The organism is Soonwooa sp., from assembly GCF_030151385.1.
GTDB lineage: Bacteria > Bacteroidota > Bacteroidia > Flavobacteriales > Weeksellaceae > Soonwooa.
Genome location: NZ_JASLDS010000062.1, coordinates 1 through 57,671 on the forward strand (window position 1 = coordinate 1; position 57,671 = coordinate 57,671).

At 36.5% G+C, this 57,671-nt stretch carries 41 protein-coding genes and 2 riboswitches (1 of these 43 running past the window's edge); of the genes, 22 read left to right on the top strand and 19 right to left on the bottom strand.

All coding sequences use genetic code 11. The features are described from left to right. The 13 genes from infB to pckA all read left to right on the top strand — a co-directional run. Positions 1-1,849, top strand: a 1,849-nt coding sequence (gene infB / locus Q1V95_RS12150; RefSeq protein ID WP_300674322.1) for a translation initiation factor IF-2, incomplete at its 5' end; no start/stop codon positions are given. A gap of 279 nt (positions 1,850-2,128) precedes the next feature. Further along, positions 2,129-4,930 (top strand): SusC/RagA family TonB-linked outer membrane protein, encoded by a 2,802-nt coding sequence (locus Q1V95_RS12155; protein WP_300674428.1) that lies wholly within the window; start codon positions 2,129-2,131, stop codon positions 4,928-4,930. A gap of 53 nt (positions 4,931-4,983) precedes the next feature. Next, positions 4,984-6,396, top strand: coding sequence for a RagB/SusD family nutrient uptake outer membrane protein (locus Q1V95_RS12160; RefSeq protein ID WP_300674324.1), 1,413 nt, complete (start codon positions 4,984-4,986; stop codon positions 6,394-6,396). Positions 6,397-6,516: 120 nt separating this feature from the next. Beyond that, a complete protein-coding gene (locus tag Q1V95_RS12165) occupies positions 6,517-7,845 on the top strand; it encodes a T9SS type A sorting domain-containing protein (protein ID WP_300674327.1) in 1,329 nt (442 codons plus the stop codon). Positions 7,846-7,983: 138 nt separating this feature from the next. Continuing rightward, complete coding sequence (locus tag Q1V95_RS12170) at positions 7,984-10,857, top strand: SusC/RagA family TonB-linked outer membrane protein (protein ID WP_300674330.1); 2,874 nt, start codon at positions 7,984-7,986, stop codon at positions 10,855-10,857. Between the two features lie 10 nt (positions 10,858-10,867). After that, on the top strand, positions 10,868-12,271 hold the full coding sequence (locus tag Q1V95_RS12175; RefSeq protein ID WP_300674332.1) for a RagB/SusD family nutrient uptake outer membrane protein: 1,404 nt from the start codon (positions 10,868-10,870) through the stop codon (positions 12,269-12,271). Positions 12,272-12,355: 84 nt separating this feature from the next. Continuing rightward, a complete protein-coding gene (locus tag Q1V95_RS12180; RefSeq protein ID WP_300674333.1) occupies positions 12,356-13,033 on the top strand; it encodes a hypothetical protein in 678 nt (225 codons plus the stop codon). Positions 13,034-13,073: 40 nt separating this feature from the next. Beyond that, positions 13,074-14,990, top strand: coding sequence for a putative porin (locus Q1V95_RS12185; RefSeq protein ID WP_300674337.1), 1,917 nt, complete (start codon positions 13,074-13,076; stop codon positions 14,988-14,990). Between the two features lie 10 nt (positions 14,991-15,000). Beyond that, on the top strand, positions 15,001-16,578 hold the full coding sequence (gene bshC, locus Q1V95_RS12190; RefSeq protein ID WP_300674339.1) for a bacillithiol biosynthesis cysteine-adding enzyme BshC: 1,578 nt from the start codon (positions 15,001-15,003) through the stop codon (positions 16,576-16,578). Positions 16,579-16,609: 31 nt separating this feature from the next. Then, positions 16,610-18,547 (top strand): LysM peptidoglycan-binding domain-containing protein, encoded by a 1,938-nt coding sequence (locus Q1V95_RS12195; protein WP_300674342.1) that lies wholly within the window; start codon positions 16,610-16,612, stop codon positions 18,545-18,547. A 29-nt stretch (positions 18,548-18,576) separates the two neighbouring features. Then, positions 18,577-19,452, top strand: coding sequence for an ACP S-malonyltransferase (gene fabD / locus Q1V95_RS12200; protein ID WP_300674344.1), 876 nt, complete (start codon positions 18,577-18,579; stop codon positions 19,450-19,452). Positions 19,453-19,461: 9 nt separating this feature from the next. Further along, positions 19,462-20,370, top strand: a complete 909-nt coding sequence (locus Q1V95_RS12205) for a GYDIA family GHMP kinase (RefSeq protein WP_300674347.1) — start codon at positions 19,462-19,464, stop codon at positions 20,368-20,370. Positions 20,371-20,477: 107 nt separating this feature from the next. Then, on the top strand, positions 20,478-22,073 hold the full coding sequence (gene pckA / locus Q1V95_RS12210) for a phosphoenolpyruvate carboxykinase (ATP) (protein WP_300674350.1): 1,596 nt from the start codon (positions 20,478-20,480) through the stop codon (positions 22,071-22,073). Between the two features lie 60 nt (positions 22,074-22,133). Here pckA and Q1V95_RS12215 read toward each other — a convergent pair whose 3' ends face one another. Genes Q1V95_RS12215 through Q1V95_RS12230 form a run of 4 tightly spaced genes read right to left on the bottom strand, consistent with a single transcriptional unit; the run spans position 22,134 to position 24,789 of the window. Next, positions 22,134-22,637: an NUDIX domain-containing protein gene (locus Q1V95_RS12215; RefSeq protein ID WP_300674352.1), complete on the bottom strand. Its 504-nt coding sequence runs from the start codon at positions 22,635-22,637 to the stop codon at positions 22,134-22,136. Between the two features lie 8 nt (positions 22,638-22,645). Next, positions 22,646-23,551 (bottom strand): site-specific tyrosine recombinase XerD, encoded by a 906-nt coding sequence (gene xerD, locus Q1V95_RS12220; RefSeq protein WP_300674354.1) that lies wholly within the window; start codon positions 23,549-23,551, stop codon positions 22,646-22,648. 29 nt (positions 23,552-23,580) lie between these two features. Beyond that, positions 23,581-24,015, bottom strand: a complete 435-nt coding sequence (locus Q1V95_RS12225; protein WP_300674356.1) for a dCMP deaminase family protein — start codon at positions 24,013-24,015, stop codon at positions 23,581-23,583. A gap of 3 nt (positions 24,016-24,018) precedes the next feature. Then, on the bottom strand, positions 24,019-24,789 hold the full coding sequence (locus tag Q1V95_RS12230; protein WP_300674359.1) for an enoyl-CoA hydratase-related protein: 771 nt from the start codon (positions 24,787-24,789) through the stop codon (positions 24,019-24,021). A gap of 289 nt (positions 24,790-25,078) precedes the next feature. On the opposite strand from Q1V95_RS12230, the gene eno reads away from it, so the two are divergent. Both eno and Q1V95_RS12240 read left to right on the top strand, forming a co-directional pair. Then, complete coding sequence (eno, locus tag Q1V95_RS12235) at positions 25,079-26,371, top strand: phosphopyruvate hydratase (RefSeq protein WP_300674360.1); 1,293 nt, start codon at positions 25,079-25,081, stop codon at positions 26,369-26,371. Positions 26,372-26,452: 81 nt separating this feature from the next. Beyond that, complete coding sequence (locus Q1V95_RS12240; RefSeq protein WP_300674362.1) at positions 26,453-27,742, top strand: citrate synthase; 1,290 nt, start codon at positions 26,453-26,455, stop codon at positions 27,740-27,742. A 118-nt stretch (positions 27,743-27,860) separates the two neighbouring features. Here the strand turns inward: Q1V95_RS12240 and Q1V95_RS12245 are convergent, their stop codons facing one another. After that, positions 27,861-28,733, bottom strand: a complete 873-nt coding sequence (locus Q1V95_RS12245; protein ID WP_300674364.1) for a DMT family transporter — start codon at positions 28,731-28,733, stop codon at positions 27,861-27,863. A gap of 259 nt (positions 28,734-28,992) precedes the next feature. On the opposite strand from Q1V95_RS12245, the gene Q1V95_RS12250 reads away from it, so the two are divergent. From Q1V95_RS12250 to ctlX, 4 genes are all read left to right on the top strand, one after another. After that, the gene (locus tag Q1V95_RS12250; RefSeq protein ID WP_300674430.1) at positions 28,993-29,907 is read left to right on the top strand and encodes an arginine deiminase family protein; all 915 of its coding nucleotides are present in this window, start codon (positions 28,993-28,995) and stop codon (positions 29,905-29,907) included. 65 nt (positions 29,908-29,972) lie between these two features. Then, a riboswitch (SAM riboswitch) is annotated at positions 29,973-30,073 on the top strand. Between the two features lie 138 nt (positions 30,074-30,211). Beyond that, positions 30,212-31,501, top strand: a complete 1,290-nt coding sequence (locus tag Q1V95_RS12255; protein ID WP_300674366.1) for an O-acetylhomoserine aminocarboxypropyltransferase/cysteine synthase — start codon at positions 30,212-30,214, stop codon at positions 31,499-31,501. 148 nt (positions 31,502-31,649) lie between these two features. Beyond that, positions 31,650-33,485 (top strand): metallophosphoesterase, encoded by a 1,836-nt coding sequence (locus Q1V95_RS12260; RefSeq protein ID WP_300674368.1) that lies wholly within the window; start codon positions 31,650-31,652, stop codon positions 33,483-33,485. 78 nt (positions 33,486-33,563) lie between these two features. Further along, the gene (ctlX, locus tag Q1V95_RS12265) at positions 33,564-34,487 is read left to right on the top strand and encodes a citrulline utilization hydrolase CtlX (RefSeq protein ID WP_300674370.1); all 924 of its coding nucleotides are present in this window, start codon (positions 33,564-33,566) and stop codon (positions 34,485-34,487) included. Between the two features lie 194 nt (positions 34,488-34,681). On the opposite strand, the gene Q1V95_RS12270 is transcribed toward ctlX, so the two are convergent. From Q1V95_RS12270 to Q1V95_RS12330, 13 genes are all read right to left on the bottom strand, one after another. Further along, positions 34,682-36,931, bottom strand: a complete 2,250-nt coding sequence (locus Q1V95_RS12270) for a TonB-dependent receptor (RefSeq protein WP_300674372.1) — start codon at positions 36,929-36,931, stop codon at positions 34,682-34,684. A 272-nt stretch (positions 36,932-37,203) separates the two neighbouring features. Next, positions 37,204-37,545: a DUF3817 domain-containing protein gene (locus tag Q1V95_RS12275; RefSeq protein WP_300674375.1), complete on the bottom strand. Its 342-nt coding sequence runs from the start codon at positions 37,543-37,545 to the stop codon at positions 37,204-37,206. 42 nt (positions 37,546-37,587) lie between these two features. Continuing rightward, on the bottom strand, positions 37,588-38,508 hold the full coding sequence (locus Q1V95_RS12280) for an alpha/beta hydrolase (RefSeq protein ID WP_300674377.1): 921 nt from the start codon (positions 38,506-38,508) through the stop codon (positions 37,588-37,590). Between the two features lie 17 nt (positions 38,509-38,525). Beyond that, entirely contained in the window at positions 38,526-38,942 is a 417-nt protein-coding gene (locus Q1V95_RS12285; RefSeq protein WP_300674380.1) for a hypothetical protein, read from the bottom strand. A gap of 5 nt (positions 38,943-38,947) precedes the next feature. Next, the gene (locus tag Q1V95_RS12290; protein WP_300674383.1) at positions 38,948-39,748 is read right to left on the bottom strand and encodes a hypothetical protein; all 801 of its coding nucleotides are present in this window, start codon (positions 39,746-39,748) and stop codon (positions 38,948-38,950) included. Positions 39,749-39,753: 5 nt separating this feature from the next. Further along, the gene (nadD, locus tag Q1V95_RS12295) at positions 39,754-40,341 is read right to left on the bottom strand and encodes a nicotinate (nicotinamide) nucleotide adenylyltransferase (RefSeq protein ID WP_300674386.1); all 588 of its coding nucleotides are present in this window, start codon (positions 40,339-40,341) and stop codon (positions 39,754-39,756) included. Between the two features lie 9 nt (positions 40,342-40,350). Then, positions 40,351-42,060: a single-stranded-DNA-specific exonuclease RecJ gene (gene recJ, locus Q1V95_RS12300; RefSeq protein ID WP_300674389.1), complete on the bottom strand. Its 1,710-nt coding sequence runs from the start codon at positions 42,058-42,060 to the stop codon at positions 40,351-40,353. A 343-nt stretch (positions 42,061-42,403) separates the two neighbouring features. Continuing rightward, a complete protein-coding gene (metF, locus tag Q1V95_RS12305) occupies positions 42,404-43,360 on the bottom strand; it encodes a methylenetetrahydrofolate reductase [NAD(P)H] (protein ID WP_300674392.1) in 957 nt (318 codons plus the stop codon). Positions 43,361-43,773: 413 nt separating this feature from the next. Continuing rightward, entirely contained in the window at positions 43,774-46,440 is a 2,667-nt protein-coding gene (gene metH, locus Q1V95_RS12310) for a methionine synthase (RefSeq protein WP_300674394.1), read from the bottom strand. A gap of 75 nt (positions 46,441-46,515) precedes the next feature. Next, positions 46,516-47,526: a homocysteine S-methyltransferase family protein gene (locus Q1V95_RS12315; protein WP_300674396.1), complete on the bottom strand. Its 1,011-nt coding sequence runs from the start codon at positions 47,524-47,526 to the stop codon at positions 46,516-46,518. Positions 47,527-48,059: 533 nt separating this feature from the next. Further along, positions 48,060-49,229 carry an O-succinylhomoserine sulfhydrylase gene (locus tag Q1V95_RS12320; protein WP_300674398.1) on the bottom strand — a complete coding sequence of 390 codons (1,170 nt, stop codon included), beginning with the start codon at positions 49,227-49,229 and terminating at the stop codon, positions 48,060-48,062. 238 nt (positions 49,230-49,467) lie between these two features. Further along, positions 49,468-51,006 (bottom strand): homoserine dehydrogenase, encoded by a 1,539-nt coding sequence (locus Q1V95_RS12325; RefSeq protein ID WP_300674400.1) that lies wholly within the window; start codon positions 51,004-51,006, stop codon positions 49,468-49,470. A 6-nt stretch (positions 51,007-51,012) separates the two neighbouring features. Next, positions 51,013-51,972, bottom strand: coding sequence for an alpha/beta fold hydrolase (locus tag Q1V95_RS12330; RefSeq protein WP_300674402.1), 960 nt, complete (start codon positions 51,970-51,972; stop codon positions 51,013-51,015). Positions 51,973-52,011: 39 nt separating this feature from the next. Beyond that, positions 52,012-52,116: riboswitch (SAM riboswitch) on the bottom strand. Positions 52,117-52,433: 317 nt separating this feature from the next. Here Q1V95_RS12330 and Q1V95_RS12335 point away from each other — a divergent pair. From Q1V95_RS12335 to Q1V95_RS12345, 3 genes are all read left to right on the top strand, one after another. Continuing rightward, entirely contained in the window at positions 52,434-53,240 is an 807-nt protein-coding gene (locus Q1V95_RS12335; protein WP_300674404.1) for a glucose 1-dehydrogenase, read from the top strand. Between the two features lie 224 nt (positions 53,241-53,464). Continuing rightward, complete coding sequence (locus tag Q1V95_RS12340; RefSeq protein ID WP_300674407.1) at positions 53,465-56,068, top strand: glucosidase; 2,604 nt, start codon at positions 53,465-53,467, stop codon at positions 56,066-56,068. A gap of 246 nt (positions 56,069-56,314) precedes the next feature. Continuing rightward, on the top strand, positions 56,315-57,136 hold the full coding sequence (locus Q1V95_RS12345; RefSeq protein WP_300674409.1) for a flavin reductase family protein: 822 nt from the start codon (positions 56,315-56,317) through the stop codon (positions 57,134-57,136). Positions 57,137-57,157: 21 nt separating this feature from the next. On the opposite strand, the gene Q1V95_RS12350 is transcribed toward Q1V95_RS12345, so the two are convergent. Further along, positions 57,158-57,671, bottom strand: partial view of a hypothetical protein gene (locus Q1V95_RS12350; RefSeq protein WP_300674411.1) — the 3' portion only. 62 nt of this gene lie beyond the right edge of the window; the window shows 514 of its 576 coding nt (coding positions 63-576); its start codon lies off the right edge, out of view; its stop codon occupies positions 57,158-57,160.

Genomic DNA, 57,671 nt, shown 5'->3' on the forward strand with positions numbered 1-57,671 from the left:
AGGCGGTAAAAATAAAGGCGCTAAACACAGAAAAGATAAACGTAACTGGAGAAGAGAGCAAGACGAACTTCAACAAGAACGTGATGCTCAAGATACAACACTTAAAGTAACAGAATTTATTACTGTTAATGAGTTAGCAAGTTTAATGAATGTTAGCCCAACTGAGGTTATCTCTGCTTGTTTCTCATTAGGTGTTATGGTTACGATGAACCAACGTCTTGAAGCTGATACATTAACATTGGTTGCTGACGAGTTCGGTTATAAAATTGAATTCTCGGATGCTGACTTGGAAGAAAACTTGGAAGAGGAAACGCCTGATGCAGAAGAAGATCTTATCCCAAGAGCACCAATTGTAACAGTAATGGGACACGTTGACCACGGTAAAACTTCATTATTGGATTACATCCGTAAAGCAAACGTTATTGCTGGAGAATCTGGAGGTATTACGCAGCACATCGGTGCTTACAATGTTAAGCTAGAAGGTGGACAACGTATTACATTCTTAGATACACCAGGTCACGAGGCCTTTACAGCGATGAGAGCGCGTGGTGCACAGGTTACCGATATTGTAATTATTGTAATTGCAGCGGATGATGATGTGATGCCACAAACAAAAGAAGCTATTGCTCACGCGCAAGCGGCTGGTGTGCCAATGATTATTGCGCTTAACAAAGTTGATAAACCAAATGCTAATCCAGACAACATTCGTCAACAATTATCAGGTATGAATATCTTGGTAGAAGAATGGGGTGGTAACATCCAGTCTCAAGAGATTTCAGCGAAGTTTGGTAACAACGTAGACGCATTGTTGGAGAAAGTATTATTACAGGCAGAAATGCTTGAGTTAAAAGCAAATCCTAATCGTGCAGCTAATGGTGTTGTTATCGAAGCAGCTCTAGATAAAGGTAGAGGTTATGTTTCTACAATCTTGGTTCAGAATGGTACGCTTAAGGTAGGTGACTATATTCTTGCAGGTAAAAACCATGGTAAGATCAAAGCGATGCTAGATGAAAGAGGTAAGCCTATGCAAGCGGCTGGTCCATCAATTCCAGTAACGATTTTAGGTCTGGATGGTGCGCCAACAGCAGGTGATAAATTCAGAGTTTACGAAGACGAAAAAGAAGCGAAAACGATTGCAACCAAGAGAGAGCAGTTACAAAGAGAGCAAACATTGCGTACTAAGAAGCATCTTACTTTGGATGAAATCGGTAGACGTATTGCACTTGGAGACTTCAAAGAGCTTAACATTATCCTTAAAGGTGACGTGGATGGTTCGGTAGAAGCGCTATCAGATCAGTTGCAACAATTATCGACAGAAGAGATTCAAATTAATATCTTACACTCTGGTGTTGGACAGATCACGGAAAGTGATATTCTATTGGCAGCGGCATCTGATGCTATTGTTATTGGATTCAACGTTAGAGCAAGTGTTAATGCTAAAGATATTGCGGATAAAGAAGAGGTTGAAATCAGAACTTATTCGATTATCTATGCTGCGATTGATGAGGTTAAAGAAGCGATGGAAGGTATGCTTTCGCCAGAAATTAAAGAACAAGTTATTGGTAATGTAGAAATCCGTGAGGTGTTCAAAATTTCTAAAGTTGGTACTATTGCAGGTTGTATGGTATTAACTGGTAAGGTAACTAGAAACTCGAAAATTAGATTGCTTCGTGATGGTATCGTTAAGTTTGATGGAGAGCTAGAAAGCTTGAAACGTTTCAAAGACGATGTTAAAGAAGTAACTAAAGGCTACGAGTGTGGTCTTAACTTAAAAGGTTACAATGATATTGAAGTTGGTGACATCTTAGAAGTTTACGAAGAAGTAGCAGTTAAGAAAAAACTGAAATAGTCAATATTATGCTATAAATAAAAAGCCACTGAGAATTCTCAGTGGCTTTTTTTATTTTTGTAAAACTATGCTTAGCTTTAAGAAAAATGTGTCAAAACTTTAACTTATAAACTATTATTTTTGTACCTAAATGTTAAAGTTTTAAGGAATTTTAAAATTTAATTTGGTGTATTAGGAAAAAATTAACATATTTGTAAACTATAATATCAAATTAGTGTTAATATGAACGTGAAACTACGAGTTTTAAGCGCTGGGGCTATTTTCTTTATGGGAGCCTCAATGCTAGCACAAAAGAAGAAATCAGACACTACTGAAACAAAAATTCAAGAAGTTGTTTTGGTTGGAGGGGTTAAGCTAGATCCCGCTGTTAAGTTAGGATCCTATAGTGTGGTATCTAAGTCTAATTTTGAATCAACACCTGTAGCTTCTGTTGATGAAGTATTGAATGGTCGTGTTGCTGGACTTACATTTTCAACAAGTGGTGGAGATCCAGGGGCTTCTAACATGATTACTATTAGAGGGGTTGGGTCTTTAATTGGGACGCCAAATCCTCTTTATGTGATTGATGGAGTTATTGTTGGTAAGGGGTCAGACAGTTCTCAGGTTATGGAATCATGGAATCCATTGGCAAGTATTGATCCAAATACAATTGAAAAAGTTGCAGTTCTTAAAGATGCTTCCGCTACAGCATTATATGGTGCTAGGGGTGCAAATGGTGTGATTGTAATTACAACCAAAAGAGGTAAGTTTAATCAAAAGACTCGTTTTAACTTTTCCAGTGATTTGTCAGTCCAAAACATTGCTTATGATAAGCAAAAATACATGAATGCTTCTGAGTTTCTACAATGGGGAGGTATGATGTATGTTAATTCTGGTTTAGCTACGGATTTGCAAGATGGTATTTCAAAGTTTTCATTTAATCAAGATTATGATGGACATACAAATGAAAACTGGCAAAAAGCTGTTCAACGAAATAACTCAACTGTAAATACATATAACTTTTCCGCAACAGGAGGGGGAGAAAATACTTCATTTAGAATTGGCGGGTCTTATTATGAAAACGAGCCGTTGGTTCTTAACTCTAAATTTAATCGTATAAGTATTAGTACTGCAATTGATCATAGAATTACGGATAAGTTGAATATCAACTATATAGGAAATTTTACGAATGTTGAAAGAAATACTTATGATGATGGAGGGGCTTATAGAAACCCTTGGTTGACAAACTGGTATATTGCGCCAATCTATCCTGTATACGATAAATTTGGTAATTATAATCAGGAAAATCTTGGTAGAGGAAATGAGAATGCTAACTTTAATCCAGTTGCTATTCAGAATATGGATTTTATGACGGGATCAATTAAGACATTTGTTTCCTCATTAAGTGCAGAATGGCAAGTGGCTAAAGGTTTATATTTGAATTCTTTATATGGGGTTCAATATCAAGCTTTGGATGAGAAGAAATATTGGGATCCTAGGATTGGAGATGGACTAAGTTACGGAGGATATATTTTAGAAAGTAGAACTAGTACTTTTGATTGGAACTGGAATACTTCTCTTAGCTATAGAAAGATTTTTAATGACGTACATGATTTTCAAGTATACTTAGGAACGGAGTATCAAGAGCATAAGTACTATGCTTTTGGGACGCAGGTAGATCATCTATCAAAGCCGATTCCATACATCGCTTTTGCAACCAATTACTTACAACCTTGGGAAGATCGCTTAAAGTGGACACAGATTTCTTATTACTCTAGGTTAAATTATACTTATAATGGAAAGTACAATTTGGCAGGACAGATTAGAAGAGATGGTAACTCTACTTTGGGTAATACGAAGTTCGGAAATTTCTGGTCTGTAGCAGGTTCATGGAGCATTGCAAAAGAATCATTTATACCTGAGTCAATTAATGATTTAACTCTAAGAGCTAACTATGGTGAATTAGGAAATATACCATATGCCGATCAATGGGGGCCTCAGTACAATGCTTATGCATTAGTTTCGCCTACAGGATTATATGCGAATGATGCAGCTACAACTATTGCAACTCCAGGAAATGATTTGTTAAAGTGGGAAGTTTCAAAACAATATAATATAGGATTGGATTTTGGTTTTTTAAATAATAACATTAGTGGTTCCGTTGATGTCTATCAACGTAAAACGACTGATGCTATTTATTCATTAGTTACTGCTGCTACTTCTGGTGGACCAGGATCGTATTTCAAGAATATTGGAACAATATTAAATAAAGGAGTTGAGGCAACAATGACATTTAAACCGTTTAACAAAGAATTTAAATGGATTATCGATGCTAATTTTGCGTACAATCGCAATACTGTTGAGGACCTAATACAACCTTCTTATATTGGATTAGATGGAGGTACAGGTAATAATATGCGTGCTGTTGCACAAGGGCATTTGCTTGCTGAATATTATACATATGCATGGGCTGGGGTTGACAAAGCAACAGGTGCTGGGTTATTCTATACTGATGATACAAGAACAGCAACAACCACTAATCGCCTAGAAGCTAAGAGAGTATGGCAAGGTAAGTCACCATTCCCTAAATATACTGGTGGTATCAAATCTGAGTTTAGATATAAAAATTGGGCTTTGAGTGCATTCTTTACAGGTCAATTTGAGTATTCTGTTCATAATAGATGGCAAGGTTATGTGTTGAGTGATGGTTCTGCTGTTAACAACCAAACGACTGATGCATTATATGATAGTTGGACTCCTGATAATCCTAATGCAACTAATCCTAAACAGCTTCTTAATAACCCTGCAAATGCGTCAGGACCATCTTCAAGATGGATGAGAGATGGAGATCACATTAGACTAAAAGAAGCAAGATTAAGTTATAGTTTTGGAAAAATGTTTAAAGAAGCTGTTGGAATTGATAATCTTACTGTTTATGTAAGGGGTGTTAATTTATGGCTTTACACATTTGATAAAAACCTAACATTTGATCCAGAATCTAACTCTAATGCTGGAGGCAGTGGATGGGTTGGTAAAGGCTTGTATGATTATACATCACCATTAATGAGAAGTATGTCATTCGGAATTTCAGTTGATTTCTAAAAAATTAAAGTACAATGAAAATTAGTAAATTTATAATAAGCGCTTCTGTAGCGATGTTTCTGGTGGTCTCATGTTCTGAGGAGCGCCTTAATGAAAAACCCTTGGATCAATTTCCAATAGAGAATGCAATTTCTGATGAGCAGGATATGAGACAAGTGCTTAATGGGGTTTATGATCAGTACTCAGGTGTTAGTGGATTTGGAGCTAATATTTTGGCATATGGTGATTTAATTTCTGATAACGTTTTTATTTCTAGCACTAATAATGATGCAGCGTATAGAAATGTTGGGTTTTTGAATTGGTCAGCTGATTCAGGAGACTTTAATATGTTAGCTGTCCTTTATAATGGAATTACCTTAGCAAACACAGTTATCAATAATACTTCAGTTGCAGACAGTGATAATGTTCATAATTATAAAGGTGAAGCGATGATTGCAAGAGGCCTAGGCTATTATTATGCAGTTAGCTTCTATTCAGCAAATCCGACATCAAATCTTAATCCAGAGTTAGGTGTTCCACTTAATTTAGGAGCATATAATCCGGATGCGAAGCTACCTAGAGTTTCTATTTCTGAGGTCTATGATCAGATAATTAAAGATTTAACCACTGGAATTAGCCTTATGACTAATGAGGTGCCAAAAGATAAGGGGTATCTTAGTCCAACAGCTGCGAGATTACTACTGTCTAGAGTATATTTAACAAGAGGAAAGGCTGGAGATTATGAAAAATCTCTGCAATATTCTAATGAGGTTATTAACTCAGCAGGAACAAGTACTTTTGATTTTGTGGATAAAGGCAATTATGTTGATTACTTCACCAATCCAGATGTCGGTATCAGTGAAAACCAACCAGAAACGGTATGGGAAATTAATATGAATGCGATGCCAAGTGAGAACCCTGGAGTTAACGAGGCGCTAGCTGTTTTCTACGCAAGTAATGGAGGAAAGCGTCGATTTTTATTCAGAGACAGTTTCTATAAATCATTCGCTGCAACTGATATTAGAAGTAAATTATTCCAAACTTCAGGTGCTCCAAGTGAAGGAGGTACTAACCCAAAAGGTGTTTGGACTAAGAAGTATATTGTTAAGACATCGAAAGGGAATTTTACACAGAATATCAAAGTTTTAAGAATGTCTGAAGCTTATCTAAATAAAATGGAAGCATTGGTTAAATTAGGAAGAAATACAGAAGCTTTAGTTGTTCTAAACAGTTTTGCAACATCAAGAGGTGCGGCTGCCTATAGTACAGCAAGTTTAGAAAATGTATTAACAGAAAGACGAAAAGAGTTTTTTGGTGAAGGTCAACGATACTTCGACTTAAAAAGAAATAATCTTGGGTTTTCTAATGCAACAAATTGCTATGGTACTGTTTGTAGTGTTGAACCTGATAGTAAGTTATTTGTAATCCCTATGCCTCTTCGTGAAATGAATGTTAATCCTAATATGAAACAATATCCAGGATACTAATTATAAGATTTTGGGAATTAGTAATTTTGATAATTCCCAAAATTTAACTTTTCTTTAAAATAATTATTAAAAAATAATCAATACATTTGATTTTAGAACAAATTATAAATTTTAAATATTATGAAAAAATTATTATTTTCTTTAGGAGCTCTTGCTATTGCTAGTGCATCTTTTGCACAATCTAATCCGGGATGGATCGGAATGCAAACACAAGCTCCTGGTTTGCATTATCCGTACGCAATGTCAGTTGTTAATGCTAATACAGTGTTGTTTGTAGATCATGCTTTAACTTCGGCAACAGATTCAAAGAATTATGTGACTAAGACAACTGATGGTGGTACAACATGGACTAATACGCAAATTGCAGGAATTGGGACGGGGACTGTTGGAGATTTTTCTGCAGTAGATGCAAGCACGGCATGGTTAGTGTCTTCAGGATCAGCATCTCAGAATGGTGTATGGAAGACTACCAATGGTGGTACAAGCTGGACTAAACAGACAACAGCTTCTTTTAATACAAGTGGTCAATCTTTTGCTAACATTGTTTATTTTTGGGACGCAAATGAAGGTATTGCTGTAGGTGACCCTGTTAATGGTGTATTCGAAATGTATAAAACTACAAATGGAGGTACTAACTGGGTGAAGGTAGGAACTGCCCCTGCATCCGCTGGCGATTTTGGATATACACATATTAGATTCTTACAAGGTGATAACATTTGGTTAGGGACTGATACTGGTCGTGTTTTATATTCTGCAAATAAGGGAGCAACTTGGAAAGCTTTTCAAACTCCAGCAACAGATTTTGGAGGAGTAACAGTAGAAAATAGTTTTGCTAACCTAGCATTCAAAGATGCAACTAATGGATTAATTCAGACAAACGATAATGGTGTAGTTGGTCTTTGGAAGACTTCTGATAGTGGTGCAAATTGGACAGAATTATTTCCTGATGGTAATTTCTATGGAGAGAATATTGCAGCAGTACCAGGTACAAGTACATATGTAAGTTCAGGACAAGAAGGAGCTTCTTATTCTCTTGATGGTGGTCAGACGTGGGTTGATATGGAATTTCCAGCAGGTGAAGCACCTTACGGAGGAACTATTCAGTTCATTAGCCCAACAGTTGGGTATATGGGAGGTATGAGTCAAGCTACTATTAGTGGTACTCCTGTAAGTGCAATTTACAAATTTAGAGGTCAATTCTTAGCTGTTTCTGATGTTAATGCTTCTAAAGCTAAATTGACGATCGCAAACAACCCAGTTGCTGATAAAGTAGAATTAAAGTCTACTAAAGAAATTGCTACAGCAACAGTAATCGATATGGCTGGTAAAGCTGTTAAGAGAGAAAATGCTGCTACATTCAATGTTTCTAACTTATCAAAAGGAACATACATCATTCAAGTTCAATACAAAGATGGTAGCTACGAAAATACTAAAATGATTAAGAAATAATTAGTCTTTTAAGATATTCTCAAACCACCTAACAAATAGTTAGGTGGTTTTTTCTTTTAGGTATTGCATTGTTAAATATTTGCCTATGTTAAAAAAAATTAACATATTTGCGCCGAGTAAATATTAAATAGTGTTAATATGAATGTAAAATTAAAAGTGTTAACTGTTGGGGTACTGTTTTTTACAGGCCAAGCAGTTTTTGCACAAAAAAAAGCTAAAGATACAGCTTCTACAAAAGAGATTGAAGAGGTTGTTATTGTTGGTTTTGGTCAGAAGAAGACTGTTCAGGAATTAACTGGGTCGGCGAGTGTTATGACATCAAAGGCTATTGAAGATGTTCCTGTTGCTTCGATTGACAAAATGTTACAAGGACGTGTGACTGGGGTACAAGCAGGTAGTTCTTCTGGACAGCCTGGAGGTATGGCGAATGTACGTGTAAGAGGTGTGTCTTCTATTAATGGTGTTACATCACCAATCTACATCGTGGATGGTGTGAGAGTCGCTAATGGAGATTTAACAACTTCGAATACTACAGCTAACATTTTAGCTAACCTTAACCCTGATGACGTAGAATCTATTACTGTGTTGAAAGATGCCGTGTCAACTGCGGTATATGGTGCTGATGCTGGTGCGGGGGTAATTGTTATTACGACTAAGTCTGGTAAAAGAGGTAAGCCAAGATTTAATGTTGGATTTAATACTGGATTCAACCAACAAGCGGTAAGTAGCCATAGAGGTATGACGGGGCAAGAATACAAAGAGTATTTGAGAGACGCTTACAATAATGCTTACAGTAAGGATTTTTCAATTGATCAGATTATTGGTGGTGCGTTTAATGGTATTATTACACCCGCATCTACAAACACTAACTTGGTTAATATTTTAAAGTCGCCATATAGCACAGATTGGGAAGATATTGTTAGAAAGAATGGTTTCCAGTCGAATGCTGACTTTAGTATGAGTGGAGGTACTGATAAGTTTACTTATTATGCATCTGCTAATATGTTTGATCAAAACAGTATCATTAAGAACTCATTCTTTAAAAGACTTTCTTATACTACTAAGTTGACATATCAAGCAACGGATAAACTGAAAATTAGTTCTGATTTCCAGATTTCACACTCTAAGACGAGAACTTTGCCAGATGGTGGTGGTTTTGCTAACCCGATCCTAGCACAGTATTTCAATAGACCAACGGATCCAGCTCGTAATCCTGATGGAACTTGGTATTGGAGTCCATCCACTATGAGGTTGAGTAACAATCAGTTTAACCCTGGTTACTTGCTTGAGCATAACTATAATGAGGCTGGTGCACTTAGAGCTTTTGCTAATCTTAGCTTAGAATACAAAGTGTTACCATTCTTAACATATCGATTTGTATTCTCTCCAGAATATGTTAATGTAGAGGAAAATACTTATTGGAATCCACTTCATGGTGATGGTTATAACTACGGTGGTTATAAGAGAGAATCTGTAAATAGATATTTTAACTACAATGTTCAAAATATTTTAGATTTCTCTAAGAAATTTGGAATGCACAATGTTGGCGCTTCATTGATTCAAGAGGCTTACAAATCTGACAGAAGGTTCTTATCTGCAACAGGTATCACTGTTGGTACGCCAACACTAGAAACTTTACATAATTTTGTAGTTCCTTACGGTTATGATGGTACAAGAACTGTGACTTCTAGAAATGGATATGCAGTAACAGGACATTATGACTATGATAAATTAGTATTAATTGATGCCTCTTATAGAAGAGATATTCTATCTCAATTCTTACCAGGTAAAAAAGCAGGAAACTTCTGGTCGGCTGGTTTAGGAGTTGATTTAGCGAGATTCGATGTTGTTAAAAACATGGACGCTTTCTCAATGTTTAAGTTCAGAGCATCTTATGGTAAATTAGGTAACCAAGTATTGGCTAACCCTTATGCACTTTATGCTTACGATCTCAATTATGATGATAATGCTGCTGCTCAGTATTATAATATTTTGAATCCAAACCTAACATGGGAAACAGTTAATCCTTTCAACGTTGGTTTAGATATTGGATTGTTAAAAGACAGAATCAAAATTTCTGCTGAATACTATAACAAGAAAACAAATGACCTAATCTATAATCTACCATTGTCTCCATCTCAAGGAGGTATCCTTAATGATAATGGAACGCTTAAGCCAGGTTATATGGTTGATAATGTTGGAACATTGGTTAATAAAGGTTTTGAATTCTCTGTTAATGCAGATATTTTCCGTGGAGGAAGAGATCAATTTAACTGGTCTTTAGGAGCTAACCTTTCTACACTTAAAAATGAAATCACTGAATTGTATGGAGGAACTGTAAACACAGGAACTACAACATTAAGAGTTGGTGAGGGTGTACGTACATTCTACCTAAGAAAATGGGCTGGTGTAGATGCTGCAAATGGTGATCCACTTTGGTACATTAATGGTGTTGATGGTGCTACTACTAATGACTATAACAAAGCTCAACAAGCAGTACAAGGTTCTTTCCTAAGTAATGTATTTGGTGGGGCTAACACAAGTATCGCTTACAAAGGCTTCTCATTAGATCTACAATTTACTTATGGATTTGGTGGTAAAATTTATGATGATTGGGCGAACTATTCATTCAGTGATGGACAATATAGTTTGAACTATCCTGGTTATGGAGATGTAATCGGAGATTATTGGACGCCTACTAATACTGGAGCTTCTAATCCAAAACCAATTGCTGGAGGTAATAAGAGATCAAACTCTGCATCAACAAGATTTTTATACGATTCAGATTTCATCAGATTGTCTAATGCAAGATTTGCATATACTTTCAATAATGAATTCTTAAATGGATCAGGATTAAATTCTGTTCAAGTTTATGTAATGGCTAACAATGCATGGACTCACAGATTTGATGATAGATTGAAATTTGACCCAGAAGTAAACGTATCAGGTTATACTAACCTAAGTTTACCAGTATTAAAATCTTTCTTATTTGGTGTTAACCTAAGTTTCTAAAATTTAAAAAATGAATAAAACAATAAAAATAGGTATTTTGTCTCTTGTAGTAGGTCTTGGAGCGGTTTCTTGTTCTGATGACTTTGTAGAGAGAGAATTTTACCAACAAGTTGAGCAAGGGCCTCTTAAAACTGTTAACGAGGTACAAGCTTTCGTAATGGGTGGTTATGCGGCTATGCGTAGTCCATATTATTATGGTGCAGATTTCTTAGCTTATGGAGAGGTTAGATCAGATGAAATGATCAGTAACCTAGCAGGTGGATATTATACAAACGTGTTTAACTACACAATGTTATCAAATGACGCTTATGCAGTTAATACGTACAACAAAATTTATGAATTAGTTGCTAAAGCTAATATCGTAATTAATACAGATGTTAAAACTTTATCTGGATCTGATAATGATAGAGAAGACGCATTGTTCTACCAAGGGCAGGCTTATGGACTTAGAGCAATTGCATTTTTTGATGCATTAAGACTTTATGGACAAAAGTATATCCCGGACGGAACAGGTCTAGGTGTAGTTTTACCTCTTAAGTATGATCCTAAAGCTTTACAACCAAGAGCAACAATTGCTCAAACAGAAGCGCAAATCGAATCGGATTTCGCAAAAGCTCTTGAATTAATGGATGGTGGACAAACAGGTGTTACAGAATTGTCAACTAATGCTCTTAAAGGGATGATGTCAAGATATTACCTTTACAAAGGTGATTACGCTAAAGTAAGATCTTTATCAAATTCTTTAATTGGAAAATATACAGTTGCAGCATCTAATACTTTACAAACATCTTTTAGATTTGTAATGAACGGTGCAGCTCCTAACTCTGTTTTCGAATTAGCTGTTGGTCTTAATGCACCATTGTCAACTGCTTCTTACAGACATAGACTTAATCCTTATGGATATGGTAATATTGTCGTAAATGCTACTACAATGGATTCTTACGCATCTGGAGATACAAGAAAAACTTTAATTACAACTAACGGAGGTCAAAGATATTTATCATTTGGTACAACTGCAGCTGCAAGTGTTGGTAAATATACACAACCACAAGGTGCTGATAACATCAAAATGCTTCGTTATGAGGAAATTTTGTTGAATGCTGTTGAAGCTGAATTGAATGGTGGAGATGCATCAAAGGCACTTACATATTACAACCAAGTGATCACAAACAGAGGTCTAACAGCTGTTACTTCTGTTGATATGCCAACTCTTAAGAAGGAAAGAATGAAAGAACTTCTTGGCGAAGGTGTTCGTCAATGGGATCTTAGAAGATGGGGGGATCCAGTTCCAAGACCTGCAGGTGCAGCAATTGGACAAAATCCTAACCATGCAGCATTCCCAATTCCAAGAACTGAAACGGATATTGCTAATTCTCCAGTTCAACCGAATCCAGGTTACGATAATTCAAAATAATTTTTTTGAAATATTAAATATTATAGCCATCTCAATTGAGGTGGCTATTTTTTTTCGATTATATTTGTATATCAAATTATTTTTATGAAAAAGATATTTTTTGCAATTGTGATGATTGCATCTCAGTTTGCATTTGGACAGGCAGGTAATGATAATGTTTCGTTTTCAACAGGTCATTTTTTTACAAGAGCTAATAGACCATCATCAAAAGATTATGTGATTGATGGCTCTCCATATACTTCGAGTAAAGATTTCTCTAAAGCAATTATTCCAACATATAGTAAAGATGTGCAGCCTCTAAGATATAATGCTTATGAGGACGAAATGGAATTTGCTCAAAATAATGAAACCTACTATGCTAATAAGGAGGAAGGTTTAACAGTTAATTTCCCAGATCTTAAGAAAACTTATGTTTGTCTTAATTATCGTATTGATGACAAAAGTAAATTTGGATATTTGTTACTTCTTCAAAATGGCGAAAAAGCAAAACTATATAAACGCGAAAAAGTAGAGTTATTAAAAGGAGAAAAAAGTCCGAATGCTTACGGAAAAGACGCTAACGATTATTACGCAAAAGAGAAGGATGTTTATATTATCGCTGCTAATGATAGATACTATAGAATTCCCAAGAACATAAAGGATTTTGCCACACTTTCTATCGACAACAAAGAGAAAGTGATGGACTTCGCAAAGTCTAATAAAATCAATCTATCTAAAGAGGAGGATTTAATAAAATTAGTTGAGTTTATTAATCAAAACTAATTCATAAAAAACCTTTATTTTTGTATTTCAAATCTTACGAATGAAATACATTCTTTTAATATTACTTTTCGGTGTTCAGTGTTTGTCGGCACAGATAGTTACTAGCAAAGAGGACACACGCAAAAGTGAAGATACTTTGGTTGTCGTTTCGGGGAAGAAAGATTCTCTCGAAATCTTTAAACCAACTATTAATGATTACTTGTATCAAACGCAATTTTCTCAGAAAAAGGTTTTTGATACAAGTTTTTCTATTTCCCGTTCTTACGGATTCACGCAGTTTAATAACCGTGACAATTTTGGAAAAATTCAGTTTGCAAATATTGGATCAGGATTTCAACCTTTAATTTTCGAAACCAACAAAGAGCAGAACCTTTCCGTTTTGCCCACCAACAAATCTTTTTTTATTCTTGGAGCAGATGATATCAAGTATTACGATGTCAAAACACCGACTGCGACTTTTATTTATCATAACGCGATGAAGAATGGTGCGGCGCTGCAATCCACCTATACGCAGAATATTGGTAAGACTTTTAATTTTGCCATCGAATATATGGGACTTCGCTCGCAAGGACTTTATAGAAATAGTTTGGCAGCGAGTAACAATACTATTTTTTCTGCACATTATTTATCGAGAAATAAAAAATACGAAGCTTTTGCACATTATCTTCATCAGAATGTTAGTAATGAGGAGAATGGAGGTATTGCAGACTTGAGTATCTTCTTAAGTGGCGATTCTCGTTTCAAAAATCGACAAAATCTAGAGACGAATTTGGACGGTGTAACCTCTCGTTTGTATTATCGTCGTTACTATTTTAGCCAAGAGTTTGCACCTTTAGATCCAGAGAAATACCCTTTCAAGTTGCGTCACACACTTTCGCATCAGGGCAATAAATATTATTTTAATCAATCTAGTGCACAAGCCTTTTTCGGAAATAATGTCATTAAGAATTTAAGTTTAAACTCAAAAAAGTATTCAGACAATCTTAGTAATACCTTTAGTTTGGTCTGGGACAAAGAGAATTTTAAGTTGGATGCAGGTGTTCGTCATCAACATATAACTTTTGGTAATCTTTATCCATCAGATTCTTTGGGCATTCCTGGAACTTTAAAGGAAAATAGATTCGGTGCTTTAGGAAATTTACAAATCAAACTTTGGGATCGTTTTCAACTCCAATCCTATTTGGAATTTTCTAATGGTAATACGTTCGGAACCTTTCTTAAAACGACAAATTTAGTTCAGTTCGAACCTATTAAAGATTATTTCGTTGATGCACATTTTAACTTCCAAAGTGCGACGCCTAGTTTCAACAATATTCTTAATACTTCCAATTATGCGAGCTACAATTATTATTTGAGCGATCCCAAAAATCAAAGTGTGACAGAGCTTGGTGCAAAACTTCGCTTAAAGTGGTTTGACTCCAATGTATATGTTAATTTGGTTCGCGTGGATAATTATGCTTATTTCAATAATCAAGGACAATCTTTGCAAGCCAGCGACGCGCTCAATATTACGCAAGTAGGTGGTGAAGCGACTTTGCGATATGGTAAGTTTAATCTTAATGGTCGCGCGCATTTCCAAAATGCAATTTCAGGAAAAGAATATTATCCAATGCCGAGTTTTATTGGTCGCGCTAACTTGTTCTATCAAAGCAAAGCTTTCAAAGATGCAGCAGAAATCCAAGCGGGTGTCAAAGTGTATTACTTCACCAAATTTGCTTCTCGCGATTACTCGCCGATTCTTAACGAATATATGTTGCCGAATGACAAAGCGTACTCCATCGGAGGACAACCAATCGCAGATGCTTATTTTAATCTAAGAGTTAAGCGTATGTTCTTCTACATCGAAGCGCAACATTTTAACACGACATTTTTACAGAACAAATCTTATACAGCGCCATATTTTCCGATTTATGATTTTCGTCTTAACTTAGGAATCGTTTGGTACTTATTTAGCTAATTTCGGTGTGATGAATTTAGACTTTAATCATATCAAAAATATACCCCAACTCATCAAAGATTTTCTAAATGATGATTTGGGTTTTGCAGGAGACAAAATCTTTAAGCTTGACAATGTTTCAAAACAAATTGAACTTAAAGAAAAGTCTTTTCCAAAGCAACATCGCGAGGTTTTGCATGCAAGTTTTACAAAGCAATTGCAAGCTTTAAAGTTAACAGAATCGCAATCGAAAAATATCGAACTTTTAAAAGATTCAGATACCTTTACGGTGACAACAGGACACCAACTTAACCTTTTTACGGGTCCCGTTTTTTTCGTTTATAAAATTTTGCAAACCATAAAGACGGCAAGTTTTTTAAAGGAAAAATTTCCAACTAAAAATTTCGTTCCGATTTTTTGGATGGCTACTGAAGACCATGATTTTGATGAGATTGACCATTTCAAAACCGAAAATCATTTTTACCAAATCAAAGGCAAGCAAGGTGGTGCTGTTGGACGTATAAAAGTTGAAGATCAGTTTTTTATTTCGGAATTCGAAAGAGAGTTTAAAGATCATGTTTATGGGACGGAGCTTATTTTGATGATGAAAGAAGCTTACAAACTCGGAAATACTTTAACAGAAGCGACTCGAAGTCTGGTACAAAACCTTTTTGCAGATTACGGCTTGCTAATGTTGGATGGCGATGATAGAGATCTTAAAAAGTTGATGATTCCGACTTTTAAGAAAGAATTGTTAAACGAACAACTTTATAAAACAACATCGGAGAAAAGAAATCTTCTCGAGCAGAACTACCATAAAGTCCAAGTTAATCCAAGAGAAATTAATCTTTTCTATTTGACGGAAACCCGCAATCGTATTGAGAAAAGTGCTGATGTTTACAAAGTTTTGGATACAGAAGTAAGTTTTTCTGAAACTGAAATTCTTAACGAGTTAGAAAACTTCCCCGAAAGATTTAGTCCAAATGCGGTACTTCGCCCTGCTTATCAGGAAAGTATATTGCCAAACCTAGCTTATATCGGTGGAAATGCCGAAATTATGTATTGGTTAGAACTTCCAGATTTTTTTGAATCAATTGAGCTTCCGTTTCCTATTTTAATTCCGAGAAATTCTTTATTGTTTTTGAATGAAAAAACGTTTAAGAAAATTGAAAAATTAAATCTTAGCATCACAGAATTTTTTGAAGATTTTTCTGTTATTGTTAAAAAGCATTTGGTGGAGAACCATCCTTTGCATGAGCTTTTAATTAAACAAGAAGAAGCCTTGAAAAATCATTTTTCTATTTTAAAAAACGAAGCTGGCTCTACCGATATTAGTTTTAAAAATTTAGTTGAAGCCGAAGAAACGCGACAGTTAAAGTCTTTTGACAAGATGCAAAAACGCCTTTTGCGTGCTGAAAAAATAAAACAAGCCGAGTTGATGAGTCGCTATGAAGAGCTTTTCCTAAAGGTTCATCCTGGTGGAATTTGGCAGGAAAGACAATTTAATTTTTCTGTTTTTTATGCAGATGCAGGTAGAGATTGGCTGAAATTTTGTTACCAACTAATGAATGTCGAAAAATCAGAATTGATCATTTCCCATTTAATTTGAAAGCCTTATTTTTGTAGATATAATTTTCCAGATGATTAAGAAATTCTTTGTTTTATCAGCGTTAGCAACAGTTTTAACAGCAAGTGCACAAACAACTCACAAGGTTGAACCCAAAGAAACGCCTTATGGGATTGCCAAAAAGTATGGATTAACTGTAGCCGAATTGTACCAACTAAACCCTCAGGTTAAAGATGGCGCACTTGGCATTGGCGATGTGCTAAAGGTTTCGAAATCTGGAAAAGTGACAACTACGACAACGACGCCAAAAGCGACAACTACAACAACGACTTCGCACACGGGGACGATTGTTCTACAACCAAAACAAACGATTTATGGTATTACAAAACAATATCATATTTCGGAAGCGGATTTACGTAAGCTTAATCCCGATTTAGATGCTAACATGAAAATCGGTGATCAGGTTGTTCTTCCTTTAGAAAATATTAAAAAGTATGCGGACGGCGCTGTGACAGCTAGTACGACAACAACGACGACGACTACAACGCAGCCGACGAAGTCTAATGCAGATTCTGGCGATTTCTACACCGTTAAAGAAAAAGATAATTATTATAAAATTTCTAGACAGTTTAACATTACTCAAAAGGAATTATTTGCCATTAATCCTGGTCTTGAAGAAAAAGGTCTTAAAACTGGTGAGCAAATTAGAGTAAGTGGTGGAACTAGTGTTATGCCAACCCAAGTTATCGAGCCAAAAGCGACTAATACAACTACTTCGACGCCAACAACTTCGACCAATACAAGTAGTAATAATCAATCGACGAGCAATTCTGACGATTATATTACCTACACTGTCAAAAGTGGTGACACCGTTTTCGGAATTACCAACAGATTTAATGTAGATTTGGGCGAGTTATTGGAGCTTAACCCAGATTTGGTTAATGGTCTAAAAGCTGGAATGGTCTTGAAAATTAAAAAGCTTGACCCAATGTACAGCAAAAAAAATGGTGATGCACTCAATGTTGTGATGATGTTGCCATTTGGTTTTGATGCTAATGATAGCAAATACAGAACGATGGCTTTGGACTTTATGACAGGTGCTAAATTGGCAATCGAACGTAATGTTGCTAGCGGAATGAAGCTCGATATCAAAGTAATTGATGCTGGTAACGAGAATACATTTAAAAATAGTGTATCTCAAATTAATAAAGACAATACAGATTTAATTATTGGTCCATTTTTTAAAACCAGTGTTTTAGAAGTTTTGGATTTTGTTAAAAATAAAAATATTCCAGTAGTTGCACCTTTTGCTAACTCGGAAGATTTATACGGTTACAGCAATTTGATTATTGTTGAAACCAACCAAGATGTCTATGTTGACAGAATGGTAAAAGAGGTTGGACAAGTCTATTCGGATCAGAAGATTTATGTGGTTGCTGATGCTTCTAAAGCCAATGCAAATGCCATCAAAACTGGTCTAGAAAAAGCTTTGAAGAAGCCAGAGGTTATTATTGTTAATTCTGCAAACGACATCAAAACAGACCAAAATATGATGACTGGACAATCGGCGCCGGTTATTGCAGTTTTGGCTAATGACGATGATGCTGCAGGAACTGCTTTTGCCAACAAAATGATTGCGCTATCCAAAGAAGCACAAGGCAACAAAGCTTTTAGTATGTATTATAATCCAATTTTCGAAAAGAAAGTTGACGATTTGTCTAATGTGAGTTTGGTTTATTTGATGGATAAAAAAATCAATACGGACGGCTCTTTTGAAAAAGGGGTTTTGAGCGATTACAAAAAGAAATATTGCAAAACACCAGGTCGATATGCAATTGCAGGATTCGATGTGGTTAATGATATGTTGTCTAGAGAAAATAAAAAAGGCGAAATTTTTAAACAAATTAATAAATCGCAAACACAACTAGCAACAAAGTTCGAATTTAGTAGAACAAAACCAAACGGTGCATACATCAACACAGGTTACAGAGTGGTGAGATTGGTACCTTAACAAGAAAATATAGGAAAGAGTTTAGATATATGAAAGCACTTGTATTCCCTGGTCAAGGGTCTCAATATGTAGGAATGGGTAAAGAGCTGTATGATGCCCGCAGAGATATCAAAGATTTGATGGATTCTGCAAATGAGATTCTTGGTTTCGACATTCTTAACATCATGTTCGCAGGAACGGATGAGGATCTGAAAAAAACAAAAGTAACACAACCTGCTATTTTTATTCATTCTGTGGCTGGTGTTAAAGCGGCAGATGCTTTAGGAGCGCAGATGGTTGCAGGACATTCACTAGGTGAGTTTTCGGCTTTGGTTGCTAACGGTGTTCTATCTTTTGAAGATGGACTAAAGTTGGTGGCAGCTAGAGCAGACGCAATGCAGGAGGCTTGTGATATCAATCCAAGTTCTATGGCTGCTATTCTTGGTCTAGAAGATAAAGTTGTTGAAGATATTTGTCAATCGATTGATGGTATCGTTGTTCCCGCAAATTACAACTGTCCTGGACAATTGGTAATTTCTGGTGAAACGGCAGCAGTTGAAGCGGCTTGTGTTGCACTAAAAGAAGCTGGTGCCAAAAGAGCTTTGTTGTTACCTGTTAATGGCGCGTTCCATTCTCCTTTGATGCAACCTGCACAGGAAAGATTGGCAGCAGCTATTGAAAAAACAAAATTCAGAAAAGCGACGATTCCTGTTTACCAAAACATTACAACCACGGCTGTATCTGACCCAGTAGAGATTCAGAAAAATCTTATTGCACAATTGACAGGTCCTGTTAAATGGACACAAAGTGTGCAAAATATGATTAAAGATGGTGCTGAAATGTTTATCGAAGTAGGACCAGGAAAGACTTTACAAGGTCTTATCAAAAAAATTAACCCAGAAGTTTTCGTATCTTCTGCATTATAATTTAATAATATGAGTCAAATTTTTTCTCGAGGGAAATTATTGCTCACTTCAGAATACGTCGTGTTAGACGGCGCCGAAGCTCTTGCTGTACCAACCAATTGGGGGCAAGAGTTTTTTTTTGGAGAGCAACAAGAGTCCGATCATCAAATTATTTGGACGGGTAAACATCAAGGACAGATTTGGTTAACGGCTAAGATCGATTATAAATCTTGGCAAGTTTTAGAAACTAACAATCCTGAGGCTGCAGAATTTGTTTTAAAAACATTAAAAAATTGTCAGCTGCTTGGCTCAACAAAATTTGATGGCAATCACAATCTTGAAATCACATCTGATCTGCAATTTCCGAGCAATTATGGTTTGGGAAGTAGCTCGACTTTGATGGCTTCTTTGGCAAAATGGGCTGGTGTGGATGCTTTTGCTTTAAACGAAAAATCTTTGGGAGGCAGCGGTTACGATGTTGCTGTGGCGCAAGCCAATCATTCGATTTTGTTTAAAATAGAAAATAATCTGCCAAGCTATAGAGAAGTTGACTTCCAACCCAATTTTTTGGAAGATTTGGTGTTTGTTCATCTTAACAAAAAGCAGGATAGTAGGGATGGCATAAGACTTTATCGTTCTAAAGAAAAATCCGTACATTTAGTCGCGAAGTTTAATCACATTACACATCAAGTTTTAGAGGCAAGGCTACTTTCAGAGTTTTCTGATTTGATGCTGGAACACGAAAATCTACTCTCGGAATTTTTAGGTTTAGAAACTACGAAAAAACGATTTTTTGAGGACTGCCCTAGTTTTATCAAGTCTTTGGGGGCTTGGGGAGGCGATTTTGTGCTAACTTCACAATTTGAAGATTACGAAAAATACTTTTCCAAAAAAGGTTTCGAAACAATAATACCTTGGAAAACAATGGTATATTCGTAATATTTAATTAATTTTTTTGAAAACTGACGATTGTCATTTTATTTATTTTAAAAATCTTATTTTAAGGTTTTAAATTTGCAACAGGTCAAAATAATATAGTAAAAATTATGGAACACATCAAACGCTACCTAGAGCGTAATGGTATCACAACTGACGCAGAGATACTTTACAATCCTTCTTACGAAACAATTTTCCAAGAAGAAATGAATCCTAAAAATGAGGGATTTGCTAAAGGAACTTTAACTACAACTGGCGCTGTATCTGTGCAAACAGGTATTTTTACAGGAAGATCGCCTAAAGATCGTTACATCGTAAAAGATGCTGCTACAGAAAATACAATCTGGTGGGATGGTAACATCAACAAGCCAACAACTACAGCGATTTTTGACGAATTACTAGGTCTTGTACAAAAAGATATGTCTGGAAGCAAATTGTATGTTGTTGATACATTTTGTGGAACTAACCCTGATACACGTCTTAAAGTTAGATTCGTAACTAAAGTAGCTTGGCAAGCGCATTTTGTGATGAATATGTTCATCCGTCCTTCTCATTATGAGTTAGACCAATACGGAGAGCCAGATTTCTTGGTAATCAACTCAGCTGAGACAGTTAACCCGAACTGGAAAGATCATGGTCTTAACTCTGAGGTTTTCGTAATGTTCGATTTAACTAAGAAAATGCAAATTATCGGTGGTACTTGGTACGGTGGTGAAATGAAGAAAGGTATGTTCTCTATGATGAACTACTACTTGCCGCTTAAAGGTATGGCTTCTATGCACTGTTCTGCTAACGTTGGCGAAGCTGGCGATGTTGCTGTATTCTTTGGACTTTCAGGTACTGGTAAAACAACACTTTCTGCAGATCCTAAGCGTTACCTAATTGGTGATGATGAGCACGGATGGGATAACAATGGTGTATTCAACTACGAGGGTGGTTGTTATGCGAAAGTTATCGACCTTTCTGCTGAAAAAGAACCAGATATCTATGGCGCTATCAGAAGAGATGCTTTGTTAGAAAACGTTGTTGTTAAAGATAATGGAGAAGTTGACTTTGCTGACGGATCTGTTACTGAAAACACGAGAGTTTCTTACCCAATCTATCATATCAACAAAATCGTTTTACCTTCAAAAGCTGGTCACGCGAAAAAGATTATCTATCTTTCTGCTGATGCTTTCGGTGTATTGCCTCCAGTATCTATCTTAACAGATGATCAAGCACAATACCACTTCCTTTGCGGTTATACTTCAAAACTTGCAGGAACTGAAAGAGGTATTACTGAGCCTACACCATCTTTCTCTCCAGCATTTGGTGAGGCATTCTTATCACTACACCCAACAATGTATTCTCATACATTAATTGGTAAAATGAAAGAACACGGTGCTAAAGCTTATTTAGTTAACACTGGATGGAATGGTACAGGTAAGAGAATTTCTCTTAAAGATACTAGAGCGATTATCGATGCAATTATCGATGGTTCTATCGACAAAGCAGAAACTAAAACTGTTCCTGTAATGAATCTAGAATTCCCTACAGCATTACCAAATGTTTCTGAAGGAATCCTTGATCCTCGTGACACTTATGCTAGCGCAGCAGAGTGGGAAGCTAAAGCTAAAGAATTGGCTGCTAAATACATCAAGAATTTTGAACAATATACAGATAACGACGACGCTAAAGCATTAATCGCTAGCGGACCTCAAATCTAATATTGAAGTTCTTTTAGATAAATGAAAGCCTCGCATTTGCGAGGCTTTCTTATTTTGTCGTTAATATGTTTTGAAGAAATTTCTTTGGGAATCAAATGCGATGTCATCCAAGTTGATGTCCTCTTTTTTAATCCAAATAAAATCCGAGACTTCATGTTCTTCTAATTCTGGAACAAATTTTTCCGAGACTTCATATTCATAAAACAAATCCAAAGTGTTGTAGTCAATTTCTTTGTAGCGATAGACGTTTGGCGCACTTGTGAGATATCTTAATTTAGAAATATCGATGTCAATATTTAACTCTTCTTTTAGCTCACGTCGGCAAGTTTCTTCTGCGGATTCTTTTGGGTCAACAAAACCACCACTGAGGTCCATTTTTCCAATTGCTGGGTTTTGATTTCTCTTGGTTAAAAAGATTTCTTCTCCACAACGAATGACAACTGCCACAGCACCTGCGCAATTGTGATACATTACATAATCGCATTGCCCACAACTCCATTTTTTTTCGCCATCCCATTTTAGAAATTTGTTGCCACATTTCGGACAATATTGTAACTGATTCATATTTGTTTTTAAGCTTGATTTCGTGGGTGATAATTCAAGATGACGTCACGTAGTTCTTCAGTTTTCAGATGCGTGTAGATTTCTGTTGTTGTGATGCTGCTGTGTCCCAACATTTCTTGGATAAAGCGCAAGTCAGCACCATTTTGAAGTAAGTGTGTCGCAAAAGAATGTCTGAAAGTGTGTGGCGAAATGTTTTTGCTAATGCCAGCTCTCTCAGTCAATTCTTTAATAATGATGAATACGATAACACGCGACATATTAGAACCTCTCGAATTTAGGAACAAAATGTCTTCGTATTTTTTATTGATTTTTCCTTTTGCACGGATTTCTTTAATGTAATCTTGTAAGATTTTTGAAGTGTAATCGGCTAACGGTACCAATCTTATTTTGTCTCCTTTACCTTGAACTTTCAAATAATGTTCTTTAAAATTGATGTTAGAGATTTTTAAGTCAATAAGTTCCGAAACGCGCAATCCACAAGCATAAAGAACTTCTAAGATGCATCTATTGCGTTGTCCAAGTTCTGTCGTTAGGTCAATGCACTTGATGATCTTTTCAATATCCTCCGTGCTCAATGTGTCAGGAAGATAAAGACCTAGTTTTGGACCTTCCAAAAGCGTTGCGGGATTGTCTTCACGAAGTTCGTCTTCAACCATATATTTGAAGAATGCTTTTATTGAGGAAATCCAACGCGCTTGCGAGCGTTCGCTAATTTTCTTTTTAGAAAGTTGATAAATGAATTCTTGTAGATTTTCAAAGCTGATATCAAGAGGAGAAATGCCATCTAGTTCTGTGTTAGCATATTCTTGAAGCTTTTTAATGTCTCTTACATACGCGTCAAGCGTGTTATCAGAGAAGTTCTTTTCAAATTTTAAATAATTTGAAAAGTCTGTTGTTTTTTCGGACCAGTTCATCGTTTGTGTTTTTAATTGTGTTTTAGTTTTTACTTTAGTTCATAAAGATTTTCTTCACTTATTTTTAAAATTTCTATTCCTGCACTCTTTAAAAAATCCAATCCAGAATCATCTGAATAATCATTGACATAGACAACCTTGCTAATGCCAGACTGCAATATCAGTTTGCTACATTCTTTACAAGGCGACATTGTAAGGTACAAGGTTGCGCCTTTGGCAGATTGCGTGCTCGATGACATCTTTAGAATTGCGTTGGCTTCGGCATGCAGCACATACCAATGTGTTTTTCCAGATGCGTCTTCGCAATTATTTTCGAATCCCGATGGTGTACCATTGTAACCATCGGAGATAATCATTCTGTCTTTTACAATCAATGCGCCTACTTGTTTTCTGCGACAGTAGGAAAGGTTTGCCCATTCCAAAGCCATCTTGAGGTAAGCGACATCAAATTTGTTAAAATCCATGTTTTAGAAGTTTGGTTTTCTCTTTTCTAAAAAAGCACCAACGCCTTCTTTTTTGTCTTCAAGACCGAATAGCGCTCCAAAGCTTTTAATCTCTTGGTCGAAACCAGCTTTGCCATCATCAGATTTGTTAACCGCTTCAATAGCTTTTTCGATTGCTAAAGGAGAATTCTTTGCAATTAATTCAGCTAATTCAGTTGTTTTTGGTAAAAGTTCTTCTTGTGAGAATACTTCGTTAACCAAGCCAATTTCTTTAGCGCGTTGTGCAGAAATCATTTTAGCAGAAAAGATCATTTCGTTTGCGATACCTTTGCCAACCAATTTTGGAAGTCTTTGTGTTCCGCCATAACCTGGAATTAATCCTAAAGTTACTTCTGGAAGACCAAGTTTTGCGTTGTCAGATGCATAACGAATGTGACAAGACATTGCCAACTCTAGACCACCACCAAGCGCAAAACCATTAACAGCTGCGATAATTGGTTTGTTGAAATTTTCAATTTTGTTGAAAATCATATTTTGATTATCTCGTGATAAAGCTTCGGCTTGAGCAACATCGAAATCCATAAATTCTTTAATGTCTGCACCAGCAACAAAAGCCTTTTCACCAGAACCTGTCAGAATGATTGCTCTAACTTCTTTGTCTGTTGCCAGACTGTCCAAAGCTGCCGAAAGCTCAGTAAACACAGGCTTGTTAAGAGCATTTAAGCTTTGAGGTCTATTTATGGTGATAACAGCAATTCTATCTTTTTTCTCTAAAATGATATTTTCAAAATTCATTCCTTTTCTCTTTTGAATGCAAAATACTAAAATTTACTTAGTTGTAAACAATAATATTCTTTTTTTTAATAAAAATTTAAATAAATATAAGAATATTTTTAAGTTCTCTGTATTTAAAAGTTGTAAAATTTTGATTTTTGATTTTTTGGTGTTCGTTTTTTTTATTTTTCCTATTAATAGCTTTCAATAATTCTATCAAATATTAAGACAGATTCTGTTAAATATCGTTTCAATTGATTATTTTTGTAAACATTTAAGAATGAATATTAAATCAAATTAAAATTTAAAAATGAGTTACATTTCTTTTATCGATGCTAGACAAATTCTAGATTCTAGAGGTAATCCAACAGTAGAAGTTGACGTATTTACAGAAAATGGCGCAATGGGTCGCGCAGCTGTGCCTTCTGGCGCATCTACAGGTGAGCACGAAGCGGTCGAGCTTAGAGATGGTGGAAGCCTATATTTAGGAAAAGGTGTTCTAAAAGCCGTAGAAAATGTAAAAGAAATTATTGCTCCAGAATTAATTGGTCTTCCAGTTTTTGAGCAAAACCTTTTGGATCGAATTATGATTGATCTAGATGGTACTAATAATAAAGGTAATCTTGGTGCTAACGCAATTCTTGGTGTGTCTTTAGCAGCAGCTAAGGCGGCAGCTAACGAATTGAGAATGCCACTTTACAAATATATTGGTGGTGTTAATGCTAACACGCTTCCTGTTCCGATGATGAATGTTATCAATGGTGGTTCTCACTCTGATGCTCCAATTGCTTTCCAAGAGTTTATGATTATGCCAGTTAAGGCAGAGTCTTTCTCAGATTCATTAAGAAAAGGAACTGAAATTTTCCATACTTTAAAATCAATTTTAAAAGGAAGAAACCTTTCTACAGCTGTAGGTGACGAAGGTGGTTTTGCACCAACCTTCAACGGAACAGAAGATGCATTAGATACTTTACTACAAGCAATCGAGAAAGCTGGTTACAAGCCAGGTGACGATGTGATGTTAGCATTAGACTGTGCTTCGTCTGAGTTCTATGTTGATGGAACTTATGATTATAGAAAATTCGAAGGAGAAAAAGGTGCTCACAGAAGCAGAGAAGAGCAAGTGTCTTACTTGGCTGAACTTTGTGCTAAGTATCCAATTATCTCGATTGAAGATGGTATGCACGAAGATGACTGGACTGGTTGGAAGATGTTAACTGACAAAATCGGTGACAGAGTACAATTGGTTGGTGACGATTTATTCGTGACAAATGTTGAGCGTCTTGCTAGAGGTATTAAAGAAGATACAGCGAATTCAATTTTGGTTAAAGTAAATCAAATTGGTTCACTTTCCGAAACGATGGCAGCTGTACAAATGGCTCAAAACAACAAATACACTTCAGTAATGTCTCACAGATCTGGTGAAACTGAAGATGCTACAATCGCGGATCTTGCGGTAGCGATGAATTGTGGTCAAATTAAAACTGGTTCTGCGTCACGTTCAGACAGAATGGCGAAGTACAATCAATTGATCAGAATCGAGGAAGCTTTGGGAGAAACTGCAATTTTCCCAGGAATGGACGCTTTCAAAGTAAAAAGATAATAAGTTTTAACAAAATTTTAAAAGAGCGAACTTTCGCTGTTCGCTCTTTTTTATGTATATTTAAACCAAAATTATATAATAATGTCAGATAATAAAGTTATATTGAATTACGATGGTAATTCTTATGAATATCCAATCGTTGACAGCACTTTAGGTGATAGAGGGATTGATATTTCAAAACTAAGAGACCAAACTGGTCTTATCACTTTAGACTTGGGTTACAAAAATACAGGTGCTACACTTAGTGATATCACTTACCTAGATGGTGACAAAGGCGAATTGTACTACAGAGGTTATCCAATCGAGCAAATTGCTGAAAAATCAAACTTTACAGAAGTAATGTATTTGTTACTTCACGGTGAATTACCAACTGATAATCAGTTCACGACTTTTGATAACAATATCAAAAAGTACAACTTCGTAGCAGACGAAATGAAGAAAATCCTAGACGTTTTCCCTCGTTCTGCTCACCCTATGGGCGTTCTTTCTTCTCTTACTTCGGCTTTAACAGCGTTCAACCCGAAAGCCGTTAATGTTAATTCTAAAGAAGAAATGGATCATGCAGCAGAATTAATGCTTGCTAAATTCTCTCACCTTTGTGCTTGGACTTATAGAAAAACACAAGGTTTGCCAATCAACCACGGCGATAACAGCTTAAGCTATGTAGAGAATTTCTACAGAATGGCTTTCAGATTACCAAACGAAGAGTTTGTAATGGATCCAGTTGTTGTTAACGCGTTAGATAAATTGTTAATTCTTCACGCTGACCATGAGCAAAACTGTTCTACATCTACTGTAAGAATGGTAGGTTCTGCACATACAGGATTGTTCGCTTCTATTTCTGCTGGTGTTTCTGCACTTTGGGGTCCACTTCACGGTGGTGCCAACCAAGCTGTAATCGAAATGTTAGAAATGATTGATGCTGATGGTGGTGATGTTAACAAATGGGTAGAAAAAGCGAAGAGCAAAGATGATAGCTTCAGATTGATGGGCTTCGGACATAGAGTTTACAAAAACTTCGACCCAAGAGCAAAAATCATCAAGAAAGCTGCTGACGATATCCTTAACGCATTAGGAATCCACGATAAAGCTTTAGATATCGCTATGCAATTAGAAAAAGTAGCATTGGAAGATGATTACTTCGTATCTAAAAAATTGTATCCAAACGTAGATTTCTATTCAGGAATTATCTACAGAGCATTAGGAATCCCAACAGAAATGTTTACAGTAATGTTTGCATTAGGAAGACTTCCAGGATGGATTTCTCAATGGAAAGAAATGAGACTTCACGGAGACCCAATTGGTCGTCCAAGACAAGTATATCAAGGAGCAAAAGTAAGAGATTACGTTGCTATGAACGATAGAAAATAATTGATTCAAATAATTGAAATAGAAAACTCCCAAAGCAATTTGGGAGTTTTTTTACGTTTAAATTTTAACCGTTAAAAAAAAGCTTTTTAAGCTTTCAAAATTTGGAATGCTTTTGCTTTTATTCAATTGATTTTCTGGAAGATAACATGTTGAGCGAAACGCCACTTAGTATTAAAATAATTCCAAGTAATAGATTCCTTGTAAAATCTTCATTAAAGAATAAAACGCTGACAGCTACGGCGATAACTGGTTCTAGAGCGCCCATAATTGCAGTTGGTGTCGAGCCAATTTTTTGAATGGCTAATACCAAAGCAACACTTGATATTAATGTCGTAACAAATGCAAAAGTCACGAAATTGAAAAATATCGAATAGCTCGGAATCGCAAGGCTTTCTTTTAAAACTAAAGATTTTATCAAGAAATAAATCGAGGTGAAAAACATCGAATAAAAAGATAATTTAATGCCTGAAACGCCAATTTTTGCTTTGTTAACAATGATGATATAAAGTCCATAAAACAAAGCGCTCAGCAAGACAATTCCCAATCCTAGAAAATTTATTTCGAGACCATTTCCTTTTAAGCATAAGACGAAAACTCCAACAAAAGTTAGAAGTAAAGAAAGGATGCCGAGTTTTGAAAGTTTTTCACCATAAAATAAAAACATGACCAAAGCTACCAAAACAGGATACACGAATAAAACGGTTGATGCGATTCCTGCCGAAAGATAATCGTAACCAAGAAATAGAAATTCTGAGGAGAGTGCGTAGAAAACGCCCAGAATTGACAATACTAAAAACTCCCATTTGTTGATTTTGAAACTTACTTTTTTAAAAATTAAATAAATCCCAACCATTAAAGCCGAAAACAAAAATCGATAAAACAATGTAACGTCCATCGAAAAGTTGATTTGCTTCATCGGTAGTATAAAAATCGGAATTAGTCCATAAGAAATGGCAGAAATTGCCGCCAAAATGTAACCTTGTGTCTTCATTTTTCTTGTTAAAACTTTGCAAAGCTACAACTAACTGTCTACATTTAGTCTATTATTCGGCTTTTTATAGCTTTTCGAAATTTTTTCTGAAACGACCTATTTTTTCCAGCGAACTGCAAAGTTTTGGATAAAATTTTCTATTAATGATTTATTTCTGTATTTTTTTCTTTTTATTAAAGTCTTGTTTAGATGATATTCCTCATGTAGACGCTTTTGAAGATGCGATGCAATCTGTATATTTGTGACAGACGAGAATTTTATGAAGCTTAATATTAAAAACGAAACAGGAGTACTGAAATCTGTTGTTTTGGGACAACCAAATTCTATTGGTGGTGTGCCAAAGCTAGAGGAAAGTTATGATGCAAAGTCTTACAACACGATTCTTAATAACATTTACCCTACAGAGGTTGATGTTGTTGCAGAAATGACAGCGTTTGAAAAAGTGCTTCTAAAACACAATGTGAAAGTCTATCGCCCAGAAGTTATCGAAAACTATAATCAGGTTTTTGCGCGCGATGTTGCTTTTGTTATTGATGACAAAATGATTATTTCTAACATTATCGAAGACCGCGCCGACGAGCAAGAAGCTTATCGCAAAATCTTCGAAAAAGTGGCTTGGCGCAATATTATTAATTTGCCCGAAACCGCGCATATCGAAGGCGGTGATGTTATTGTTTGGGGTGACTTTATCTTCATTGGGACTTGTTACAGTCAAGATTATAGAAGTTACAAAACGGCGAGAACTAACGAATATGCCATCGAAATCCTAAAAGAATATTTTCCTAAAAAACGTATTCTTGATTTCGAATTAAAGAAAAATGATACCGAACCTTATAAAGGGATTTTGCATTTGGATTGTACATTTAACCCAATTGGAAAGGATAAGTGCATCATCTACAAAGATGGTTTTGTAGACGAGAGCGACTACCAATTGATCATTGATATTTTTGGAGAAGAAAACTGCTTCCACGTTGATGACCAAGAAATGTTCGAGATGGTTCCGAATGTATTCTCGATTTCGCCAGATGTTGTTGTGTCGGATGAAGCTTTTACAAGAATGAACGATCATCTTCGTGATGTTTGGGGAATGACTGTTGAAGAAATTCCGTACAGAGAAATCTCTAAAATGGGCGGTTTGTTACGTTGTTCTACTATGCCTTTGGTGAGAGAATAAAAATTTTACTTGCATAATCAAAATTTAGTTAATACTTTTGCTTTGTAATTCTGAAACAAGAATTACGCTTATCCAGAAAGATGGAGGGAATTGACCCGATGAAATCTTGGCAACCTGCAAATGTAAGGTGCCGCATTCAACCTCAAGATTTGAGGAAAGATAAGTCAGAGACACTTTTTGAAAAGTATTATAAAAAATATTCAAAAAACTCTTTCGACTTGTCGGAAGAGTTTTTCTTTTTCCGGCAATTGCTCGACATCTTGGATAAGTATTTAGTTGATTAACAATTTAAAATTTATACAAAATGAGCAATTTAAAATTCGAAACTTTACAAGTACACGCAGGACAAACTGTTGACAGAGATACAAACAGTCGCGCAGTTCCTCTTTACCAAACAACTTCTTATACCTTTAACGATGCGCAACACGCCGCAGATCTTTTTGGTCTCAAAGCTTTCGGAAATATTTACACCCGAATTATGAATCCAACAACTGACGTTTTCGAAAAGAGAATTGCAGCTTTGTATGGTGGCGTTGGTGCTTTGGCAGTTTCTTCTGGCCACGCAGCGCAGTTTATTGCGATTACTAATATTTTGCAAAATGGAGACAACTTTGTTACGTCGCCTTATTTGTATGGTGGAAGTCATAATCAATTTAAAGTGAGTTTCGCAAAATTTGGGATTGAAGCGCGTTTTGCAAAAGATGACAATGCTGAGGATTTTGAAGCTTTAATTGATGAGAATACCAAAGCTTTGTATGTGGAAACGATTGGTAACCCAACACTGAATGTTGCAGATTTTGAAGCGATTGCAGCAATTGCTGACAAGCATAATATTCCTTTAATTGTTGATAATACTTTTGGTGCTGGTGGTTATTTGTTTAATCCTTTTGAGCATGGCGCTAGCATTATTGTAGAATCGGCGACAAAGTGGATTGGTGGTCATGGTACCAGTGTTGGTGGCGTTATCGTAGATTCTGGAAAGTTTGATTGGGCTAACGGAAAATTCCCGTTGTTATCTAAGCCGTCAGCTGGTTATCATGATTTGGTATTTACAGATGTTTTTGGTGTTAATTCAGATTTCGGAAATATTGCATTTATTATCAAAGCTAGAGTAGAAGGGCTTCGTGATTTTGGACCAGCGATTTCGCCGTTTAATTCGCATCAATTGTTGTTAGGTTTGGAAACTTTGTCGCTTCGTTTGGAAAGAACAGTTTCTAATGCTCAAAAATTGGCTGAGTTTTTAGAAAAAAATCCAAGTGTTGAAAAGGTAATTTATCCAGGTTTGGAAAGTTTTACTGATAAGGAAAATGCTAAAAAATATCTAAAACGCGGTTTCGGAGGTGTTCTTAATTTTGAAATAAAAGGCGGAAAAGATGCTGCTGTTAAATTCATTAATTCGTTGAAATTGGCGAGTCATCTTGCGAATGTTGGTGATGCTAAAACTTTGGTTATCAATCCGTCATCAACAACGCATGAGCAGTTGAGTGAAGCGGAGCAAAAAGCTGCGGGAATTACACCTGGACAAATCCGAGTAAGTGTTGGTATCGAACATATTGATGATATAATCGCTGACTTCGAGCAAGCTTTTGGCTAGTAAATTAGACATTCTGATGCGAAGCATAGTATTCGGCGTGTTAATTATTACAACTATTTTAGACCTAAACATTGTCTCTTTTTTAATATTGGTTTAATTCCTAATTTAAATTGGAGAGATTTCTTTGTGGCGTAAAAATCTTATAAAAATGAAATTGAAATTTTACTCACTAAAGAACTTTGTTTCTGTCTTCGCACTTTTTGGTGCTGGTTCAATGTTTAACGCGCAGATTACGCCAGACAAGTATTCCATTCCATCGATTTCGGAATATTATATGTCTTTTGCGGATCCAAGGGTTTTAATGCCAAACACAACGCCGTTTAGCGTTAACATGACTATTAATGGAGATCCTAAAACACAATTAGGTTTTAGCTGGTTTACCAATGATGTTACAGCAAACGAAGGCGGCGTTGTACAAATTGTTGCAAAAGCGAATGCTACGGAAAGCGATTTTGCTGGTGCTTTGGAGTTGCCTGCTACTGAGAAAAAGTTAACACTTAACTACATGAATGCTAGCAACAACATTAGACCTTACGATTATTTGGCTTATGCTGCTAACAAGTATGACAAGATCACTTTGGGGAATACACGTAATTATATTTCTCACAAAGCATTGGCGACTAACTTAACGCCAAATACAGAGTACTCTTTTAGAGTTGGAACGTCGAAAGGCTGGAGCGAAATAGGAAAGTTTAAAACCGCGCCTGTTGAAAATGTATTTTCGTTTAACTATACAACAGATACGCAAGCTAACGAAATGTATATGTTCGACATATCACAGCAAACAGTGACACAAGCGATGGAAATGTTCCCGAATGCTTTGTTTAATTTGAATACTGGAGATTTTATCGAAACATCTTCTACGTCAACAACATCGGCTACATCTTCTTCGGAATGGGAGTGGGAAAGATGGTTTGCAACAATGCAAAAACATTGGATGAAAATGCCAATCGTACCAGTTTTGGGAAATCATGATGTGAGTAATGTTGACAAAAATTTTGAGCAACACTTTAACACGGATACGAGTTATAATGTTAATAACGCTGATTTCAAAACAAAAATTGATGGTACTAACTATTCTTTCGTGTATGGAAATACATTATTCATGGTTCTTAACTATGAAGAATATGCTACGAATGGATATTTAGAAAATCTAGGAAAGTGGATTGATGAGCAAGTTGCTGCACATCCAGAGGCAAAATGGAAAGTTTTGGCTTCGCACAGAAATGTTTACACAGGTGCTTCGCATCACGCAGATAGTGATTTGGTAAAAATTAGAGAAGCTATTGCACCAATTATCGATAAAAACGAAATCGATGTTTACTTCCAAGGTCACGATCACGTGTATGAAGTTATTGGACCTGTATTTGACAAAAAAGTGGTTCCAAATTCTGTAACTGAGGTTGAGCAAGTTGCTGGTGGAACAAACAGCAATATGAATGGTAAAGTTGGTGGAACTTACAATGTTTATAAAGGGACTTTATACATGGTAAACAATTCGGCTGGTAAAAAGAAATACCAACCTAAGACCAGAGCGCAAATGACGGCTGCAGAATCGACAACCAAAGTGCCTAATTATTTTGACTTGTTTACAGGAAGATTGGGGCAAACTGATGAGCCAACTTTTAGTAACGTGATTGTTACTGACGAAAGCATCAGAGTGACAACTTACGCTGTTACAGACAAAGGTGAACCTTACTTCTTTGACGAAATTAAAATTGTTAAAAAACAAGGTTCGACGCTTGGTACAAATGCTACAGATAAAAAATCTGACATCAAAATGTATCCTGTTCCGGCAAGTGATATGATTACAATTGATGCTGAAGATATCAAACAAGCGGATTTCTACGATATGGCAGGAAAAATGGTATTGACATCTTCGCACAACAAAATCGATGTTCGCAAATTGGACAGAGGTGTATATTTGGTTCGTGTGATGTTAAAGAACGGAACAACATCGACGCAAAAGATTATTATTAAGTAAGAAATCTTATTAGACAATTAAAAGGAGGCTCTAGAAATAGAGCCTTTTTGTATTATCTTTGCTGAACAACTAAAAATTATGCAGACAACAAATACTGTTTTGATGGTTGAGCCGATAGCTTTCGGTTACAATGCACAGACCGCAGAGAATAACTACTTCCAAGTGGAACAAAAAGGCGCTGAAGTTCAGGAAAAGGCTTTGGCAGAATTTAATGCTTTTGTTGAAAAACTTAAAAGCAAAGCTATTAATGTTATAACTGTTAAAGATACTTTGGAGCCACATACACCGGATTCAATTTTTCCAAACAATTGGGTAAGCTTTGCAGAAGACGGTACAGTAGTTTTGTATCCGATGTTTGCACCTAACAGAAGAGTAGAACGTCGCGAAGATATTTTGGAGCAAATTAAAGCTAAAGGTTTTAATATCAATAAAATAGACGACCGAAGTGGTGCTGAACAAAATGAAAAATTCTTGGAGGGAACAGGAAGTATGATTTTTGACCACGAAAACAAAATCGCTTATGGTTCGGTTTCGTTAAGATTGGATGAGAAATTGTTCCGTGAGTTTTGTGCAGAATATGGCTATACGCCTGTTGTCTTTCACTCTTTCCAAACTTTTGAAAATGAGAGACTTCCTATCTATCATACCAATGTTATGATGTGCGTTGCTGATCGTTTTGCAGTTATCTGTCTAGAATGTATCGATGATGAGGACGAAAGACAAGATGTTCTTAGTAGTCTTGCTGATTCTGGAAAAGAAATTGTGGAGATTACCGAAGCACAAATGCAGCAGTTTGCTGGTAATATGTTGCAAGTTAGAAATGAAGAGGGTAAAACTTTTCTTGTGATGAGTAAAACGGCTTATAAGTCTCTGAATAAAAGTCAAATAGCTCAAATTGAAAAGTATTCTGAAATTATTTATTCAGATTTAGAAACGATTGAAACCAACGGCGGCGGAAGTGCTCGCTGTATGTTGGCGGAAGTCTTCCTTCCAAAGGCTTAATTGCTACTGTTAAAGAATCCCTAGCCCTGATGGAAGCGGCATCCTTTTGCGTTGGAGTGAGGCGGCGGAGCGTAGCGGAGCCGTCCGAGCGACAATGCTAAAGATATAGCGAACAGCAGGATTAGCTCCTAATAAACCAAAAAAACTTCAGTACAGGCTGAAGTTTTTTTGTTGAAAAATTTAATATAAATAGATTAACGTGTTCTTGAATTGATGTCGTCAGCAGCGCTATCGATGTCTCTTACCTTTTTAACTTTTTGATTTCCAAAGTTATAAGTTACACCAAATGTGAAGCTTCTTCTGTAAGTGTCATTTTCGACATAATTGTAGTTACCGCTGGCTTGTGTGTCATCGATTTTAATAATGTTTGTTCTAAGGATGTCATTCATATTAGCTGTGAATGTCCAATTGTTCCAAACTTTCTTAAGGCTTAAATCAAGACTCGAAATTGGTTTTAGAATTCCTAACTCGATTTGTTGCTTTTGCATATAGAAGAAGTTGATACCCGCGAACCACGTTTTTGCTTTGTCTAGACGAATGTTGTTATTGGTTTTAATTAATAAACTGGTTGAGTTTGCCTTTTTAACATAAGCTGGGAAAACGTCGCCTGAAGTTGGATCTACACTTAAGCTGCCATCAACGCGATTGTGCTTAGCGCCAATTGTAATGTTACTGCTCCAATATTGTTTGAAGAAAGATTTTTGCATTCCTAGCATTGCAGACATTTCTTGCTTGTCGCCAAAATTGGTTCTTATGTAACGCAATTCGTTATTGATGCCAACGGTGCCGTCTGGATGTGTCGGATTCCCTTGCAAAGGCACTTGCGTGATAACATCTTTGTAATATGAGTGGCTCAAAATCAAGAAATAAGCGCTTTTGTACATGTATGTCAACTCTTGGTTGTAAGTGGAAGCCGCTTTTACAAAAGGATTGTTTTGCGTATAATTGGTATCCGTCAATATATTTCTAACAGGGTTAAGCTCCCAGAAGTTTGGTCGGCGCATTCTGCTAGAAAATGCATAAGAGATATTATTCTTGTCATTAATGGCATAGTTCGCGCTTAGGTAAGGCAAGAAATTTTTGTAATTCTGTTCTACTCTTGCCATATCTGGACGGTCTACAGGTGGATGATCTGATGTCCCAACACTATTTGTTATTTCGTAGCGAGATCCGATTTTACCAGATAACTTATCCGAAAATTTCTTTTCTAAAGTCAAATACATTCCATAGATATTTTCGTCGTAAACGAAGTAGTTAGGATCAGATTCTGGACTTTTTGCTGGAATGATAAAAGTTGTCTCGTATTTGGTGTTGTTATCGGTTTTAGTTTTGTTGTAATTGCCTCCGACAGAAAGTGTTAAGTCGTTTTTAAACTTCTTGATGTAATCTACCATTGCAGAGAAGTTGTCAATTTTTTGTGGAATATCTTGTACCACATATTGTGCAACATCGCCATAAGTTCCGTCAATATCAGAAAGTAGCGTATTGTTAACCGAGTTTTGGATACGTTTGTATTTTAGATAAGCTGCGTTTAGGTTTAATTTGCTTCCCAAAGAATCTGTTTTTAGCTCATAGTTAAGATTCCAAGAGTTGTTGTAAGAACGGGAATTATCATGGTTGAAGGATCTCGTATAAATAGATTTTTCGTTGCTATCAGTCAGGGTATTGAATAAATCGATTGTCGTATTTTTGCTTTTGCTAGCCCACGTATTCCAAGTTAAAGCCAGGTTGCTTTTGTCGGTCAATTGATAATCGATGTTAAGGTAACCACCAAGATTTTTTTCTGGTTCTGTTACATTACCTACGGAAGTAGTTGATCCTGTTTCGTTACCATTTTTCAAAACATAAAATTGCGCGTCATTGTCATCACTTCCTGAAAGATTAGCGCTAATGCCGAGTTTGTTTTTTCTGTAGTTAAGCGATACACTAGACGAAGAGCTGTTGTATTTTGCTTGGGTATTGGTCATTCTAAAATTCCCATTGAGTCCATCAGATGTTTTTTTCTTTAAAACAATATTGATGATTCCGTCTGAAGCCTCTACTTGATATTCGCTGCCTGGCATGGTGATGACTTCGATTTTTTGAATGTTTTCTGCTGGTGTATTCTTAAGAAACTGCGTCAAAGAATCGGCATCCATATTGGTTTTGCGACTGTTAAGATAGATGATGGCGTTGCTTTTTCCCGCAATAGTCAAGGTTTTGTCATCCGTTGTTGAGATCAGCGGCGTTTGTTTTAACAAATCAAAAGTTGTATTTCCTTTTGCGACTGGCGATGCAGCAACGTCATAAACGAAACGGTCGCTTTGTTTTTTGAAAACTTGTTTAGTTATCGTTACGCTTTCGATTTCTTTGGTGTTTTGAGCTTTTGCAGTATCGGCTGGCTTTTGTTGAGCGATTGCCATTCCACTGAAAAAAATTGCGGCGATTAGTATTGGCGTTTTCATATTGTTAAAATTTTTAGTTACGTGTGTATGTTAATATTTGATAAAGCAAAGATATATATTAAAATTAGTATTATGCAATACAAAGTACTAAAAATATTTTTATTTAAATATTAAATGACTGATTATCAATTAATAAAATTTTAAATAAAATCTGATGCTTTATACAATTAGACAACAAGTTTTATTGTTTTGTTACAACAAGGCACAAAAAAACATCGAATTATTTTTCGATGTTCTTAATATTTTGAGTTTTAAAATGTTAAAATTAAAATCTATTCGCGGTTTTTCTTTGCTAGCTTTTTCTCGACCCAAATTGTTGCAAAAGGGAAGAACGCCGAAAGTAATGCGAAGACAAAATCTTCATCATCCCAATTGTAGATTTTTCTTGCTGGTAAACACAACAAAAGATAAAGCGTAAAAAACAAACCATGGATATTCCCAATAATAATAATGAAAACCGTTGGCAAAATTCCGTCTTGGTCGTAACGCTTCCATATCATTGCAAAACCATATAATAACAAACACGAAATGGCTTCGGCAACACAAACTTGTTTAAACCATTTGATGATTTTTTCTTCTGGATATTTTGAAAAATATTTTTCGATGTAGTTCATAATTAATTGGCTAATGAGCTTATTCTAACTCATATTCTAAAACTATTTTTTTACTTTAAGTTTTATAAAATCTAAAAACTGACTTTGCTGATCAACAAACAAATAATGCGAGCAATTATCAAGAACTTTAAAATTGTTTGTACCTACAATATTACGCAAATCCGTTAACTGTTTCTCCGAAAAGATAGCGTCATTTTGTCCATAAATAGCAAACAGAGGGATTTTCTTTTTCTTAATTTCTAAAAGAACAGCTTTGTTATCGAGATTACTTTGAGTTTCATTTTTATAAAATAACAAAGGCGAATTTTGATTTTTAAAATTGCTTTTGTAAAACTCAGAATTTTCAAATTCTTGCCTCAGAGTTTGACTTTCTTTGGTTGGATTTGGCATCGAAAAATATCCCAAATCACTAGCGATATCATAAGTTTTCTTTCTGTATTCAGCTGAGTTTTTGCTGAGAGTTTCGATGTTATATATTTCTTGAAGCTTATTAGCATTATTCTTAAAGGCTATTTTGGCACTTCCTAAAATATGATCATAAGTCTCTTGTTGCGAAATCAAAGCACCTGCAAGTATGAGAGATTTTACTTTTTCGGGATACTGATTGGTGTAAAGCGTCGCCACAATACCTCCAAAACTATGCGCCAAAATGTTGGCTTTCTCCAAATGATACAACTTGTAGATTTGGTTGAGGTCATCAAAACTTTCTTTAAAAGTCATTGTCGCATTATCATCTTTGGAGCGACCTTCGCCACGTCTGTCATAGACGATAACATAAAAACCTTTATCTGCTAATTTTTGCGCTGTTGTGGCTTCAAACAAATTAGAGTTCCCACTGGGACCGCCGTGGATAAAAATAATCGCAGGATTTTTTTTCTCACCATAAGGTTTGGAATAAAGATTTTGTGCCTTCGAAATTCCTAAACAGACAAAAGAAAACAGAATGCTGAAAAGTAGTTTCATATTTAAAACTTATAAACTTATTCCTTCTCTATCTCACCAATTTTAGTGTCGATAAATTCGTAAGCTCCATCGACATACTCAGAGCTTTCCATTTTGTATTTCACCGTTTTGCTTGTAGGGAAGTTGTAGGTATAGACGTCTGTATCTCCAGAATCGAAATGAAGTTCGTAATATTTTCCATCTTTAACCCACCATTGTCCTCTTTCAACATGACTGTTAGAAATACAATTCTTGGTCACAGTGAACATCAATGTAAAAGTACCATCAGAAAGTCGATTCATTACCCAATACTTTGTAATGCCATCACCCTGACTTCCTGTTTCGCTACCAGACCAAATGCCATTTAGCTTTGGGTCGATTTTGTTTTTCGTAGATTTCTGTGCGAATGTTAAAACGCCAAAACTTAATAATGTTAATAGTATAAGATTTTTCATAATTTTTATTGGTATTCGATTGAAATTGTCATTTTACTTTTTACAGGAATAGAAGCATAGGCTGCGGGCTTCCATTTTGCGGATTTTACAAACTTAGTAATTTGCTCATGCATAAATTCTGTAAAAGCGTAGTTTTTCTTATTTTTAAAATCGGTGTTAATATAGATGTTAGAAGCCTTTCCGTCAGTATTTAATACAAAAGAAACATGTGAATAAGACTTTCTTTCATCCTCTTTTTTAAAATTAAATTCTTTGGGATAAATTATTTTTTTCTCTAAATCCAAATGCAATTGGTGAAACATTTCAGATATGTCTTTTGCGCTTGCATAACGGGAAGTGCGTTCGCATTGCTCAAATTCGAAAATGTATTGTGGATTCTTTTTAAGAAATGTTTTTAAAGCTTCTTGTTTGCGGCTTACAAAAAAGGCTTCCCCGAATTTCTGTTTTGACAACCTCGTCATCTCTATTTGATAACAATTGGTAGGAAGCCCAAAGCAATTTCCTAAAATATAGCCACCATAACCGATGTTATACTTTCTAAGTTCGGCAATAAGTTCTTTTTCGGCTGGAAAAAAATCCGAACCAGAAGCAGGTGTTGTAGTAGACAAAGAATATGTGAAATTGTACTTCGAATCTTCTTCGGCTCTTTTAGAATCTTGTTTACATTTTTCTTCTAGTAATTGTAATTCCTTTTGATAATATTGTCTGCGAACTTTTGTGATCGAGTCCAATTCTTTAGGATTATTTGTTTGAGAAAAAACAAAGCTTGATAAACATAGAAACGAATAAAGTAGAAATCTTTTCATAAATTTTATTTATAAAAATTGCTTCCGTCAAGATATTCAAAAACTTCGGGCGGAAGCATTGGACGGACGTTTTTACCTTCTTTAATCATGTTTCTAATGTCGGTTGCAGACAACTCGATGATAGGAGCATTGATCAGAATAATGTTTTCGCTTTCAACACTGTAATCGCCGTTTTTTCTTTCACCCTCAAACAGTCTTGGATAGACAATTATTTGGTGATTCTTGATTAAAATATCGGCGTTTTTCCATTTGTGAAGTCCAGCCAAATTATCTTCGCCCATAATCAAACTAAATTGAATATTCGGGTATTTTTCGTGGAGATATGTCAGTGTATCAATGGTGTAACTTGGCTTTGGAAGAGAAAATTCGACATCCGAAGCACGCATTTTTGGATAATTTTTTATAGACAAATTCACCATATCCAATCGGTTGTGATCTGCGAGAAGTGATTTTTTATCTTTAAATGGATTTTGAGGACTTACCACAAACCATAATTCTTCCATGTCGGATTTTTCCAAAATATAATTGGCCAAAATCAAATGTCCAATATGTATCGGATTAAATGAACCGAAAAATAAACCGATTTTTTTCATTGCTAAAATTTAAGAATGAAACATGACGTCTCTGATATTCAAGAAATAAGAAACGTTGCCTTTCCAATGGTTTTCTTCCACCGTGAAAGCCATATCGAAAGATTTAGTTCTAAAATCTTCGGCGTATTCTCCAAGTTTAAAACCAATACATTCGATATTTCGGTTGGTGCTTGGTTGGTGGATAAAGAATTTGAGGTGATTGCCATCTTTGCCCATCAATCTTACATAACCTGCAACTTTCAAATCTTTTAAAACCAAAACTGGCTTCATATTTCTTGGTCCGAAAGGCGCCAATTTTCTATGGAAATTATAAAACTCTCGGTTAAGGTCGTCAATGTTAATAACGCTGTCGATGTAGATAGACGGTTCCTTTTGATGTTCCTGAATATGGTCGCGAACATAACCTTCGAACATAATTTTGAAAACTTCAAAATTCTCTTTGTCCATCGACAATCCTGCTGCTGCTTGATGTCCTCCGAACTTCTGAAACAGCTCCGAACAATAATCCAAAGCTTCATGAATATCAAAATCCGAAACCGATCTTGCCGAAGCAACCATCTCGCCATTATTGCCGTCCGTGAAAACTAAAGTAGGTTTAAAGTGACTTTCGATCAATCGCGAGGCAACAATTCCGATAACGCCTTTGTTCCAAGACGGATCGTAGACAATCGTAGCAAAAGTATTTTCCTTAGATGTTTCAACCTGATTCATCGCCGATTGTGTAATCGTGTGATCCATCTCACGGCGTTCGTCATTTAGGTTAATGATTTCATCTACAATCTGTTGCGCTTGCTTTAGGTTGTCGGAGATCATCAATTCTACAGAAGCTTTCGCGTGCGAAATCCTTCCTGCAGCGTTTATTTTTGGTGCGATGTCAAAGACAATGTTAGAGATTTCGAAATGTGCCAATTTTTCTTCAGGAATCAATAATCGCAAACCGTGCTTTCTTGTTTTGCGCAAGAATTTTAGACCTTGCTTTGCCAAAACGCGATTCTCGCCAGTCATCGCAACAATATCCGAAGCAATGCTAATCGCCAACAAATCTGTTAACTCGAAAAGTTCACTTTCAGGAATTTTATAGATGGTATTAAGACCTTGGCAAAGTTTGAAACCAACACCGCAGCCACTCAATTCTTTGTATGGATAGCGACAATCTTTACGCTTGGGATCGAGGACAGCCACAGCCTTCGGAATTTCGTCGCCCGGCAAATGGTGGTCGCAGATAATAAAATCGACGCCCAATTTGTTCGCATATTCGATTTTGTCAATAGATTTTATCCCGCAGTCCAAAGCGATAATCAAGCTAAAACCGTTTTCCTTCGCAAAGTCGATACCTTCTGTCGAAATACCGTAACCTTCTACATTGCGATCTGGGATATAAAAATCAAGATATTTTTTGTCAACGATTTTGCTGAGGTACAGATACATCAACGCCACCGAAGTTGTTCCGTCCACATCGTAATCGCCGTAGACCAATATTTTTTCGCCATTTTCAATCGCTGTAGCGATACGTTCGACAGCTTTTTGCATGTCCGCCATCAAGAACGGATTATGAAAATCGTTGGCGTTAGGTTTAAAGAATTCGCGGGCACTTTGGTAATTATCGATGCCCCGCAAAACGAGAAGTTTGGATTCTAAAGTTCCAAATCCTATTGAGGAAATGAGACCGTCTACAATGTCTTCATCGGGCTCTGGTTTAAAAATCCATTTTTGACTCATAGTTACAAATTTAGTCAAAAATTTGCGGTTAAAGAAATAGATTTTTTCTTGGGCAATTCCCTCGCCCCAGCTTAGCCACCGCTCGGGTCGGGCTGTTCGCTATATCTTGGATGTGGAGCTTGGTCGGCTCCGCTACGCTCCGCCGCCTCGCACCACACTCAAGGATGCCGCTGCCATCCCTATTGCAGAGATGGCAGCACAATATAAAAAGTCAAAATAAATAGTTCTCTTTTTTTAATTACGAATTATGAATTATTTTTGCCAATAGCCAATAGCCAATAGCCAATAGCCAATAGCCAATAGCCAATAGCCAATAGCCAATAGCCAATAGCTAAATGCTTTCCTAAAACACCGCTTCCACAATCCTCTTCGTAATGTCACTTTTTCCCATCGTGTAATAATGCAAAACGGGAGCGCCTCTTTCCAAAAGCTCCTTACTTTGTTGGATACACCATTCGATACCGATTTCTTTTACAGCTTTGTTATCTTTACTTTTCGCTACTTCGATCACCAAATCGTTCGGAATATCCACCTTAAAACGGTGCGGAATCATACTCAACTGACTTTTCGTTACCAAAGGTTTTAATCCTGGAATAATCGGAACATTTATCCCTTCCTCACGGCATTTATCAACGAATTCAAAATACTTTTCATTATCAAAAAACATTTGCGTCACGATGTAATCCGCACCCGCTTCCACTTTCTTTTTCAAATATTGCAAATCCTGCGAAAGACTCGCCGCTTCCATGTGTTTTTCGGGATAGCCAGCGACGCCGATGCAAAAAGTGGTCGGACAAGAATTTTCCAAAGATTCATCCAAATAATCCCCAGAATTCAAACCTTGAATCTGCTTCACCAAATCACTCGCATTAGCATGTCCATTTTTCTCAGGCTTAAAATAAATCTCAGATTTCACAGCATCTCCACGAAGTGCCACCACGTTTTCAATACCCAAAAAATCTAAATCAATCAAGAAATTTTCGGTGTCTTCACGACTAAATCCTCCGCACAAAATATGTGGCACAGCATCCACTTTGTACTTATTTTGGATTGCCGCGCAAATCCCCACCGTTCCAGGGCGTTTTCTCACCACTCGCTTTTCCAAAAGTCCGTCTTGACGCTCGATATATTCGTATTCTTCACGGTGATAAGTCACGTCGATAAATGCAGGGTCAAACTCCATCAATGGATCAATTCCATCAAAAATCGACTTTATGTTTTGCCCTTTCAGAGGCGGCAATATTTCAAAGGAAAACAATGTTTTTCCGTTCGCTTTTTCAATATGTTTTGTTACTTTCATAGTATTTTTTTTATTTGGGCGTATCCCTCGCCAAGCTTTTCCAGCCGCTCGGGTCGCTACGTTCGCTACTATCTTTTTTTGGTGACTTCGGCTCCGCTCAGTCACCAAAAAAAGGATATTCGCTACCATCGCTTACGCGGTTTGTCGTTTAGTATTTAGTTTATGGTTTTTAGTATTTAGCTTTGATTTATACTTTTTAACACAATGAAAAACAAAGTTTAATTCACTTTTAACTTAGAAAACCACTTCCTTTATTTAACAGAAACAAACTTGTATTTCTTTATTAAATATCACGCTTTTGTTTACCTTTAAGAGGTTTAAAAAAGAGTTTCCTCGTTTAACTTTATTTGCCCGAACTCATCTTGTTTTTATTCATTAAATCCAAAAACAAAGCACCAACAACCAAACACTCATTACACATCCGAGAGATTCGGAGCTAACCATTTTCTTGCAAATTCTATATCCACATTTTTTCGTTCGGCGTAATCCTTCAATTGGTCTTCCGAAATTTTTCCAACCCCGAAATACTTTGATTTAGGATTTCCGAAATAGTATCCCGAAACTGCTGCTGTTGGCCACATTGCCAAACTTTCTGTTAAGCTAACGCCGATACTTTCTTCCACTTTTAATAAATCCCAAATTGTCAATTTTTCCAAGTGGTCTGGACAAGCAGGGTAACCGGGAGCTGGACGAATTCCTAAATATTTTTCTTTAATCAAATCTTCGTTGTCCAAAGTTTCGTCTTCCGAATAACCCCAATATTCTGTTCTCACTTTTTTGTGCAGATATTCGGCAAAGGCTTCTGCAAAACGGTCTGCCAAAGCTTTCACCATAATTGCATTGTAATCGTCGTTTTGGTCTTCATATTCTTTTGCTAATTCGTCTGCTCCGAAACCAGTACAAACACAGAAAACCCCAAAATAATCTTGCTTACCGATGTTTTCCGGTGCCACAAAATCCGATAAAGCAAAATATTCTTTACCAGCCGATTTTTTATGCTGTTGTCTCAACGTTCGGAATGTTGAAATCACATTTTGATTCTCGTCATACACCAAAATATCGTCTTGTTCATTAGCGTTTGCGGGGAAAATTCCGAAAATACCTTTTGCTTTAAAACTTTTTTCTTCAAGGATTTTTTTGAGCATTAATTTTGCTTCATCAAAAAGTATTGTTGCTTGTTCACCAACTATTTCATCCGTCAAAATATCTGGAAATTTCCCAAACAACTGCCAACTTCTGAAAAACGGTGACCAGTCGATAAAGTCAATTAAATCATCCAACTTTTGGTCTTCAATAATCGTAATTCCCAATTTTTTCGGAACCGAAATGTTTTCGTTTTCCCAATCGATTTTAAACTTCTGTTCCCGCGCTTCCGAAATCGAAACATATTCTTTATCGACTTGACGATTCAAGAATTTTTCACGGAAATCTTCGTATTCTTTTTTCAAATCCAAACCATAAACATTGGATTTTTCTTTGTTTAATAAAGAACTCACCACATTAACCGCTCTGGAAGCATCATTAACATGGATAACTGTGTTTTTATACTTTGGGTCAATTTTTACCGCAGTGTGCGCTTTGGAAGTCGTTGCACCACCGATCATCAAAGGGAAATCAAGGTTTTGTCTTTCCAATTCTGCGGCGATATGCACCATTTCGTCCAAGCTTGGCGTAATCAAACCACTCAAACCAATAACGTCCACATTTTCATCAATCGCAGTCTGAATTATTTTTTCGGCAGGAACCATCACACCCAAATCCACGATTTCGTAATTGTTACAGCCCAAAACAACGCTCACAATATTTTTTCCAATATCGTGAACATCACCTTTTACGGTTGCCATCAAAACTTTTCCGTTAGTAGGTTTGCTACCATCTTTTGCAGCTTCAATAAATGGTTGTAAGTATGCAACCGCGCGCTTCATTACACGAGCAGACTTTACTACTTGCGGCAAAAACATTTTTCCACTTCCGAAAAGGTCCCCAACAACGCCCATTCCTGTCATCAAATTAACTTCGATAACGTGAAGTGGTTTTTCTGCTTGTTGACGGGCAATTTCTACATCTTCCTCGATAAATCGGTCGATTCCTTTGACCAAAGCATGGGTAATTCGGTCTTGCAAAGGAAGTTCTCGCCAAGACAAATCTTCGACTTTTTCTTTCTTTGTTGATTTATGCGTTTCGGAATAATCGAGAAGTCTTTCGGTGGCATCATCGCGACGGTCAAGCATTACATCTTCTACCAATTCCAATAACTCTTTCGGGATTTCGTCATAAACTTCCAACATTGTCGGGTTTACGATTCCCATATTCATCCCGTTTTTGATGGCATGATACAAGAAAACCGAGTGCATCGCCTCTCTCACGCCATCATTCCCACGAAACGAAAACGAAACATTAGAAACGCCGCCGCTCACCGAAACATGTGGAAGATTTTCGCGAACCCATTTTGTTGCTTCAATGAAATCAATCGCATTGCGACGATGTTCTTCCATTCCCGTTGCTACAGGGAAAATATTCAAATCGAAAATAATATCCTCGGCAGGGAAACCAACTTTTTTGACCAAAATATCATACGAACGTTTCGAAATTTCTATTCTTCGTTCGTAATTGTCAGCTTGTCCAACTTCGTCAAACGCCATGATAATCGCCGCCGCACCATAACGTTTTATAGCTTTTGCGTGTTTGATGAATTCTTCTTCACCTTCTTTCAACGAAATGGAATTCACGACAGGTTTTCCTTGAACAACTTGAAGTCCAGCCTCCAAAATTTCCCATTTTGAAGAGTCTATCATAATCGGAATTCTCGCAATATCCGGCTCCGAAGCGATAAGGTTGAGGAACTTCACCATCGAGGCTTTTCCGTCCAATAATCCATCATCGAAATTGACATCCAAAATCTGGGCGCCACCTTCAACTTGATTTCTGGCAATATCCAAAGCTTCCGCAAATTTTTCCTCCTTTATCAAGCGAAGAAATTTTTTGGAACCCGCAACATTGGTTCTTTCACCAACGTTGATAAAGTTGCTTTCGGGTGTTATGATGAGCGGCTCTAATCCGCTGAGTTTTAAATATTTCATATTATGATTTACCAATGAAACAATGTGACAGTTTACCAATCAGGTTTTTGCATTTATCGTTACATTGCTACATTTTTATACTGTTACATTTAATGGTCTTGGTTTATAATCTTTCACCAAATCGGCAATGGCTTTTATGTGGGGAGGCGTTGTTCCACAGCAACCTCCGATAATGTTGATAAGATTTTTGTCTACATATTCTTTAACTTGAGCTGCCATTTGTTCTGGAGTTTCATCATATTGACCAAAAGCATTCGGCAAACCTGCATTCGGATACGCCGAAATAAAAAATTCCGAGTTGCTGGAAATAGTCTCCAAATATGGCGTCAATTGCTTAGCTCCCAAAGCGCAGTTGAAACCTACACTCAACAAATCTAAATGCGAAACCGAAATTAAAAATGCTTCTGCTGTTTGTCCACTCAATGTTCGACCTGATGCATCTGTAATCGTCCCTGAAACCATGATTGGTATTCGAATGTTGCGTTCTTCTGCAATTTCGTCGATAGCGAAAAGTGCTGCTTTTGCATTTAGTGTGTCAAAAATAGTTTCCACCAAAAGAATATCTGAACCGCCGTCCAACAAAGCTTCTGCTTGTTGTTTGTAAGCTATTCTTAATTCATCAAATGTAATCGCTCGATATCCGGGATCGTTAACATCGGGACTTAAACTGGCAGTTTTGTTAGTTGGACCTATTGAACCTGCGACAAATCTTGGTTTATCGGGATTTTGCGCGGTAAATTTGTCGCAGACTTTACGTGCTATTTTTGCAGATTCGTAGTTTAGTTCGTAAACCAATTCTTCCATGTGGTAATCTGCCATCGCAATGGTTGTCCCTGAAAAAGTGTTGGTCTCCAAAATGTCTGCGCCTGCCTCTAAATATTGTCTGTGAACTTCTTCAATGGCTTGTGGTTGCGTTAAAGACAATAAATCATTGTTTCCTTTTACAGGAGATTTCCAATCTTTGAAACGTTCGCCCCGATAGTCTTCTTCCTCGAAACCATATCGTTGAAGCATGGTTCCCATTGCGCCATCCAAAACGAGAATTCGTTCTGAAAGAGCTTTATATAATTGGTCTGAATTGTTCATTTCTTTATTTTGTTATTTCCTTGGGTTGTACCTCAGGTTATTAATTTTGAATCCTTCTTTCCCATGGGTTTCACCCAAGGTTATGAATATTGAATCCTTCGGATTCGTTTTGTGTTATTTTTTTTCCACGGGTTGCACCCGTGGCTATTATAGTTGAATCCTTCGGATTCCCATATCCTTTTTTTCTTCTCCATGGGTTTCACCCATGGTTATAGATATTGAATCCTTCGGATTCGCACTGTGTTATTTTTTTCCATTGACAACATCTATGGTTAGCAATGTTGAATCCTTCGGATTCTCGTGGTATTAATTCTTTTTTTATGTTTCTCATTAAATCCTTCTGATTTTTTTCTTGATTTCATGGGAGAAAATTTTCTATTTAGCCCCGATGGAAGCGGCATCCTTTTTTGCTTTTTACTTATTTTTCTTTTTAGATCTTCGTTGGCTAAAGCAAAAAAGATATAGCGGAAAGCGGGTGGGAATTTTCTTTCGAAGCCGAAATCTTGATGCTCCTAAAAAATCATATTCAAATCTTAATCTAAGGCTTGTTTTAAGTCTGCGATTATGTCGTCCACATTTTCCAAACCGACTGAGCAGCGCACCAAACCTGCCGTGATTCCGACTTCGTTGCGCTCGTCTTCTGAAAGCTTGGAATGCGTTGTGGAAGCGGGATGTGTAACAATCGTCCTCGTATCACCAAGGTTTGCGGAAAGTGAGCACATTTTGATTTTGTTGAGGAAATTGCGACCGCCTTCGATGCCACCTTTGATTTCGAAAGCGACGATGTTTCCGCCTAATTTCATTTGCTTTTTTGCGATTTCGTAGCTTGGATGGGATTTTAAAAACGGATATTTCACCAAGTCCACATTTGGATGGGATTCTAAAAATTCGGCAACTTTGAGTGCGTTTTCACAATGTTTTTCTACACGAATTGCTAAAGTTTCCAAACTTTTACTCAAAACCCAAGCGTTGAATGGCGACATCGCAGGTCCCGTGTTTCTCGCAAAAAGATAAATTTCACGAATCAAGTCGGCCTTACCAACTGCCACGCCGCCTAGAACTCGACCTTGACCATCGATTAACTTGGTTGCCGAATGCACGACAATATCCGCTCCATATTTTATGGGCTGCTGCAAATATGGTGTCGCAAAACAGTTGTCAACGATGAAAATAAGATTGTGCTTCTTCGCAATTTGACCGAAAAATTCTAAATCTAAAACTTCAATCGCAGGATTGGTAGGCGATTCTAAATATAAAATTTTGGTATTTGGTTGGATATATTTTTCGACATTCTCTGCGTCCTCAGCTTTGAAATACGATGTTTCGATATTCCATTTTGGGAAGTATTTCGTGAATAACGTATGCGTTGAGCCAAACACTGATTGACAGCTGACAATATGGTCGCCAGCGCTCAACAAAGCTGCGAAAGTGGAATAAATTGCTGCCATTCCCGTTGCGAAAGCATACCCCGATTCAGCACCTTCCATTAATGTAATTTTGTCGATGAATTCTGTGACATTTGGGTTTGAAAATCGGCTATATAAATTTTTATCTTTTTCCTCGGCGAAGCTTGCGCGCATATCTTCAGCATCTTCAAATACGAAGCTTGACGTTAAATATAACGGCGTTGAATGCTCATCGAACTGCGTTCTTTCGGTTTGAGTTCTGATGGCGAGGGTTTCAAAATTTTTGTCTGTGCTCATGTTTTCTTGTAGTTTTTGCCTATCATAGTCGCAAGGTTGTGTCCTGCGTTACGGTAATTAAGCCCTTTGGGCTTTTTTGATTTGTTTTTAAATTACAGGGTTTATCCTATGTTATTGTTTTTCTTCACAGGTTTTCACCCTGTGCTAAGGATATTACGCCCCTTCGGGGCTTTCTATTGTGCTGATTAATATTATTTTGATTAAAAATCTGCAATCTTAGTTCTAAAAACTATTAATCTTACTTTGTTTCACTTACTCTTAAAATATCACCGAAAACACCACGGGCAGTAACTTTTGCTCCTGCACCTGCTCCCATAATGACAATTGGATTTTCGCCGTAACTTTCGGTGTAGATTTCAAAAATGGAATCGGAACCTTTTAATTGTCCTAAAGCGGAATTGGCAGGAACGGAAATTAGTTTCACATCCAATTTGCCTTTGTCTTGCCTTAAATCTCCATGTAAATCGCCAACATAACGCAAAACATGATTTGGCTCTTGCTCGTCTTTTATTTTTTGGAAAGTTTCGTCTAATTCATCAATTCTTGTTAAGAACTCGTCTTTTGAAATTGGAAGAAGTGGTTCTGTAACTAAGTTTTTGATGTTGATGTCTTCGAATTCGTTGATTAAATCCAATTCACGAGCGAGAATCAATAGTTTTCTTGCAACATCGTTTCCAGAAAGGTCTTCTCTAGGGTCTGGCTCGGTAAAACCTTTGTCCATTGCTTCTTTTACAATGGTTGAAAATTTCTCATCACGAACGGAAAATTGGTTGAAAACGTAACTTAGTGTTCCAGAGAAAACGCCTTTGATTCTTGTAATGTCTTCACCAGAAAGGTGAAGTAATTTTATCGTATCAATCAACGGCAAACCCGCACCAACATTGGTTTCATACAAATACTTTTTATTATTTTTTGCAAGTTGCGTTCTGAAATTTCGATAATCCGAAATAGGTAAGGTGTTGAAAATTTTATTTGAAGAAACAACATCAAAACCGTTTTCAACAAATTCGGTATAGTTTTTTACAAAAGCTGGACTTGCGGTATTGTCAACAACGATGAGGTTTTCGAGGTTGTGCTCTTTTGTGTAATCAATCAGCTCCATGATGTTGGTATCTGTATTCGAGTAATTAATCTTTTGTCTCCAATCGCTCCCAAAGCCAGATTTGTTCAAAGCCATTTTTTTAGAATTCGAAATCGCAACGACTTTAAGGTCAATTCTTTTTCGATTTAGGATGTCATAAGCTGAATCTAAAATCTGCTCAATAAGTGTTGAACCAACATTTCCATGGCCGATTAAAGCTAAATGAACAACTTTTGGTTTACCGAAAAGTTCTGTTTCGATAATGTTTTGTGTGATTTCGCTTTGGTTATCTGTTACGACAATATTCACTCGGCCTGTTGAAGAGACTTGGTTAAGTAGTAAAGGATAAATCTTATTGCGTTGAAGCTCTGATAATATTTTTGCATTTTGTTCCGAAACAAATCCAAGAACACAAAGGTTGTCAATGCTGTAAATATTGCTTACAACGCCAGATAATTTTTCGTCTTGAAATTCCTTTGAAAGTAAAGCCACGGCGTCTTCGGCATCTTTCTCGTCAACTAAAACTGAAACACCGTTTTCGATAGCTTGTTGTGAAATAACGCCCACACTGATGCCGCCTTTATTAAGTGTTGTGAAGATTCTGGAATCGATGCCGATTTGTCCAAGAAAGTCTTTGCCTTCAAAGTTGACTAAAGCTTTCTTTCTGTATATACTGATTGGATTTTGGTCTGTCATTTTGTTCTAATAAATAGGTTTTAATAATTCTTGCAATTGTTCGTATTCCATTAAAAATGCGTCGTGGCCGTGGATAGAAACAATTTCGTCGTAGAAAATATCTTTTTTATGTGTTTTTATTTTTTCGTAGCATTTCTTGATTTCGGACGCTGGAAAAAACAAATCTGTGTTAATGGCAATGAGGTTGATGCTTGCTTTTATTTTGGATAAAGCTTTTTCGTTGGTATCTACTGTCATCAAAAGATGATTCATCAATTTGTAAGCTTTTAAACTAAATCTTTCGTTGAGGCTTTTTCCGTGGTAGATTAACCAATCTTCGGATTCGCGCCTGCTGCTGTCTTTTGTTAGCTTGTCATCAAATCTTTCATTAAGCGATTCTGGCGTTCTGTAACAAAGCATGGCGTGTGCTCTTGCTTTTTCCAAAGGTTTTTCTGGCGATTCTAAAAGATATTTTTGAACCAGACATTGTGCGTTTAGCCAATCGTGGGTTTTGTAATCTGAAGCAATTGGTATAAAGTTTTCGCTGATTTTTGGATTGATGGCGAGCATTTCCCAGCCAATAGAGCCTCCTAAAGAACCTCCGATGATGCTGTGTAGTGTCTTGATTTCTAGATTTTCTAAACCTTGTAAGAAAATTGCGGCAATATCTTTGGTGGTCAAATCTTCGTAATTGTCAATAAAGAAATTGTTGTAACCGTTTCCGGGGATATTAAAACTAATGATAGTGTACTTTTTGGTCGAGATTATTTTTTGAGGTCCAATAATGTTTTTCCACCAACCTTTGCTTCCAGAAACTGTTGAGTTGCCAGTCAAAGCGTGGTTAACTAATACGATAGGTGCGGTACCAAGGGCTTTTCCGAATACCTCGTAGCTTAAAGGGATGTCAAAATTCTTTCCTGAAAAGGATTTGTACTTAATGTCTGTAGTTAAAAGTTCTTTTTTCAATGCTTTAATATTTTTTTTCATTGAAAATGCCTCTAAGAATGGCTGAGTAAAGAACTTCAGTTGTTATCTCTCCAAATACATGGTAGAACGTAGCACCTTCTTCGCTTTCGCAAAGGGTTGCTAAGGTTTCACAGGGTCTAGTCCCTCAACCTTTCTGGATAACATTTTCAATATGTGAATGAACGGTAGTGCAAATATATAAAAATTTTGATAATTCAATAAAATAATCTAGAAATTTTAATATTTTAGAATAAATTATCGTTTTTGTAATGTTAAAAGCAATAATAATTTAAAATTATCGGCTAACAATTGTTAGTGTTTATCGGCTTTTGGTAGAATGTAAGAGTTTGTTTGGAAATTTTTGGGTCAAAACTAAAACGAGCTCAAATAGAAATTAAATTTTTTTAATCTGAGAGTTTTTTTTGAAAAAGATAAAATTCTTGTACAGTTTTTGATTAGAAAAATTTCTAAAATAACTACAGATGGAAATTAACCTAAACGGACAAGTTGCAATTATTACCGGATCTAGCAGTGGAATAGGCGAGGGAATTGCACGATCTTTAGCTGCTTCTGGCGCTATTGTGATTATTAATCATTCTTCGGAACATTCAAAAGATGCGGCTCAGATAATTCTTGATGAAATATTGTTACTCGGTGGACGAGGTATGTTGGTGCAGTGTGATGTTAGTAGCGAGGAGGAAGTGCAGGCGATGTTCCAAAAGACCATTGAAACTTATGGAACCGTCGATATTCTTGTGAACAATGCAGGATTACAACAAGATGCAAAATTTGTTGATATGACTTTGGCGCAATGGCAAAAAGTTATTGATGTGAATTTGACAGGTCAGTTTCTTTGTGCGCGCGAGGCGATTCGGGAATTTTTGAGAAGAGGGATGAATGATAAGTCCATTTCTTTAGGGAAAATTATTAACATCAGTAGTGTCCATGAAAGTATTCCTTGGGCTGGACACGCCAACTATGCTTCTAGTAAAGGTGCGTTGAGAATGTTGATGCAAACTTTGGCTCAGGAGTATGGAAAAGATAAAATCCGAATTAACAATATCTGTCCAGGTGCCATCCAAACGCCAATTAACAAATCGGCTTGGGATAACGAAGCTTCTTTTAAAGCATTGATGACTTTAATACCTTATAATAGAATAGGAAAAGCAGAAGATATTGGAAATTTAGCAGTATTTTTAGCAAGCGACTTTTCAGATTATATCACAGGAGCAAGTATCTACATCGATGGTGGAATGTCGAGTTTAGAAAGTTTTGCGGATAACGGTTAAGAGAAAACAGTATTTAGTTTTTAGCTTTTAGGGTGGGTTCTTTTGGATAGTCAAAAGAATGACAAATCTTCAAATATAGCACGGATAGAACGGCGTGTTTGAGCTCATTATATTTTTTGAAAAAAATATAATAGCGAGTAGTGACAGCGGGATTTGATTTCTAAGAACTCAACAATCTCGATGCTCCTAAAAAAGAATCTGAAATGTCTCAGAAATAAAATTATATGACAGAACAAGATAAACTCAATAATCCTAATTGGAAAAAGTGGGGACCGTATGTGAGCCACCGCCAATGGGGAAATGTGCGAGAAGATTATAGTAGCAATGGCGATGCGTGGGGTTATACGACGCATGATCGCGCCGAAAGTTGGACCTATCGTTGGGCGGAAGAAGGTATTGCAGGGATTTCTGATGATAAGCAAATGATGTGTTTTGCGCTTTCGTTTTGGAATAAAAATGACAAAATGATTAAGGAGCGCTTCTTTGGATTAAGCAATTACCAAGGTAACCACGGCGAGGATATAAAGGAGATTTTCTATTATATTGATAATACGCCATCGCACAGCTACATGAAAATGGTGTACAAATATCCGATAAATGCTTTTCCTTACGATGATTTGGTAGCGACTAATGGTCAGCGGTCTAACAAGGAAATGGAGTATGAGATTTTTGATACTGGCGTTTTTGATAACGATGCTTATTTTGATATTTTTATTGAATATGCGAAAGTTGGCGTCGACGATTTTTTAGTTCGGGTTGATGTCCACAACAGAAGCGACAATGATGCGCCTTTGGTGGTGTTGCCAACGCTTTGGTATCGTAATAATTGGTCTTGGGGTTATAATGCTTACAAGCCTAGTCTAGGTTTTTCGAAAGATGCAGAAATTGATGTGCATCATGATAGTCTATCGATAAAGAAATTGTACTCTAGAAATCGTAATGTAGAACCGCTTTTTTGTGATAATGAAACTAATAGACCGAAACTTTTCGGTGAAGCGGCTTCTGGTAAGTTTTATAAAGACGGCATTAATGATTATGTCTTACGAGGTGGCACTTCTGTAAATCCAAATCGCGTGGGGACAAAAGCGGCTTTCCGTTGTGAAGAATTGATTCCAGCGAAAGGCAATAAAACTTTTGAATTCCGATTGTCGCCACATATTATGGATGATGCTTTTTGGGATTTTGAAGGTCAGTTCAATAATAGAATTCAAGAAGCGAATGATTTCTACGCAGGCATTCAACAAGAAATAAAAGACGAGGACGAAAAAAATGTGCAACGACAGGCTTTCGCGGGACTTCTTTGGAATAAGCAATTCTATCATTATAATGTTGGTAAATGGCTAAAAGGTGATCCTAATCATCCTGTAGAACGACAAGGTTTTGTTCGAAATGCTGATTGGCCACATCTGCATAATAAAGATGTGATTTCGATGCCTGATAAATGGGAGTATCCGTGGTATGCGACTTGGGATTTGGCGTTTCATTGTGTGAGTTTTAGTGTTATAGATGCGTCTTTTGCGAAAAACCAATTGATGTTGTTGACTAAAGAATGGTATCTACATCCTAACGGTCAACAGCCAGCTTATGAATGGAATTTTAGTGATGTTAATCCGCCGGTACATGCTTGGGCGACTTTCAGGGTTTTTAAAATCGATGAAAAACATAATGGTAAAGCTGATCTTTACTTCCTAGAAAATGTATTCCAAAAGTTGTTGCTTAATTTTACTTGGTGGGTTAACCGAAAAGACGTTAACGGCAATAATATTTTTGGTGGCGGTTTCTTAGGTCTTGATAATATTGGTGCTTTTGACCGCAATATGGAATTGGAGGCTGGTCAAACTTTGGAGCAAGCGGACGGAACGAGTTGGATGGCGATGTATGCGCTTAACATGATGCGTATTGCGATGGAGTTAGCGACTTACAATCCTGTCTACGAAGATATGGCGATTAAGTTTTTTGAACATTTCCTATACATTGCCGAAGCTATGGAGAATTTGGGAGAAGATAATATTGGGCTTTGGAACGAGGAAGATGGTTTCTTCTATGACTTGCTGAAATTGTCAGACGGAAATAGTGTTAACTTAAAGCTGCGAAGTATTGTTGGTCTTATCCCAATGTTTGCAGTTGAGGTTATTGAACATAGTCTTTTGGAAAAGTTGCCAAACTTCAAAAATCGAATGGATTGGGTGTTGCGTAACAAAACTGACCTGACGAAGCTGGTGTCAAAATGGTATGTTGAAGGTGAAGGTAACAAACATTTGATGAGCATTATGCGCAAAACCAGATTGTCAAAAGTTTTGAGTAGAATGGTGGATGAAGCTGAGTTTTTGAGTGATTACGGAATTCGTGCTTTGTCGAAGATTTATGAAAATACACCATTTAGTTTCAATGTGGATGGACGGGATTATGTTGTGTATTATACGCCTGCGGAAAGTGACAGTCGAATGTTTGGAGGGAATAGCAATTGGCGAGGCCCGATTTGGTTTCCGATTAATTTCTTGATTGTGGAAAGTTTGCAACGTTTTCACTTTTTCTATGGTGATAGTTTGAAAATCGAATATCCTAAAGGAAGTGGCGTGGAGCGTAATCTTGACGAAATCTCTAAAGATCTGTCGCGTCGACTTTGCAGTATTTTCTTAAAAGATGAAAATGGAAATCGTGCCTTTAACGGCGGTAACGAAAAGATGAATAAAGATCCAAACTTTAAAGATTATATTTTGTTCTATGAATATTTCCACGGTGATAATGGTCGTGGCGTTGGCGCTTCGCATCAAACAGGATGGACAGCGACAGTCGCAAAACTTATTCAGCCAAGATTGACAACATAGAATAAATATGTTTTAGGTTTTAAAATAAATTCGTCGATTCTAGTGATTTTTCGAAGTGACATGTAGAAAAATTTTATCGAGAATAAAATTTAATAAAAGGTTTAAAAGCTGTCGTTTTCGATGGCTTTTTTTGTGCGCTTTGGATAAGGATTTAAATAAATTTTTGTCGTCAAAATCTTGCGAAGCTTTTTGTGTATTAAAGCTTTTATTGCGAACTTGGGCTTTTAAACTAAACTGAAAAATAGCATGAAAAGTTTTGCGGCAACTGAGATTTCGACTTACGAAATGCAAGATATTATGAAGTACGCCATTGCGCCTCGTCCGATTGCCTTGGCGTCGACGATTGATGCGGAAGGGAATATCAACTTGTCGCCGTTTAGCTTTTTTAATATGTTTAGCGCAAAACCGCCGATTCTTATTTTTTCGCCTTTGCGTCAAGGAAAAGAAAACCCGAATAAAGATACGCTTCACAATATTTTGGAAACGCAGGAAGTTGTCGTTGGAATTGTAAATTTTGACATCGTTCAGCAGATTTCGTTGGCGTCGGCACCTTTTGGTCGCGAAGTTAATGAGTTTGAAAAAGTGAATTTGACGACTTTGGAAGCAGATTTGGTGAAGCCAAAATTGATTGCAGAATGTCCCGTGAATTTTGAATGTAAAGTTCTAGAAGTAAAACCTCTTGGTGAAAATGGTGGTGCAGGTAGTCTTGTTATTTGTGAGGTTCTAAAGGTTCATGTTAAAGATGAATGCTTTGGCGAGAACGGAAAAATTGACCAAGTAAAATTAGATTTGGTGGCGCGTCTTGGTGGCGATTGGTATTCTCGAAGTAATGAGCAAAGTCTTTTTAAAGTTCCGCGTCCGAATAACCAAAACATCGGAATTGATTTGCTTCCCAACGAAATTAAAACCAGCAAAGTCTTTACAGGAAATGATTTAGGAATGTTGGCTAATATCGATATTCTTCCAGAAGCAGAATTTTCAAGCGATTCTGAAATTCATAAAAAAGCCCAATCTTATTTGCTTCAAAATAATATCGAAGAAGCTTGGGAGGTTTTGAAAGAGAAGTAGGTTATTTTTGTTGTTAATCATTTAGTCGATTCCTAAATCTCTTGTAAAACTTTTAAAAGGTTTAATATCATAAACATCTATACCCGTTCGATCAGCTGTTAAGCCTGCGACGCCTATGTAGATTTCGTCAATGCCATTTGGGTTGATAAAATCTACAATCAATTCGTAGTTGAAAATTAAAATTCCGTCAATAAATTCCTCAATTGTTAATTCGTTCCAATCGTAATTTGGCTTCCAAAACTGAAGTTTAGATAATATTGAAGTTTTTGATTTTGAATCAAAGTAAGGTTTCTTGATTTTGTATTTGGTTGCTTCCTCAAATGCGTTCCAAGCTCCTTTATTATGTGCATTTAGAACAGAAGATATTTTGTCATTTGGTGACATATTCAATATCGTTGCAACCTGTTTTAAGGTGTCAAAAATTTCAGTTTTAATTGTTTCTATTTTCGAGCAAGTTGTTTTTGTGACATTCTTATGTTGCGCGATTGTATTGGTCGCGTCTTCGAGTGTGAATAACTTTGCCGCTTCTTCATCA

What these genes read in the sequence shown, in the direction of transcription:
- eno (WP_300674360.1), top strand. Translation starts at nt 25,079, where the DNA reads ATGAGTTACATTTCTTTTATCGATGCTAGACAAATTCTAGATTCTAGA.
- Q1V95_RS12285 (WP_300674380.1), bottom strand. Translation starts at nt 38,942, where the DNA reads ATGAAAAATCTTATACTATTAACATTATTAAGTTTTGGCGTTTTAACA.
- Q1V95_RS12240 (WP_300674362.1), top strand. Translation starts at nt 26,453, where the DNA reads ATGTCAGATAATAAAGTTATATTGAATTACGATGGTAATTCTTATGAA.
- Q1V95_RS12280 (WP_300674377.1), bottom strand. Translation starts at nt 38,508, where the DNA reads ATGAAACTACTTTTCAGCATTCTGTTTTCTTTTGTCTGTTTAGGAATT.
- xerD (WP_300674354.1), bottom strand. Translation starts at nt 23,551, where the DNA reads ATGAACTGGTCCGAAAAAACAACAGACTTTTCAAATTATTTAAAATTT.
- Q1V95_RS12245 (WP_300674364.1), bottom strand. Translation starts at nt 28,733, where the DNA reads ATGAAGACACAAGGTTACATTTTGGCGGCAATTTCTGCCATTTCTTAT.
- Q1V95_RS12320 (WP_300674398.1), bottom strand. Translation starts at nt 49,229, where the DNA reads ATGAGCACAGACAAAAATTTTGAAACCCTCGCCATCAGAACTCAAACC.
- Q1V95_RS12185 (WP_300674337.1), top strand. Translation starts at nt 13,074, where the DNA reads ATGAAATACATTCTTTTAATATTACTTTTCGGTGTTCAGTGTTTGTCG.
- Q1V95_RS12205 (WP_300674347.1), top strand. Translation starts at nt 19,462, where the DNA reads ATGAGTCAAATTTTTTCTCGAGGGAAATTATTGCTCACTTCAGAATAC.
- Q1V95_RS12170 (WP_300674330.1), top strand. Translation starts at nt 7,984, where the DNA reads ATGAATGTAAAATTAAAAGTGTTAACTGTTGGGGTACTGTTTTTTACA.
- Q1V95_RS12230 (WP_300674359.1), bottom strand. Translation starts at nt 24,789, where the DNA reads ATGAATTTTGAAAATATCATTTTAGAGAAAAAAGATAGAATTGCTGTT.
- Q1V95_RS12290 (WP_300674383.1), bottom strand. Translation starts at nt 39,748, where the DNA reads ATGAAAAGATTTCTACTTTATTCGTTTCTATGTTTATCAAGCTTTGTT.
- Q1V95_RS12225 (WP_300674356.1), bottom strand. Translation starts at nt 24,015, where the DNA reads ATGGATTTTAACAAATTTGATGTCGCTTACCTCAAGATGGCTTTGGAA.
- nadD (WP_300674386.1), bottom strand. Translation starts at nt 40,341, where the DNA reads ATGAAAAAAATCGGTTTATTTTTCGGTTCATTTAATCCGATACATATT.
- Q1V95_RS12345 (WP_300674409.1), top strand. Translation starts at nt 56,315, where the DNA reads ATGAAAAGTTTTGCGGCAACTGAGATTTCGACTTACGAAATGCAAGAT.
- Q1V95_RS12260 (WP_300674368.1), top strand. Translation starts at nt 31,650, where the DNA reads ATGAAATTGAAATTTTACTCACTAAAGAACTTTGTTTCTGTCTTCGCA.
- metF (WP_300674392.1), bottom strand. Translation starts at nt 43,360, where the DNA reads ATGAAAGTAACAAAACATATTGAAAAAGCGAACGGAAAAACATTGTTT.
- Q1V95_RS12215 (WP_300674352.1), bottom strand. Translation starts at nt 22,637, where the DNA reads ATGAATCAGTTACAATATTGTCCGAAATGTGGCAACAAATTTCTAAAA.
- Q1V95_RS12275 (WP_300674375.1), bottom strand. Translation starts at nt 37,545, where the DNA reads ATGAACTACATCGAAAAATATTTTTCAAAATATCCAGAAGAAAAAATC.
- Q1V95_RS12340 (WP_300674407.1), top strand. Translation starts at nt 53,465, where the DNA reads ATGACAGAACAAGATAAACTCAATAATCCTAATTGGAAAAAGTGGGGA.
- Q1V95_RS12325 (WP_300674400.1), bottom strand. Translation starts at nt 51,006, where the DNA reads ATGACAGACCAAAATCCAATCAGTATATACAGAAAGAAAGCTTTAGTC.
- ctlX (WP_300674370.1), top strand. Translation starts at nt 33,564, where the DNA reads ATGCAGACAACAAATACTGTTTTGATGGTTGAGCCGATAGCTTTCGGT.
- Q1V95_RS12270 (WP_300674372.1), bottom strand. Translation starts at nt 36,931, where the DNA reads ATGAAAACGCCAATACTAATCGCCGCAATTTTTTTCAGTGGAATGGCA.
- Q1V95_RS12155 (WP_300674428.1), top strand. Translation starts at nt 2,129, where the DNA reads ATGCTAGCACAAAAGAAGAAATCAGACACTACTGAAACAAAAATTCAA.
- Q1V95_RS12335 (WP_300674404.1), top strand. Translation starts at nt 52,434, where the DNA reads ATGGAAATTAACCTAAACGGACAAGTTGCAATTATTACCGGATCTAGC.
- Q1V95_RS12315 (WP_300674396.1), bottom strand. Translation starts at nt 47,526, where the DNA reads ATGAACAATTCAGACCAATTATATAAAGCTCTTTCAGAACGAATTCTC.
- recJ (WP_300674389.1), bottom strand. Translation starts at nt 42,060, where the DNA reads ATGAGTCAAAAATGGATTTTTAAACCAGAGCCCGATGAAGACATTGTA.
- Q1V95_RS12250 (WP_300674430.1), top strand. Translation starts at nt 28,993, where the DNA reads ATGAAGCTTAATATTAAAAACGAAACAGGAGTACTGAAATCTGTTGTT.
- Q1V95_RS12160 (WP_300674324.1), top strand. Translation starts at nt 4,984, where the DNA reads ATGTTTCTGGTGGTCTCATGTTCTGAGGAGCGCCTTAATGAAAAACCC.
- metH (WP_300674394.1), bottom strand. Translation starts at nt 46,440, where the DNA reads ATGAAATATTTAAAACTCAGCGGATTAGAGCCGCTCATCATAACACCC.
- Q1V95_RS12165 (WP_300674327.1), top strand. Translation starts at nt 6,517, where the DNA reads ATGAAAAAATTATTATTTTCTTTAGGAGCTCTTGCTATTGCTAGTGCA.
- fabD (WP_300674344.1), top strand. Translation starts at nt 18,577, where the DNA reads ATGAAAGCACTTGTATTCCCTGGTCAAGGGTCTCAATATGTAGGAATG.
- pckA (WP_300674350.1), top strand. Translation starts at nt 20,478, where the DNA reads ATGGAACACATCAAACGCTACCTAGAGCGTAATGGTATCACAACTGAC.
- Q1V95_RS12195 (WP_300674342.1), top strand. Translation starts at nt 16,610, where the DNA reads ATGATTAAGAAATTCTTTGTTTTATCAGCGTTAGCAACAGTTTTAACA.
- bshC (WP_300674339.1), top strand. Translation starts at nt 15,001, where the DNA reads ATGAATTTAGACTTTAATCATATCAAAAATATACCCCAACTCATCAAA.
- Q1V95_RS12330 (WP_300674402.1), bottom strand. Translation starts at nt 51,972, where the DNA reads ATGAAAAAAAATATTAAAGCATTGAAAAAAGAACTTTTAACTACAGAC.
- Q1V95_RS12255 (WP_300674366.1), top strand. Translation starts at nt 30,212, where the DNA reads ATGAGCAATTTAAAATTCGAAACTTTACAAGTACACGCAGGACAAACT.
- Q1V95_RS12180 (WP_300674333.1), top strand. Translation starts at nt 12,356, where the DNA reads ATGAAAAAGATATTTTTTGCAATTGTGATGATTGCATCTCAGTTTGCA.
- Q1V95_RS12175 (WP_300674332.1), top strand. Translation starts at nt 10,868, where the DNA reads ATGAATAAAACAATAAAAATAGGTATTTTGTCTCTTGTAGTAGGTCTT.